The following is a 54,592-nucleotide window of genomic DNA, read 5'->3' as shown; positions in this document are numbered from 1 at the left end:
ATTTTAGATTTTAGACTTCGACTAAACTCAGTCGAACGATTTTAGATTTTAGATTGAGGAGTTGACTGAATAAGTACCAAGAATGGCCGCAATTAGTTAAACACTCATTAAATCCAAAATCCAAAATTAAAAATCCAAAATTAAGTAAATCCAAAATCCAAAATCCAAAATAGATTATGGGTACTCGTTCTTATCGCCCTTATACCCCCAGCACTCGCCAAGTTACAGTTTCTGACTTTGCGGAGATCACAAAAACTGAGCCAGAAAAATCCCTAACTACCTCGAAGCATCGCGCCAAAGGTCGGAATAATACAGGGCGGATTACCAGTCGTCGCCGGGGTGGCGGACACAAACAACTTTACCGGATCATCGATTTTAAAAGGGATAAACATAATATTCCTGCCAAAGTCGCAGCAATTGAATACGATCCTAACCGCAATGCCCGAATTGCGCTTTTGTATTACCAAGATGGCGAAAAACGGTATATCCTCCATCCCAACGGGTTGAAAGTTGGAACAATAATTATTTCTGGACCTGAAGCTCCCTTTGAAGATGGTAATGCTTTACCTCTCTCGAAGATTCCCTTGGGTACTGGTGTTCACAATGTAGAAATGACTCCTGGCAAAGGTGGTCAAATTGTGCGTGCTGCTGGTGCTAGCGCTCAAGTTGTGGCAAAAGAAGGTGATTATGTAACTCTCAAGTTACCTTCAGGAGAAGTCCGCTTAATTCGGCGCGAGTGCTACGCGACCATTGGGCAAGTAGGCAACACCGATGCTAGAAACCTGAGTGCAGGTAAAGCAGGGCGAAATCGCTGGAAAGGTCGCCGTCCTAAGGTTAGAGGTAGCGTCATGAACCCAGTGGATCACCCACATGGTGGTGGGGAGGGTAGAGCACCTATCGGTAGATCGGGTCCTGTTACACCTTGGGGTAAACCCACATTGGGTGCGAAGACACGCAATCGCAAGAAACTTAGCAGCAAATTGATTGTGCGTCGTCGCCGTAAGTCTTCCAAACGCGGTCGCGGCGGTCGTGAATCATAGAATTTTAGATTTTGCGAAAAGTCGGAGCGGAGGAAACCTCCGATCTGAACTTTTCAAGACAGATTTTGGATTTTAGATTGGGGTCTACTTGTGAACATTGAAAATTTGTGAAACTTGATTAGATACTTAATTATCCAAAATGCGAAATTCTAAATCCTAAATCCTAAATCCTAAATCCAAAATTGAACTATGGGTCGTTCTCTAAAAAAAGGTCCTTTCGTTGCGGATCATCTTCTAAAGAAAATTGAAAAGCTCAACGACAACAACAAAAAAGAAGTTATTAAAACTTGGTCAAGAGCTTCGACAATTTTGCCTCTAATGGTCGGTCATACCATAGCTGTTCATAACGGACGCCAACACGTTCCAGTTTTTGTAAATGAACAGATGGTAGGACACAAGTTGGGTGAATTTGCCCCAACACGCACCTACAGAGGTCATGGAAAAAGCGACAAAAAAGCAGGTAGGTAGTCATTAGTCATGAAGTCATTAGTCATTAGCTAAAGACAAATGACAAATGACAAACGACAAATGACAAAATTGGAGAAAATTATGGCTACTAATACTACTGAAGTAAAAGCGATCGCTCGTTTTATCCGCATCTCGGCCTACAAAGTGCGTCGTGTACTGGATCAAATCCGGGGGCGATCGTACCGAGAAGCGTTAATCATCCTAGAATTCATGCCCTATCGCGCCACTGAACCCATATTGAAGGTTCTCAGAAGCGCTGCTGCCAATGCCGAACACAACGCTGGATTAGATCGGACTCAACTAGTGATTACTCAAGCTTATGCTGATCAAGGGCCGCCTCTGAAGCGGTTCCAACCAAGAGCGCAAGGTAGAGCTTACCAAATTCGCAAGCCGACGTGTCATATTACTGTGGCCGTTGGAGCCGCACCAGAAAAATAAGCACGCTTACACGAATAAATTACGTAAAGTAAGAAATCTTAGAGGAAGCATTCGTGGGACAGAAGATTCATCCAGTTGGTTTTCGCCTGGGTATTACACATGAGCATCAATCCCGTTGGTTTGCTGTTCCTGATCGCTATCCAGAACTTTTACAAGAAGACTACAAACTCCGTCAGTACATAGAACAAAAGCTGGGTAGACAGGCTCAAAACAACGCCGGTATTTCCGAAGTGCGGATTGAGCGCAAAGCCGACCAAATCGACTTAGAAGTACGCACAGCTAGACCAGGTGTAGTAGTAGGCCGTGGTGGGCAAGGCATTGAATCCTTGCGTACCGGACTCCAAGGACTGTTGGGTAGTAATCGCCAAATTCGCATTAACGTAGTTGAAGTCCAACGAGTTGATGCTGATGCCTACCTAATTGCCGAATACATAGCTCAACAATTGGAACGTCGGGTTTCCTTTAGGCGGGTAGTGCGGCAATCAATTCAACGGGCCCAACGCGCTGGTGTCCAAGGGATTAAAATCCAAGTCAGCGGGCGGCTCAACGGTGCAGAAATTGCCCGGACAGAATGGACTCGTGAAGGTAGAGTACCTTTACATACCTTACGGGCTGACATTGACTACTCTTATTGCACAGCAAAAACTGTTTACGGCATTTTGGGTATCAAAGTATGGGTGTTTAAGGGAGAAATTATTCCTGGACAGGAACCAGATCCGCTACCACCCGCAGCCCGCGAACGTGAACGCGATCCCCGCGATCGCGATCGTGAACCCCGTCGTCGTCAACAACAACGTCGTCGCCAGCAATTTGAAGACCGCTCAAATGAAGGATAAATCGTCATTAGTCATTAGTCATAGTAAATGGCAGATGACAAATGACAAAGGACAAATGACAAGTAACAAACCATGTTAAGCCCTAGAAGAACTAAATTCCGCAAACAACAGCGCGGACGGATGGAGGGACTAGCCACGCGTGGTAGCACCCTCAACTTCGGTGATTTTGCACTCCAAGCACAAGAACCTGCTTGGATTACCTCTCGGCAAATCGAGGCTTCTCGTCGGGCAATGACTCGTTATATTCGTCGGGGTGGACAAATCTGGATTCGGATTTTCCCTGATAAACCTGTAACAATGCGTGCTGCTGAAACCCGGATGGGTTCCGGTAAAGGTAATCCAGAGTTTTGGGTAGCTGTAGTCAAGCCAGGACGGATTTTGTTTGAAATAGGTGGAGTTACTGAAGAAATTGCGCGTGAAGCTATGCGCTTGGCTTCATTTAAACTGCCCATAAAAACCAAGTTTATTGTCCGCCCTCAACCACAGGAGCAGGAATAGCTAATGCCTCTTCCCAAGATTTCAGAAGCAAGAGAATTAAGTGACGAGAAACTTTCTGAAGAAATTGTCTCGATCAAAAGACAACTATTTCAGTTGCGCTTGCAAAAAGCCACAAGACAACTAGAAAAGCCTCACCAGTTCCGACAAATGCGACACCGCCTAGCCCAATTGCTAACGTTAGAGACAGAGCGCAAACGGGCAGCAAGTCAATCGACTAAAGAAGAAAAGTAGGAGATTATGGCAGTTAAAGAACGAGTTGGCTTGGTAGTGAGCGATAAAATGCAAAAAACTGTGGTAGTAGCCATAGAAAACCGCGCTCCTCACCCCAAGTACGGCAAGATTGTGGTTAACACCCAACGATATAAAGTTCACGACGAAGAAAATAAGTGTAAAGTAGGCGATCGCGTTCGCATTCAGGAAACTAGACCCCTGAGCAAAACCAAGCGCTGGAAAGTCACAGAAGTCCTCAACGTCAAACCAACTTAAACCTCATCGTTGTTAGAAATTAACAACATTACAAGGGAGAATAATTGTGATTCAACCCCAGACTTACCTGAATGTCGCAGATAATAGCGGTGCCCGCAAATTAATGTGCATCCGCATCTTAGGCGGAGGCAACCGTCGTTATGGTTTTATCGGTGATAAAATTATCGCCGTTGTCAAAGATGCTACACCAAACATGGCTGTAAAAAAGTCTGATGTTGTGGAAGCAGTAATTGTCCGAACTCGGAAAGCTATGTCTCGTGACAGTGGTATGAGTATTCGCTTTGATGATAATGCTGCTGTAATCATCAACAAAGACGGTAATCCCAGAGGTACACGGGTTTTTGGCCCAGTTGCCCGGGAACTGCGCGATAAAAACTTTACTAAAATTGTTTCTCTGGCTCCGGAGGTGCTTTAATGCCAACCAAAAAGAATACCCCCAAAGTATTCCACAAAATGCACGTCAAAACTGGCGACACAGTACAAGTGATTGCTGGCAAAGACAAGGGAAAAGTTGGCGAAATTACTCAGGCACTTCCCCAACTGAGTAAAGTTATCGTCAAAGGTGTCAACATTAAAACTAAGCACGTCAAACCCCAGCAAGAAGGGGAATCAGGGCGAATTATTACCCAAGAATTCCCGATTCATAGCTCCAACGTGATGCTTTATTCCACCAAGCAAAACGTTGCTAGTCGTGTTTGTTATACCTTTACCTCAGAAGGTAAAAAAGTCAGAAAACTCAAGAAAACTGGCGAGATTCTGGATAAATAGTTAGAAGTTAGGAATTAAGAGTTAGGAATTAAATTTAACTCATAGCTCATAACTCATAACTCATAACTTTGTTCCCTGACCAAGCCCAGGGATATTAGGACAAAAAAACTATGGCGACAACAAGACTCAAAAGCTTATATCAAGAGACAATCGTCCCCAAACTGATTAATCAGTTTCAATATACTAACGTACATCAAGTACCGAAGTTGGTAAAGGTTACGATTAACCGAGGTTTGGGTGAAGCAGCTCAAAATGCGAAGTCTCTAGAGGCATCCATCAACGAAATTGCCTTGGTAACAGGTCAAAAACCAGTGGTGACACGGGCGAAAAAGGCGATCGCTGGCTTTAAGATTCGTCAAGGGATGCCTGTGGGGATCATGGTTACTCTGAGAGCCGAACGGATGTATGCCTTTTTTGACCGACTAGTTAGCCTGTCATTACCCAGAATTCGAGATTTTCGCGGCGTTAGCACTAAAAGCTTTGACGGACGCGGGAACTACACTCTGGGTGTGAGAGAACAGCTAATTTTTCCAGAAGTCGAATACGACAGCATCGATCAAGTCCGTGGGATGGATATTTCCATCATTACCACAGCAAAAAACGACGAAGAGGGTCGCGCCTTACTTAAAGAATTAGGAATGCCCTTTCGCGATCAAGAAGTTCATCAATAGAGGGAACGATGGCGGCTAACGACACAATTGCAGATATGCTGACGCGCATCCGCAATGCCAACCTGGCGCGGCATCAAACTACACAAGTGCCAGCTACAAAAATGACCCGGAGTATTGCCAAAGTACTACGGGAGGAAGGCTTTATTGCTGAAATTGAAGAAGCAGAAGAAGGGGTAAAACACAATCTGGTGATTTCCCTGAAATACAAGGGTAAAAACCGTCAGCCACTAATCACCGCCTTAAAGCGAGTGAGTAAGCCTGGCTTACGTGTTTACTCGAATCGAAAAGAATTACCAAGGGTACTAGGCGGCATTGGCATTGCCATTATTTCTACATCCAGTGGGATTATGACTGACCGCGAAGCGCGGCGTCAGAACTTGGGTGGCGAAGTACTTTGTTACGTTTGGTAGTCATTGGTCATTAGTCATTTGTCATTAGTGAAGGACAAAGGACAAAGGACAAATAACAAAGGACAAAAAGAAAAGTCATGTCTCGTATTGGTAAACGTCCAATTACTATTCCCGCCAAAGTTCAAGTGGCGATCAATGGTACGAATATTGTGGTGAAAGGTCCCAAAGGAGAACTTTCTCGCACTCTCACACCTAATGTCTCACTCTCTCAAGAGGGAGACATATTACAGGTAAATCGTCGGGATGAAACTCGTACCTCAAAGCAACTGCACGGCTTGAGCCGCACTTTAGTTGCCAACATGGTCGAGGGAGTATCCCTTGGTTTTCAGCGCCGTTTGGAAATTCAAGGTGTTGGTTACCGCGCACAAGTTCAGGGGCGTAACCTAGTTTTAAATATGGGTTATAGCCATCAAGTGCAAATTGAACCACCAGAAGGAATTCAGTTTGCTGTAGAAGGTACCACTAACGTGATTGTCAGTGGCTATGACAAAGAAATAGTAGGCAACACAGCCGCCAAAATTCGTGCCGTTCGTCCACCAGAACCTTACAAAGGTAAAGGCATTCGCTATGCCGGTGAAGTGGTCAGACGGAAAGCTGGTAAGACTGGTAAGGGTGGTAAGAAGTAGAAATGAAACTTACTCGTAGAGAATCAAAAAACCGACGTCATCGACGCGTTCGTGGCAAAGTTATTGGCTCCCCAGAACGTCCGCGTTTAGCGGTATTTCGTTCTAATGAGCATATCTATGCCCAAATAATTGATGATACTCAGCATCAAACCATAGTGGCAGCATCGACTGTAGAACCAGAGTTGAAATCTAGTTTGGCGTCATGTGCAAACCGCGACGCATCGGTGCAAGTTGGCAAGTTGATCGCAGTGCGATCGCTAGAAAAAGGCATCACCAAAGTAGTCTTTGATCGCGGTGGTAATTTATATCATGGTCGTGTTAAAGCACTAGCTGATGCAGCCCGCGAAGCTGGTTTAGATTTCTAAAGTCATTGGTCATTAGTCATTGGTTATTGGTTATTGGACAAATGACAAATGACAAAAGACAAATGACAAAAGACAAATGACGTTCATCAGAGCACTAAATTATGGCAACAGAGCGTAAAAGTAGAACAAAGCGTGCCAAAAAAGAAGAAACCACTTGGCAAGAACGGGTTATCCAAATCCGACGCGTAAGTAAAGTGGTCAAAGGTGGTAAAAAACTCAGCTTCAGAGCGATCGTTGTTGTCGGTAACGAACGCGGTCAAGTTGGTGTCGGAGTAGGCAAAGCCTCAGATGTAATTGGCGCCGTCAAAAAAGGCGTAGCCGACGGCAAAAAACACCTCATTGATATCCCCATCACTAAATCCAACTCCATCCCCCATCCTATTGATGGTGTCGGTGGCGGTGCGAAGGTAATGATGCGCCCAGCCTCACCTGGTACTGGGGTAATTGCTGGAGGTGCTGTGCGGACTGTGCTGGAATTGGCAGGAGTTCGTAACGTCTTAGCCAAGCAACTTGGCTCTAACAATCCGCTCAATAATGCTAGAGCAGCAGTCAATGCCTTATCTACACTGCGGACTCTTGCTGAAGTCGCGGAAGATCGCGGTATTCCTATTGAAAGTCTCTACATCTAATTTAGTCATTAGTTATTGGTCATTAGTCATTAGTGAATAACAAAGGACAAATGACAAATCACAAACGCCCCTCCGGGTGACGCTCGTGCCTCGCTAGTGCTGCGCTAACGCCAGTTATGGGGGAGACCCCCAAGACCGCACTGGCTCACAAATGACAAACGACAAATGAGAACTTGATAACTTATGAGACTCCATGATGTTAAGCCGCAAAAAGGCTCAAAGAAACGCAAAAAGCGTGTAGCTAGAGGTATTTCTGCTGGTCAAGGTGCCAGTGCTGGTCTAGGTATGCGAGGTCAAAAATCTCGTTCTGGTAGTGGTACTCGTCCAGGCTTTGAAGGTGGTCAACAGCCATTGTACCGCCGCTTACCTAAGCTGAAGGGCTTTCCGATTGTTAATCAGAAGATTTACACTACGATTAATGTAGAGAAGCTAGCCTCTCTTCCTGCTAATACGGAAGTAACTTTGACTTCCTTGAAAGCCGTAGGTATCCTGACTGCTATCAAGGGGCCATTGAAAATTTTAGGTAACGGAGAATTGAGCATTCCGCTCAAGGTACAAGCGGCAGCTTTCACAGGTTCAGCTCGTAGCAAAATTGAGGCAGCTGGTGGTAGTTGTGAAGTCTTATGAGTGAGCCGGAACAGCGCACTTAAATGGAAGCCAACTCGCTGTCAGCGCCTGGTTCACTATAAAGGTAGCACTCTATGATCAGTCGAGATAAAGCCCCAACGGCTCAAGAAACTTTTATGCAGATGGCACAAGCAGCGGGCCTCAGAGGTAGGCTGCTTGTGACTGTCGGTATTTTAATTTTGGTTCGCCTGGGTATCTTCTTGCCGGTACCAGGGATTGATAGACCGAGATTTGCCGAAGCCATATCGGGCAGTAATTCCATATTTGGCTTATTGGATATATTTTCCGGGCGAGGACTTTCGACTTTGGGAGTCTTTGCTTTAGGGATTTTGCCCTTCATTAATGCCTCTATTATCATCCAATTGCTCACCGCAGCAATTCCATCTTTAGAAAATTTACAGAAAAATGAAGGCGAAGCCGGTCGGCGAAAAATATCCCAAATTACACGCTATGTAACTGTAGTTTGGGCAATTCTACAAAGTACAGCTTTTTCGGCATTATTCCTCCAGCAATTCGCCTTACACCCAGGGCCAATCTTCGTAGCTGAAACTGCGATCGCTCTGACTGCTGGTTCGATGTTCGTCATGTGGGCATCAGAACTGATTACAGAACGTGGCATTGGCAATGGTGCATCATTGTTGATTTTTGTCAACATTGTCGCGTCATTACCAAAAGCTTTGGGTGATACCATAGACTTGGTGCAAGTCGGGGGTAGGGAAGCAGTGGGGCGTGTGATTGTGCTGCTATTAGTTTTCCTAGCAACAATTGTTGGTATTGTGATTGTGCAGGAAGGAATGCGCCGCATCCCAATTATTTCGGCTCGTCGCCAAGTAGGTAGGCGAGTTTTGGCAGAGCAACGTAGCTATCTGCCCCTGCGGCTGAATCAAGGCGGCGTCATGCCAATTATTTTTGCTACTGCCATCCTCAGTTTGCCGCTGCTGATCGCCAATTTTAGTAAAAATGCCGATTTGGCGAATATAGTTAACACTTATTTGAGTCCAAGCGGTTCTAGCTCCTGGGTCTATGCCTTGGTATACATGGTTTCCATCGTTTTCTTCAGCTACTTCTATTCTTCGTTGATTCTCAACCCAGTAGATGTGGCGCAAAACTTGAAGAAAATGGGTTCTAGTATTCCTGGAATTCGTCCCGGTAAGGCAACTAGCGAGTATATCGAACGCGTGTCCAACCGACTAACTTTTTTGGGTGCAATCTTTTTGGGCTTGGTTGCTATTATCCCCACCGCCGTGGAAAGCGCTTTGAATGTGAAAACTTTCCGGGGAATAGGTGCTACCTCTTTGTTAATTTTAGTTGGTGTGGCAATTGAGACAGCCAAACAAGTCCAAACTTATGTCATCTCTCAGCGCTATGAAGGAATGGTGAAATAATAGTGACGCGATTAATCTTCTTGGGGCCACCTGGAGCGGGTAAAGGAACACAAGCTCAAACTTTGGCTGAACACTTGAATATTCCCCATATTTCTACTGGTGAAATATTAAGACAAGCCATGAAAGAGCAAACTCATTTGGGAATCAAGGCTCAAGGTTATGTTGATAGCGGCGAGTTAGTACCCGACCAGCTAGTGCAGGACTTGGTACAGGAGCGCCTCAGTCAATCAGATGCCAAAAATGGTTGGATTCTTGATGGTTTTCCCCGCAAAGTGACCCAAGCAGGTTTTCTGGAGAAGTTACTCCAAGAAATACATCAGAGTGGCGAAAGGGTAGTCAATTTAGATGCACCAGATGAAGTTGTGATCGCACGTTTACTAGCTAGAGGACGAAAAGATGATACCGAAGAGGTGATTCGTCGTCGTTTAGAAGTGTACCGCGCTGAAACTGCACCTTTAATTGATTATTACGGCGATCGCAAAAAACTCCTAACAGTCAATGGCAATCAGTCCCAAGAAGATGTCACTGGTGAACTGCAAAAGGTAATTGCTTTCTGAAAGGGGAGTAGGGAATTTACCACTTATCACTGACTATTCCCCACTCACCACTCCCCACTCCCTATACCAAGAAAAAGATCAATTTTAGCTAAGATATATTAATAAACTGTTGATATATTTCTTAAAGTGTGTTTTCTTGCAGATAAAGTGCTGCAACTGAACACGAAATTGTTGAGTTGAGGAAAAAACAAATTGTCTAAGCAAGATTTGATTGAAATGGAAGGCACGGTTACAGAGTCCCTGCCCAATGCGATGTTTCGCGTTGACTTGGACAATGGCTTTAACGTGCTAGCTCACATTTCCGGCAAAATTCGCCGAAATTATATCAAGATTTTGCCCGGCGATCGCGTCAAGGTAGAGTTAACTCCTTACGACTTGACCAAAGGCAGAATTACCTATCGACTACGAAAGAAGTAAGTATATGTAGAGAATTTTACCATAAAACCATTTTTTTGGCTGTTTGTTAGTCATTTAACTGGATTAATTTCCCTAGAAATGCTATAATTTTATATTTGGAGTCAAAAAATAAAAGGCATGAAAGTTAGAGCCTCAGTCAAGAAAATTTGTGAGAAGTGTAACGTGATCAAACGTCGTGGTCGCGTTATGGTGATCTGCGTGAACCCCAAGCACAAGCAACGTCAAGGATAACACTCTTACCAACAGAGCCAGTTGTAAGACGCATATCATCATTAAAACGAAAAGACGCGATTAATCACGTTTTTCCAACCAACAGTAATTGCGAGAACAATAGGGAGAGTTCATTGTGGCACGTATTGCCGGAGTAGACCTTCCACGCGATAAGCGCGTCGAGATCGGTCTGACTTACATCTATGGAATTGGTTTATCACGTTCTCAAGAAATTATAGCGGCTACTGGTGTGAACCCAGACACGCGCGTTAAGGACTTAAGTGATGCCGATGTGACAGCCCTACGAGGGGAAATAGAAACCAACTATCAAGTTGAAGGCGACTTGCGGCGCTTGGAGTCTTTGAACATCAAGCGCTTAGTTGACATTGGTACTTACAGAGGTCGTCGTCATCGCATGGGCTTACCAGTCAGAGGACAAAGAACTCGCACCAATGCCAGAACCCGTCGAGGCAGAAGGCAGACAGTGGCTGGGAAGAAGAAGGCTCCAGGGAAATAATTTTGCAACGCTTGCTAATCCGAGCAAGTTTTACCTTAAATCAACTAAACAAGTATGGCGAGACAACCAACTAAAAAAACCGGGAGCAAGAAGCAGAAACGGAATGTACCCAGTGGAATGGCCTACATCCAGTCTACTTTCAACAATAGCATTGTCACCATTACCGATCAAAATGGAGATGTCATCTCCTGGGCTAGTGCTGGTTCTAGCGGTTTTAAGGGAGCAAAAAAGGGAACTCCCTTTGCAGCGCAAACTGCTGCTGAAAGTGCAGCCCGTAGAGCTATTGATCAAGGAATGCGCCAAATTGAGGTAATGGTCAGTGGTCCAGGAGCTGGTAGAGAAACCGCTATCCGGGCACTTCAAGGAGCAGGATTGGAAATTACACTCATTCGGGATATTACCCCCATTCCTCACAATGGTTGCCGTCCACCCAAGCGCCGTCGAGTTTAAACACCAAGACTTAGGCATTGAGTAAAAAAAGTACAAGTCAAGCAAGTAAAATAACTTACAACTGCTTGGGCGTCTAACCTGCAAATTGTCATTGGGTAAAAGCTTGGGCGACCAAAAGGGCGACAGATTTTCCCTGCGGGAAAGCTGTTAAACTTCGGGAACCCAAAATATTATTAGCGCCTGTAAACTCAATAGGAGCGTCAAACTATACCGTAATTTTATACTAGTAGTTTGATTAACCTAAACCTACAGGACGTAAAGTCAACCAATTTTGGATAATGGAATTTCCGATTTTGGATTGAACCCGACCATGAGGGTACGGGGCTTGAGGATTTTAAATTGGAGATTTTTGATTTGTTCTGCCCACTTAAAATTTTAGATATTAAATTTTGGATTTTGGATTAGGAGAATCTTTCAATCTCAAATCGGCAATTCCATTATCTAAAATTCTGCGGGGCGGGGCATGAGCCAAAAAATCTAAAATCTAAAATCTAAAATCTAAAATTCTTAGTCAATTCGGGAGGCAATTGATTTGTCTGCTAGCAGCACCTTAGAAAAAGGGAGGCTCATCCGTGGCGCAGTTTCAGATTGAATGTGTAGAGTCTAATACTGAAGAAAGTCGGAACCATTACAGTAAATTTGTTCTGGAACCTCTAGATCGTGGTCAAGGAACAACGGTTGGCAACGCACTGCGACGAGTTTTACTGTCCAACCTAGAAGGTACAGCAGTTACAGCAGTGCGGATTGCAGGCGTTTCACACGAGTTTGCCACCGTTCCAGGCGTGCGGGAAGATGTGCTGGAAATCCTCATGAAAATGAAGGAAGTTATCCTAAAAAACTATTCTTCGCAGCCTCAGATTGGTAGATTACTCGTTACAGGTCCAGCAACAATCACTGCGGCGCATTTTGACTTACCTAGTGAAGTAGAAGTCATCGATCCGACCCAGTATGTAGCCACCATCGCTGAAGGTGGAAAGCTGGAAATGGAATTTCGGATCGAGAAAGGCAAAGGCTATCGCACCGTAGAGCGAGGACGTGAGGAAGCCACATCGTTGGATTTTCTCCAAATCGACTCAATATTTATGCCGGTGCGAAAAGTCAACTACAGTGTTGAAGAATCCCGTGGGGAAGGCTTGATTCCAAAAGACCGACTCTTGTTGGAAGTTTGGACAAATGGCAGTATTTCTCCCCAGGAAGCACTATCTTCTGCTGCTGCGATCTTGGTAGATTTATTCAATCCGTTGAAAGATATCTCCCTAGAACCAACTGATACAGGTTCGGATATTCCAGACGACCCAACTGCTCAGATACCCATCGAAGAGTTGCAACTTTCTGTGCGGGCATATAACTGTCTCAAACGGGCACAAGTTAACTCTGTGGCAGATTTGTTGGATTATACCCAAGAAGACCTCTTAGAAATTAAGAACTTTGGGCAGAAGTCAGCAGAAGAGGTTGTGGAAGCTTTGCAGCGACGCTTGGGCATCACCCTGCCAATGGAAAGAGGCTCTAAACACCCTTAAGAAAAACCGTTCATAATTCATAGTGCATAATTATGCGTCACCGTTGTCGCGTCAAAAAACTCAGTAAACCAGCCGATCAACGTCGTGCTTTATTGCGATCGCTCGCCACCGAGTTGATCCGTCATGGTAAGATCACAACCACTTTAATTAGAGCGAAAGTTCTTCGAAGTGAAGTGGAAAAAATGATTACCCTAGCCAAAAATGGCTCCTTGTCAGCACGTCGAGAAGCCCTTGGGTATATCTTCGACAAACAACTGGTTCACGCTCTATTTGAGCAAGCTCCAACTCGATATGGCGATCGCCAGGGTGGTTATACCCGCATCCTGCGGACTGTACCGCGTCGGGGTGATAATGCCAAAATGGCCATAATTGAATTGGTTTAAGTCATTTAGTCATTGGTTATTAGTCATCAGTCATTAGTCATTGGTCATTAGTGAATAACAAAGGACAACTGATAAAGGACAAATGATAAAAAACAAATGACAAAGGACAAAATCTGTATGTTAGAAAGCCACCAGCCTACACAAACTCATCGAGTAGCCTTGGTAATCCAATACCTAGGCACTCATTTTCATGGCTGGCAACGGCAAAAACAACATCGGACAGTTCAAGAAGAGATCGAAAGTGCGATCGCTACTATTCTTGGCTACCATGTAACACTACACGGTGCCGGACGAACCGATTCAGGAGTTCACGCTGCTGCTCAAGTAGCTCATTTTGAAGCAACAGGGTTAATTCCGCCTCACAAGTGGGCAACAATCCTAAATAGCTATCTGCCGCCAGATATATTAATCAGGGCTTCAGCTAGTGTCGATAACCGTTGGCACGCTCGCTTTAGTGCAGCCTATCGACGGTATCGCTACACAATATATACTGAAGATCAGCTTAACTTGTTTGTAAGACCCTTCAGTTGGCATTATTATTATGCACCCCTGGATGAATCTTTAATTGAAGCTGCCTTGAAACCTCTCTTGGGAAAGCATCACTTAGCTGCTTTTCACCGTGCAGGATCAAAGCGATCGCATTCCTGGGTAGAGGTGCAAGCAGCCGAGTGTCGTCGCAGTGGGCCATTTATCCATATTGAAATACAGGCAGATGGATTTTTGTATGGCATGGTACGGCTGTTGGTAGGGATGGTGGTACAAGTAGGTTCTGGACAACGGACACTTTCTAGCTTCACCGAACTCTGGAAAGAACAACGCCGAGAAGAAGTGAAACACGCCGCACCGCCCCAAGGCTTATGCTTGTTGCGAGTCGGCTATCCAGATTTTCCCTTTCCAAAAGAGATTTGGTACGACACCTTGCCAAAGTTCGTCACTAGTCAAGAGTCATTAGTCATTGGTCACTAGTCATTGGTCATTAGTGAATAACAAAGGACAACTGACAGGGGACAAAGGACAAATAACAAATGACTAATGACAAATTAAAAATGACAAAGGACAAATGACAAATGACAACGAGTAAAACATACCTTCCTTCTCAAGCGTCCCTTGAGCGTGAGTGGTACATAGTAGATGCCACTGATAAACGCCTCGGTCGCCTCGCCAGTGAAGTCGCCCAGGTATTGAGAGGCAAAAAGAAACCCGAATATACACCTCATCTAGATACAGGTGACTTCGTAATCATCATCAATGCCGAGAAAGTAGCAGTGACAGGCAAAAAGCGCACTCAAAAGCTTTACCGCCGTCATTCTGGTCGCCCCGGTGGGATGAAAACGGAAACTTTCGCTAAACTGCAAGACCGCATACCAGAGCGAATTTTAGAACAAGCTGTTAAAGGTATGCTACCTAAAAATAGCCTGGGTAAGCAGTTGTTCACAAAGCTGAAAGTTTATGCTGGTCCTACGCATCCCCATGATGCTCAAAAACCTAAAGAACTAAAAGTTAGTACAATTCCTGGAGAAGAAAATTAATGGTAGTAGCAGATGCTAATAGCGGTCGCGCCGTATACTGGGGTACTGGTCGTCGTAAGAACGCAGTAGCACGGGTACGCTTGGTTCCCGGCACCGGTCAACTGATTGTCAACGGTAAAGATGGAACCTTGTATTTCCAATTTAACCCCAACTACCTGGGAGTGATTAAAGCACCCCTGGAAACTCTGGGACTAGAAAACGAATATGACATTTTGGTGAAAGCAGAAGGCGGCGGCTTGACCGGACAGGCTGATTCTGTCCGTTTGGGAGTTGCTCGTGCTTTGTGCCAACTCGACCCAGACAACCGCCCACCTTTGAAAACCGAAGGTTACTTGACTCGTGATCCGAGAGCAAAAGAGCGGAAGAAATATGGTTTACATAAAGCTCGGAAAGCGCCTCAGTACTCTAAGCGTTAGAGAATGGGGGCTAGGGCATGGGGCATTGGTTTCTCCCACTTCCTCATCTCCGTCATCCCCCCACTCCCCACTCTCTAGCTGCAATTGAAACCTGAAAGTTATAATTGATATAGATTCATCACAAAAAAACAATGGCTAAAGCTGATATTCATCCCAAGTGGTATCCAGACGCTAAAGTTTACTGCAACGGTCAAGTTGTTATGACCATTGGCTCTACTAAGCCAGAATTGCACGTAGATGTTTGGTCTGGAAATCACCCATTTTACACCGGCACTCAGAAGATTATTGACACTGAGGGTCGAGTTGAACGCTTCCTCCGCAAGTACGGTATGAGCAGCACTCAAACATCTGGCGACGAACAAACCAAAAAGTAGCGGGTTGGCTCTGCTGTTAACGACGGCCCTGCATCAGCTGGGTCGATTTTGATTTATATGCTCGAGCCAATTTGTTATTTTTTTAAGGAGCGATCGCACTGGTCATGGCTGAATCATACTTACTGGATAAACTCAAATCCGTTGAACAAACTTTTAATGAGTTAACACGTCGTCTTGGCGACCCCGATACCGCTAGCAATCCTGATGAATATCAAGAAATTGCTAAGTCTCGTTCTTCTTTGGAAGAGGTCGTTAATACCTATGAGATTTGGAAATCAGCCCAAGAAGACTTGACAGGGGCGCGTCAGGTTTACAAAGAATCTGCAAGTGACCCAGAGTTGCAAGAAATGGCATCGCTGGAAGTAAAGGAACTTGAACAAAAAATAGAATATTTAGAGTCTCGCTTGAAAGTGTTACTGCTACCACGCGACCCCAACGATGAAAAGAATATCATGTTGGAAATTCGCGCCGGTACTGGTGGCGATGAAGCAAGTATTTGGGCTGGCGATTTGATGCAAATGTATACCCGCTACGCCCAGACTCAAGGTTGGAAAGTTTCTCTAGTGAGCGAATCTCGGGGAGAAATTGGGGGCTGGAAAGAGGTCATTCTCGAAATTAAAGGTAATGACGTTTACAGCCAGTTAAAGTTTGAAGCTGGGGTGCATCGTGTACAGCGTGTGCCGGCAACTGAATCTGGCGGACGGGTTCATACTTCTACAGCTACCGTGGCAATTATGCCGGAGGTGGATGATGTGGAAATTCACATTGACCCGAAAGATATTGAAATGACTACAGCCCGTTCTGGCGGTGCTGGTGGGCAAAACGTCAACAAGGTGGAAACAGCCGCCGACTTGATGCACAAACCGACGGGAATACGCATTTTCTGTACAGAAGAACGCAGCCAGTTGCAAAACAAAGAACGGGCAATGCAAATTCTGCGGGCGAAGTTGTATGAAATCAAGTTAAGCGAACAACAAGAGGCTGTTACTTCCATGCGGCGATCGCAGGTTGGTACAGGATCGCGATCGGAAAAAATTCGCACGTATAATTATAAAGATAACCGCGCTACCGATCACCGCTTAGGTCAAAATTATTCCCTGAACCCTGTTTTGGAAGGTGATTTAGAGACACTTATCCAATCTTGTATATCTCTAGACCAACAGGAACGTCTCGCGGAGTTAGCGACTTCTGCCGCTAACTAATTTTTGTCAGTAATTTTACTGTAAAACCACTTGTTGTGTTGTTTTTTTAACACATACAGGTGGTTTTCTAATGTCGCGTAGAGTGTATCTTCCATTTCACTGTGATAGCGGTAATAGGCAAATTCGTACTTCATAACGTAATTTAATTTCGCCCATTGCTTCAGAGTTTGACAGGTATAAATTAGTTTTTCTGCTTCTTCTTGCCAACGTGCAAAAATCCGGTAGCTAAAAAAGCTGCTGCATATATTGCCTTTTACATCCCAATAGGAAATACACACTTGATGCTTCAAAGGATGGATTTTTTTGATTTGCTTAACATCATGACCTTTGGCTTTGAGAGCTTCTTTTACCTCAGCGTCTGAAATGTGCCACTGTTCTGGTTTAATTTTATTAGTAGCTATAAGATTTCGACCCTTGCGGCGATATTGATTAGTTTTGCGCGGCTTGCCAAACATGATGCACCCTTTATACTGTCGGCATTACTACCGATAACGTGATTGAAATTTTTAGATTAATATTGCAAGTTTCATTGCACTATTACAATAATCATTTTAAATTACCATTCACAATGAAGCTTGTCAAGCTAAAAGTAAAATTTTAGGATTTCTTCACTAAACTTGTAAATACAGTTGGCTAGCTATATAAGCAGTGAACATTGAAAGCAGAGAAAAACTGATTGAAATCATCAAGCTGGCTCGTGGTTCAATGAGCCAGCGAGCATTCGGTAAGCTTTTAGGAGTTTCTGCTACTGCTGTTCAGTTGTGGGAAAAGGGTGTGAATGTGCCAGATACTGAATATTTAGCAAAAATCGCAGCGAGAGCGGGTTACACATTAGAGGAGTTACTAAGCTGTCTGGATGGTAAGCCAATTGCAGAAACTTCCGATTTGAGTCTGATTCTGAGACAAATTCAGCACATGCCCCTGGTACAAGTGGCTCAAATTGTGCAAGCTGCGGCAGATAGATTGGCGGCTGTGGCTGAAGCGTCGGGGGATGAGGCGAAAATAATTCGTAATTCGTAATTCGTAATTCGTAATTCGTAATTCGTAATTCGTAATTCGTAATTAAGGTTTTTAAGAGCGATTTAGTGCAAAATCGGATCAAACTAGCTCGTGGTTTCTTGCTGTCAAGATTCAACTTTATGGACAAAGCTTTTTTGTATGATACAGACTTCTATGGCTGGACACAGCAGCAGGCTAAAGCGTTAGAGCAGGGGCTAGTTATGGAACTAGACTGGGAACACCTGCAAGAGGAAATTCAAGCTTTGGGGAGACAGGAGTATCGAGAACTCGTGAGTCGCCTGAGTGTGTTACTCGGTCATTTGTTGAAGTGGGAGCATCAACCCGAACAACGCTGTCGCAGTTGGTTTTTAACGATTCGAGAACAGCGTCGCGCTATGCATAGGCATTTGCGACAGAACCCTAGCTTAAAGTCTCGAATAGAAGAAGCCTTGTTAGATGGCTTTGAAGCGGGAGTGGATTTGGCGCTACGAGAAACTAACTTACCATTACGAACTTTTCCAGAGCATTGTTGCTATTTATTTGATGATGCGATGCCTGCGGCGGGCTGCGCCTACGCAGACAATTTTCTGTGCGATACTCATCAAGACTGGGAAGGATAATTTCTACCATTTTTCTTGATTAATTCATAACATGGGAATTGCTAAAAGTACTTATGGCAATTCTCAATCGCAAATGGTATCAGCCACACCTGAAAGTCTAGATAAGTTTGTTAATTTTTGTAAGCAGCACATTAAGGGACAGGAAAAAAAGGAAGCGCAAACCTTTTTAGATAGATTCTTCGTGGCTTTTGGGCATGAGGGAGCGCTGGAAGCGGGAGCCAGTTACGAAGAGGCAATTAAAAAAGGTAGCAAAAAAGGTAAAACTGGTTTTGCTGGTATGGAAACCCCGTGTGTTGATTGAGATGAAAAAGCGCGGGGAGGATTTGAGTAAGCATTATTCCCAAGCGTTTGATTATTGGACGCGGTTAGTACCAAATCGTCCCCGTTATGTATTATTGTGCAATTTTGACGAATTTTGGATTTTTGACTTTGATATCCAATTAGATACACCCGTAGATGTAATACCTTTAGAGCAACTGCCAGAAAGGGCAGGAGCCTTGGCATTTATGGAGTTTGGAGACAAAACTCCTGTTTTTCGCAACAACCAGCTAGAAGTAACTGAACGTGCAGCGCGTCGCATGGGAGAGTTGCTGCTAGAACTGGAAAAACGCGGAATTGAAAAGTTGACAGCGCAGCGTTTCATTCTGCAATGTGTGCTGGCAATGTTTGCAGAGGATAGGCAACTTTTACCACGTGATATGTTTGTTTCCTGTGTTCAGGATTGCATGAGTGGGGCGAGTTCCTATGATATTTTGGGTGGTTTATTTCGGGAAATGAATTTGCCAGGAATTACGCCAGCCGGACGCTATAAAGACGTAGATTATTTCAACGGCGGGTTATTTTCACAGATTCATGCGATTGAGTTGACAAGGGAAGAATTGAATTTTTTGGATGTATCGGCGAAAGAAAATTGGAGTAAGGTTCGTCCAGCAATTTTTGGGAATTTGTTTGAAGGTACGGTGGATAAAAAAGAGCGTCATGCACGAGGAATTCACTTTACCTCAGAAGCAGACATTATGAAAATTGTTCGTCCAACCATTAGCCGGTATTGGGAAGAAAGAATTGAAGCAGCAAGCACAATTGCTGAACTTTCTACATTGCAATTGGAACTCCAAAGTTATCGCGTACTTGATCCTGCTTGTGGTTCGGGTAATTTTCTGTATATGGCTTATCAGGAACTTAAGCGGATTGAAATGTTGCTGTTAGAAGCAATTGCACAGCGTCGTAAATCTGAAGATAAGCAAATTCAAATTGGTTTTGTCACGCCACAACAATTTTATGGTATGGATACAAATCCTTTCGCTGTGGAATTGGCACGAGTGACGTTGATGATTGCGCGAAAGATTGCTATTGATAATTTAAATTTGACTGAACCTGCTTTGCCTCTGGATAGTTTAGATAACAATATTGTTTGTCAGGATGCGTTGTTTAGTGAATGGCAGAAAGCTGATGCAATTATTGGTAATCCTCCGTTTTTAGGTGGAAAGCATCTGAGAATAGCTTTAAGTGATGAATATATAGACAAAGTTTTTAAACGCTTTCCTGATGTTAAAGATTCAGTAGATTTCTGTGCTTATTGGTTTCGATTAGCTCACGAACATATTGATGAAAAAGGTAGAGTCGGATTAGTTGCTACAAATTCAATTAGTCAAGGTAAAAGCCGAGTTGCTACTTTAGATTATATTAATAAAAATAATGGTCATATTCATGAAGCAGTTTCTACACAACCTTGGTCAGGTGAAGCGAAGCTTCATGTTAGCATTGTTAATTGGAGTAAGGAAAATCCTAATAAATATTATTTAGATAATCAAGTAGTTACAAGAATCAATTCTTCACTCAAATCTACAATTGACGTATCCCAAGCTGTGCGATTACAAGCAAACCTCAATAAATGCTTTCAGGGTGTAATTCCTCTAGGAAAAGGATTTATTGTTACTGATCAACAGGTAAAAGACTGGATCAAAATAGATCCAAAAAATCAAGAAGTCCTCAAACTATTCTCAATGGGTGCAAATCTAGCTAAAATTCCTCATGGTAAGCCTAACCGTTGGGTTGTTGATTTCAATAATATGAGTATTGAGGAAGTGAGTAGTTATCGCTTACCTTTTGAACATATTAAAGTTACTGTTAAACCAGAAAGAGACACAAATCGTCGAGATAGCAGAAGAATAAATTGGTGGAAATTTGGTGAAGACGCTCCAAAAATGAGGAGGACAATTTTTCGTCTATCTTGCTACTTTACAGTACCTAGAGTTTCAAAATGGGCTGTTTTTATTCCCGCACCTCTTAATTGGTTGCCGGGTGATAAGTCAGTTGTTCTAACAACTGATGATTTCTATATATTTGGTATAGTCTCATCATTAGTTCATTGCACCTGGATGAATACTCAAAAATCCACTTTAAAAGCACATATTGCTTATACCCCTACAACTTGCTTTGAAAAGTTTCCCTTTCCTCAAACCCCTGATACTAAATTAGTTAATCAAATTCGCTCAAAGTCTGAAGAACTCCATCAATACCGCACACAACAAATGGAGTCAAAACAGTGGGGAATCACCACGCTGTACAATAAATTTTTTGATGAGCCAACCAGCCAGCTTTATAAACTGCATCAACAGTTAGATAAATTAGTGATGCAAGCTTATGGCTTTAATTCCAGCGACGACATTTTAGAGAAACTTTTAGAATTGAATTTAGAGTTAGCTGAAAAAGAAAAACAGGGAGAATCTGTTATTGGGCCTTGGACACCAGTCTGAAATATAGCATTCCTAAATTATTCGTGAAAAGTTAGATCCCCGACTTCTTTGAGAAGTCGGGGATCTGGACACTGCGAAATAGCGATAAATATATAACCCCTGGCGGTTAAGGAATAAATGGTTTTAAAATGGTGCAATCTTAAAATATTTGGGTGTGCAGCTATGTCACTACGCAATGAGCCTTTAGATTGGCAAGTTGAAACGAATGAACATTATATACCGATTTATCATAAAGGTGATTTGGTGGGATTTTTTAAACCAGAATATGCTAGTGAAGTTATTAAGTTTTTAAACGAAGAAGAAGTTTTAAAAAAAGCACTAAAAATGGCTTGTACTGATTTAATAAAAAAAATGGGCGGCGATCCGAGGAAAGTATATTATTTGATGGAAAAATATATCAAAACTAATGAACGTCCAAAGCATGGAACGAGAGCGATCGCACTTTTACTTCAAGATAGGCAAAAAGAGCTTGACTTAAGTAACCAAGAGTTCGCTAAATTCTGCGATACTTTTAAATTATCTCCCACGGAACTGAATAATATTTACGCTGGGGAAGCATTTGATGATAGTCTATTAGCGCCACTTTCAAGGATATTAGGGATGGCAAAAGAGCAATTGCTAAAAGTGCGTCATGGTTCTGAGGAATAAAATAACAGATGAACCGCAAATCAAAATTTTCAATTTATATAAAATAGTGAAAACAGACATCATCTTTTATCGCCTGTTTCAAGAGTTTCCTGATATCTTCTTTGAACTTATTGGTAATCCTCCAGAATCAGCTAGACTTTATCAATTTTCATCAGTTGAAATCAAACAAACAGCCTTCAGAATCGATGGGGTATTTCTGCCTACACAAGGAAGCGAAAACCAGATTTACTTTGTGGAAGTGCAATTTCAAGCTGATGGAGAAATTTATTCCCGGCTATTTGCAGAAGTCTGTTTATACCTCCGTCAGAATAAACCCTAAAATAACTGGAGTGCTGTAGTTTTATACGCAAACAGAAACGTAGATACAGGAGAGATCAAACATTACCATGAATTTTTTACAAGTGGGCGTGTCAGACGGATTTATCTTAATGAATTAGGTGAGGCTGCATCGCTTCCAATTGGCATCGCAACTGCTAAATTAGTAATTGAAACGGATGATATCGCAATTGTCCAAGCAAGGGAGTTGATAGACAGAACTAAGTCAGAGATAACCTCACCACTAAAACAGCAGCAATTATTACAATTTATAGAGACTATTTTGGCTTACAAGTTTCCTGCAATGAGTAGGGAGGAGATGGAGAAAATGTTTAGCTTAAGCGAGTTAAAGCAAACCAGATTTTATCAGGAAGCCTTTCAGGAAGGTGTTGAACAAGGTAAGGTTCAAGGCATTGAACAAGGTAAGGTTCAAGGCATTGAGGAAGGTAAACTCAAAGCAGTACCAGCAATGTTGGCAGCCGGGTTGACTGTAGAACAAGTAGCACAGGCGCTAGATTTGAGTGTCGAAGAAGTCAGACAAGCCGCGCAGTAGGATTCTTCTGATAAAGGAGTAGAGGAATTGGTGGACTACAACATAGGAACTATGAGTTTCAAAGATACAAAAATTTATCAAGAAGCATTTGAAGAAGGGCGTTTGGAAGGTTTACGGCAATCAGTACCTCGTCTATTAGATTTAGCGTTAACTATTGAGCAAGTTGCGGAGGGATTAGGTTTAACTATAAACCAAGTTCAAAACGCGAAACTCTATCATGATGGCATCCAAATAGGGGAGCGTATAGCCAAATTAAAATTAATACCCACCTTGTTGAAATTGGAGGTGACAGTGGAACAAGTGGCTGAGGCATTTGATTTGAGTGTCGAAGAAGTTAGACAAGTAGCACAAAGTCAGCCTTAAGATAGATGTGGTAAATTTTATCCGTGGCTCAAGCTAAATTTGGTTTGCGGCTTCCAAACTCGATCGCGACGAAATTATAGTTAATTTTTGTTAATATTAGAGGCGGTGTTAGTACTTCGTCCTCAACCACCCACTCCCTACCTGAGAGAAACTTAATGCTGCGACTAGAACATATAAGTAAAATTTATCCTACAGGCGAAGTTCTCAAAGATATCAACTGGGAAGTTAAACCAGGCGATCGCATTGGCTTAGTCGGTGTCAACGGTGCTGGAAAATCTACCCAACTCAAAATCATCTCTGGGGAAATGGAACCCACCGCCGGCGAAATTATCCGTCCCAATAGCTTACACATAGCTTACCTCAACCAAGAATTTGAAGTAGACCCCACCCGCACCGTTAGAGAAGAATTTTGGACTGTTTTCAAAGAAGCCAATGAAGTACAGTTATCTCTGGCGCACATACCACAAGAGATGGAAACGGCTAACCCAGACGAACTGGATCGACTGATCGACAAATTGGATCGCTTCCAGCGCAAATTTGAAGCCTTGGATGGCTACAACTTAGATGCACGCATTGGGAAAATCTTACCAGAAATGGGGTTTGGGCTAGAAGATGGCGATCGCCTCGTCAGTGCCTTCAGTGGTGGTTGGCAAATGCGGATGAGTTTAGGAAAAATTCTCCTGCAAAAACCCGACTTGTTACTACTGGATGAACCGACTAACCACCTAGATTTAGAAACCATTGAGTGGTTAGAAAATTATCTCAGAGGGCTGATTACACCAATGGTTATAGTCTCCCATGACCGGGAGTTTCTTGACCGCCTCTGCAACCAGATTGTGGAAACTGAACGTGGCGTTTCTAGTAGCTACCTTGGTAATTACTCAGCATATTTGGAACAAAAAGCCGAAAGTCAATCAGCACAGTTGAGTGCTTACGAACGCCAGCAGAAAGAATTAGAGAAACAGCAAACCTTTGTTGATAGATTTCGCGCCAGTGCTACCCGCAGTACCCAGGCGAAAAGCCGAGAAAAGCAACTCGATAAAATCGAGCGGATTGATGCACCCATTGCAGGGGTAAGAACTCTCCACTTCCGTTTTCCCCCTGCACCCCGCAGTGGACGCGAGGTAGTAGACATTAAAGATTTAACTCATCTTTATGGTGATAAAATCCTGTTTTTGGCAGCAAATCTGTTAATTGAAAGGGGCGATCGCATTGCCTTTCTTGGCCCCAACGGTGCTGGAAAATCTACCCTTTTGCGCGTAATTATGGGTATGGAACCACCCACAGAAGGTACTGTTCAATTAGGGGATCACAACGTTATTCCCGGTTACTTTGAGCAAAATCAAGCTGAAGCTTTGGACTTGAAGAAAACTGTCATGGAAACTATCCATGATGAAGTCCCCGATTGGGATAATCAAGAAGTCCGCACGCTTTTGGGACGCTTCTTATTCACTGGTGATACTGTATTTAAGGCAGTTGGGGCATTAAGTGGAGGAGAAAAAGCTCGTTTGGCGTTGGCAAAAATGCTCTTGCGTCCCGCGAACTTACTAATTTTAGATGAGCCAACAAACCATCTAGATATTCCAGCTAAAGAAATGCTGGAAGAAGCGCTCAAAAATTATGATGGTACGGCAATTGTAGTTTCCCACGATCGCTACTTTATTTCGGAAGTAGCTAACAAAATCGTCGAAATTCGTGATGGTGAATTCCGAGTTTACTTAGGAGACTATCATTACTATCTCCAGAAAATAGCCGAAGAAAAAGAACAAGGAAAGTTAGCTGCGATCGCTGCTGAAAAAGCTGCAAAAAAAGCTGCAAAAGCTTCCAGTAAAAAGAAATAAGAGATTGAGTACAAACTTAGTAGTAGTGCTAAAATGCTACTACTAAGTAATCAGTTGTTATTAGCGATCAAAAAAATTACATAAAAATTGCTAAAGTTTAAAAAATAGTTCAAAAAGCTGTAAGTCTTTCATAAAATAAATTAATAAGCAAAAATTCACTTGCGGCGTGGATTAGCAGTGGTATCATTCGGGTATTACAAAAAGTAAAAGGCAATTTTACTATGACCAAAGCACCTGTTGCTCCTGTGGTGCTAGTCATTTTAGACGGATGGGGCTACTGCGACCAGAAGCGAGGAAACGCTATTCTTGCTGCTAAAACTCCCATTGTGGAAAGTTTATGGGCAGCTTACCCGCATACCCTCATCCGCACATCAGGAAAAGCCGTAGGGTTGCCAGAGGGTCAAATGGGCAACTCGGAAGTTGGTCATTTGAACATTGGTGCTGGGCGAGTGGTACCGCAAGAACTAGTACGCATCTCTGATGCGGTCGAAGACGGTTCTATTGCCTTAAACCCAGCACTCGTCAAAATTTGCCAGGAAGTTCGTTCTCGGAATAGCAAGCTGCATCTAGTCGGACTTTGTTCTGAGGGAGGGGTGCATTCTCATATAACCCATCTATTCGGACTACTTGACTTAGCCAAGAAAGAGCGAATTCCAGAAGTTTGTATTCACGCCATTACCGATGGTCGTGACACCGCCCCAACTGACGGTGTAAGAGCAATCACATTGCTGGAAAATTATATAGACCGCGTAGGAATTGGGCGTATAGTCACCCTCAGTGGTCGCTACTACGCAATGGATCGCGATCACCGTTGGGATCGGGTCAAACGCGCCTACGATGTGATGACCCAAAATGGTGTGGGTGATAATCGCACGGCTGTAGAAATCTTGCAAGCATCTTATGCCGGAGGGGTAAAAGATGAATTTGTCAACCCAATCAGAATTGCACCAGGCGCAATAGAACCAGGGGATGGGGTGATATTTTTCAACTTCCGCCCCGATCGCTCCAGACAACTGACTCAAGCTTTGGTCAGTCCCACTTTTAACGGTTTTGAAAGACAGCAAATCAGACCACTGTCTTTTGTCACCTTTACGCAGTATGATTCAGACTTACCCGTGGCTGTAGCCTTTGAGCCTCAGAATCTCAGTAACATTCTGGGAGAAGTGATAGCCAATCATAGTTTGAATCAATTCCGCACCGCCGAAACAGAAAAATATGCCCACGTCACCTATTTCTTTAATGGGGGTCTGGAGGAACCTTTTGCTGGCGAAGATCGGGAATTAGTAAGCAGCCCGATGGTAGCGACTTACGATCACGCCCCAGCAATGTCAGCAGCAGCAGTTACAGATGTTGCGATCGCAGCAATTCAAAAGGGTATATATTCCCTAGTTGTGATTAACTATGCTAACCCAGACATGGTAGGGCATACTGGTCAAATCGAAGCTACTATTACAGCAGTTGAGACAGTTGATCGCTGTTTGGGACGCTTGTTAGAGAGCGTTATCAAAGCCGGTGGTACAACAATTATTACTGCCGACCACGGCAACGCTGAGTATATGCTAGATGAAGGGGGTAATCCCTGGACAGCTCATACTACTAACCCAGTCCCCTTCATCTTGGTGGAAGGAGAAAGAGTTAAAATCCCTGGATATGGTACAAATGTCGAACTGCGAAGCGATGGTAAGCTATCCGACATCGCCCCCACAATTCTAGAGATTTTACAGCTGCCTCAGCCACCAGAAATGACCGGGCGATCGCTGCTGAAAACAGCAGAATATGAGCTGCAACGCACTCGCACCCCCGTACAAGTAGGGCTGTAAAAGAGTCCTGAGTTAGGAGTTTTTAGTGAACTCCTAACTTCGGAATTCTGTTTTTTGAAACTTTTTATAAATGAGATTGCTGCCATGACAGTTACTAATTTCGTGCAAGGCATTTGGGCCTTTTCCGCCACTGGTTTAATTATCTTAGTTTTACTACATAGCCCTAAAGGTGATGGCATTGGAGCCATTGGCGGACAAGCCCAGCTATTTAGCAGCGCCAAAAGTGCAGAAAACACCTTAAACCGAATTACTTGGGCATTGACAGTAATTTTTATGGGTTTAACAGTAGTTTTAAGTGCTGGTTGGCTTCCTAAATAAGGATAGGTCAATGGGGAAAATAACCCAACACCCAATACTTAACAATCTAATAAATTTTATTTCACGACGATTAATTACAGCCCTTGCCTTGTTTCTTGGCACAGGGCTGTTAATCATTTTTACTAATCTCCAGTCGAGTGATGGGTTTACAATAATACCAAAATATGTATATCCAGACTTAATAAATTCTCTGCCCTCATCTCCATCAAAACCGCATCCCTTACCGCCCACACTTGCAAAGTGGCAAGATAATACTAACAGTGGTGACTACTTTTCCCAAGTTACACCAACCCAAGTTGGTTATTTAGTCTGGTCACAATTTCCTGTTCGAGTTTACGTAGAACCACCAAAAGGCATCAGCGAAAAACAAGCTCAAGCATGGGTTAACGCTGTTTTACAGGGTGTACAGGAGTGGAGTAATTATTTACCTTTAACAGTAGTCGAACAGTCAGAAATTGCTGATATTACGATCGCACGAAAAGCGCCACCTTTACAAATTTCCCCTGGTAGTAATATAACCCGTGCGCGATCAGCACAAACTACTTACGAGTTATACACCAGCAACAAAGTTTTATCCCACCGCTTCACTATCTTGCTAAGTCCCAGTCAAACAGGTGAGTATCTCATTGCAGCTACCCGCCACGAATTCGGTCATGCACTGGGAATTTGGGGTCATAGTCCGCTACAAACGGATGCTTTATATTTTTCCCAAGTTCGTAACCCGTCGCCTATTTCTCCCAGAGATGTAAATACTCTAAGGCGGGTTTATGAACAGCCAACCAGTTTAGGATGGTCTTTAGTAGATAATTCAGCGACTTAATTTTATGATGTTGCTGAGTTAAAATATGAATATATTTTGTGTAAAAAATCAAAATTTAAGATTAAGGCAACCAATTTTTTTCCAAAATTTGCTCTAAGGTATAAGGACATAATTCAGGTAAATTGGTTAAATTTGTTTTAGCTTTAACATAATCTAAGCCATTGCTATAAATTATGCTGAAATTCTCCTCTAAATGATTGCGTAAATTGGCACTTAAATCTTCATTTACTTGGTTCCGAAAACTAATAATTTCCGCAGTCCAATGATTAGCATTTCTTAGCTTTTCTAAATCCCAATATTGATAAAGTAATAAATGTCTAATAATTTGTTCCAACAAACTTCTTACTCGCCTCTTTTCATTTTTAGCCAAATCTTCCAATTCTTCTATTAAGTTTTCATAGTCAACGTCTGCTAATTGTCGATTTTTGAGACATTTAATAGTCTCCTCTAACCATTGCAGGTAATTGGATTCATATAATGTTTTTATGTCGATAATTGCAGTCATTTGTTGATTTTGTAGCTTTAATTTACTGTTATTTATTATTTCATATTAACTAATTTATTAATTTTTGCCGATAATTGCCCAGAAAAAAAAGATACACAGCACCCAGAAGTTAAGTCAGAAGATATCCAGCGACTCCCTGAAGAACAATCAACGAAAAGTTCTACCCTACTGTCTGTCAGTAATCCAAGTCTCTCGCTGTTGTCCCTGAATCGACTGTATAATTCCAAACCTTTCTTCAATTTTGCGTGGCAGAGTGTGTATCCCAAAGATGTAAACGCAAACTTCTTCTGGTTTATCTGTCAAAACACGAACTCTGGCTTCGTCATCTTGTGAACGCTCCATGAAAATAGATGCACAAATTTCAACATCTTCAGGAATCTCATATACTTCCTTTGAACAGATGAATTTCTTCTCCAAACTATTTGCAATTTGGTCAATAACGTTTTGTTCAGGCAACGGTTTTGTGAAGCAATAGACGTATGTTCGGCAGCACTTTCCATGTTCTAGCCCACATTCCGCACTTCAAAATGTATTATCTATCTTTTCAATAAAAATTCCTAATAATGTTCAAATTATTAAGTATTAATATTGAATACCATTGGCGATTTATGTTGTTGATTTAACCATTTTTTTCCACCTATGGGAAATCTACGCATATTACACGATGAAGTGCGGAAAGTCGGTTCTAGCTGCTCTAAGTCAGGGATATTTCTCAACTTTATCTGACTTACGTCATACTTCATTTTGTTAACTTTAGATAGCCTTGTAAAACTAGTAAGAGAATTATTAGTTAGGTATCTATATTTTACCCGATCGCACTCATTGCCATCTGAGAATTTACAGTGCGATCACACTCTATTCTCTTTCCCTACGCTCTACGACTTAGCGGTAAAGGTCGCTGTGCTAAAACTTCTTTATAAAGTTCTTCCAGCAGAGTAATATTTTTACTGAGGGTATAGCGGTCTAATACACGCTGTCTGGCTTTTTGCCCAAGTAAGCTTGTTAACTCTGGATGGTCTTGCAATACTGGCAAAAGGGTTCTTAATTGCGATCGCGCTGTTTTAGTATTAATAACTATACCTGCGCCCTTTTCCAATACTTCTCCATCTGCACCCACGTCTGTTGCTAAACAAGCCAACCCACATGACATTCCTTCTAACAAAGATAGGGACAAACCCTCTACCAATGAAGGCAAAACAAATACATCTGCGCCGCGCAAAATTTCGATCCGTCGGTCTTCATCAGCGACAAATCCCAACCAGATAATACCGTATTCTGAACCATAAAACTGCTCTAAGGAAGACTTCAAAGGCCCATCGCCAACAATTAGCAACTTAGTACCTGGATTCATTGCCGACTGCTTCCAAGCCCGGAGGAGGGCTTCGACATTTTTCTCTGGTGCTATTCGACCCTGATAGACAAACAAAGGTTCGGCTTTAAATTCTGTTTTGACTTGAGAAAGTCCTGGAGAATACTTAACGGTATCAACACCGTTGGGAATTACGGCTATATTTTCTTTCCTCACACCCATCCCTGCCAATAATTCTCGCTGGATTTGGGAAAATACAATCACGCGATCGTAGTTAACTAAAAAAGGTGCATAGAGCTGATAAGCCAAAAGTTGTGTTCCCGATATCAGCTTTGCCCCCTTGCCAGCAAAAGGTGTGTGAAAAGTGGCAATTAGGGGTAACCTCAGTTCCTCACAGATTTCTGGTAGAAAAAAGTCTAGAGGAGATAGCGTCAAGGAAGCATGGACTATATCTGGCTTGATTTTTCGCAACGACTCAGTTAAAAGTTTGGTCGCTCTAAAAGTGGGGATTGTGTAAACCTGAGACTTGTAAATAAAAGGGAGGGAAACCTCTCGAAGATTTGGCCAATTATCAGGTTCAGACTCTTCCTGGGCGAAGTGAAGAAAGCTAACTTGATGTCCCCTATCTAGCAAGGCATTTGTAATTTCTCGACTGTAGGTGACATTGCCGCAAAAGGGTGATTTTTTTCCAATCCAGGCTATACGCATTCTTTATTTAGCTGTAAGAAAAGCGGGTTTTATCTATATACTTGTGTGTCCTTCGTGATTTTTATTTTATCTAGCTATACTTGCTGGTTTTTTAGTAATTACAGATTCCCAAGACTATCTAGTTTAAAAAGCCTATTTTAAGCTAATTAAACCAGTGGATTTATGGCTTTATTTATTCTACTTATAAGTTGTTAATTTCTGATATTTAAACAACTTATTCTGACTAATGTCAGATTCATATCCCGCAAGTATGAGATAAATTTTCACTGACCACAGTTTACCATGAACAGAAAAGCTTTAAGTAAATATTAATTACTTAAAAGTAATGAAGAATAGCTCCTGTTAGCTGATAACTATTTGTGTGAGTTATACCAAGTTAATATGCCTCCTGAAAAAACGATCGCAGCTAATCCCAAAAAAACTACCTGTAATCCGACAAAGGTTTCTGCTACACCTGCTAATGCCAAAGGTAAGGAGAGAGCAATATTAATTACATTGTTTTGTAAACCAAAAACTTTACCACGCATTTCTGGAGGTGTTTCTGTTTGAATTGCTGTTTGCATGGGAATTCCTACTAGCGCGCCAAAGATACCTAATAGCGCCACTAGTAACAAGACTAGCCAAAGTTGAGTTGTAAATACTGACAAACCAATCAGGGATGCTGCCATACCCATACAACCGTACAAACTTAGTTGGGTATAGGAGAAGCGTTGACCAAATTGGCCCAGAAGTGTTGCTCCCGCAGCGATGCCAACACCACCTGCTGCTAGTAAAAAGCCGAACTGGGAGGCTTTCATGTTGGGAATGATTTCTGCCATGCGAACGGCTAGAACAGTTAATGCTGCAAAAACAGAAAACAAGATAATTAGCTGAAGCAAAGCATTGCGGACGCGATGATTTGCTTTGAGGTAGGCAAAACCATCTCGCAAATCAGAGAATACGTGAGGGAATTCTGTATCGGGGTGGTAGTGTTTTTCCTTAGTTGCTAGGAGGAATAAAATTATTCCTGCGATCGCATAACTACCACCTACTAAAAATTCTTTGCCCAAACTACCACTACCACCAATTTGCAGCCAAAGTCCATCAGCGATCGCTAACAATGGTTCCCCAACAGCAAACCCAACAATCACCGATGCCATCATCGTTGTCGTATAAAGCGAATTTGCCGAGAGTAAGTCTTGTTCTTCTACTATTAAGGGAATTGCCGCCTGTTCTGCCGGTGCAAAAAACTGCGTCAGCGTAGAAACTAAAAAAGTCACACCCAGAATGATCAAAAAACCAACTGGCAAAACTCCTATGGGTTTCCAGTCATGAGTCAACCACATCAGAAAGGGAATTGATAAAACCAGGATGCCGCGCCATATATTCGTTGCCACCAGCACAGCCTTTTTCGACCAGCGATCGACAAACACACCAGCAACTGAACCAAACAATACGGCCGGAATCGTAAAAGCCATCATCAAGACTGACACCCAACCACTAATACTTTGATTACTACCCTGAAACTGAGTATTAATCAAAGCTATCATGAGCACCAAATAAACTTTATCTGCTAGTTGCGAGAAAACTTGACCACCCCAAAGAGCCAGGAAGTTAGGGTTTTTTAATACAGGCAAAAAGCCCTGCTGTTTGATATTTCCTGAAACAGCTTCTCCACCAGAACCAGATCCATTTAATGTTGGTGGTTCTTTTTCTGGGATAGTAGCTACTGGCATCTGCCCATTGCTATTTCCTTGGACAGTGGTTAATTTGTCCTCAGATTGTGTTTCTGATTGACTTATAACATCAGTTTTTGGGATCTGGTCTGTCCAATTTTGATCGTTATTAGAAACGTCTTTTGGAGACATTTCTTGTCCATTTATTTGACTAGGTGTACACTTTGAAACAGCACTCAAGTGATTCCTGACTGTAGGATCTGATACCCTATTCTGTTTTTTAGCGAGGCTTGGTGACAAAGGCAGGATTTTTTTATCCAAATCAGACGGTTGCATCATGGTTGGCAGCAAAATAAGAGTCGATCAAGGTAGCAGAGCGAATAGGGCGACCTAATTGATACTGAGCATACTGGCGCAAAATCTGTTCAACAGATAACCAGTCACGATCTCTAGCACCATCAATTTGCATTATCTCTGGTTGTGACAGATGTTGAAGCAAAGCCAGTTCCATAGCACCCGGACGACTAGAAATCACAGGTATTTCTTGCCGATGCACAACAACTGTTTGGGAGCCAGGTTTTGCAGGTAATGGGATAATCGGGTGATTGGGTAATGGAGAAAAAGATGAATTTCTTTGTATTTCCCTCTCCCTCTCACCCTCTGTTCGCAAACGTTCCCAAGCTTCTAAAGAAACCGTTCCACCCGCAGGGATACTAAATCCTACCTGCCAGTTGGGGTCTGTAAAGTTTGGCTTGAGGAGGTGTCCAGATAGGCAGCAGACTTGCACTTGTGGCGTTACTCCTGCTAACGCTAAAAGGTGAAACACCCCATGAGCCAGATGAGCCAAAACCCCAGATGGATTTGCACTAGATAACGCCTCCAAGCGATGGAGATGTTCATTGAACAACTCATAAAGTTCTTCTTGGGGTTGTTCGCTCAAAGCTTGACACAAGACTATTTCTGCTAAATACTGACCAGCAGCCAATTTTCCTAAATCTTTAGCTAAACCAGGATAAGTTTTTAACGTCTGTGCTTGGGTAATTTTATCAAGCGATCGCCCTTTGGCAATCAATAGTTCATTCACAACAAACATACCACTCCTGCCGCCCAGGCTGGAGTTGTGCTTGCGTGCCCCTGGAGCCACTGCTCGAATCAGACCGAATTCTGGTGTCAAAATCGTCACTATTTTATCCGATTCTCCCAGCACTTGGGCTTTAAGATTAATTCCCGTTGCTTTGTAGGTTCTACTCATTAGTCGTTAGTCATTGGTCATTGGTCATTGGTTATTGGTCATTAGTCAAGGGTCATTAGCTTCGGACAAATGACAAATGACAAAGGACAAAGGACAAATGACTATTCACCCTTTCCCAGGTTATCGCGCTGGCGGATCAAATCGATACCGCGAGATGTGCCTAATCTAGTAGCACCCGCTACGATTAAGTCTAGAGCTTGATTGATAGTGTGGATACCACCCGAAGCCTTAATTCCTACTCTTTCTTTTGCAAATTCCTGCAAAAGTCGTACATCTGCCACTGTTGCACCACCATTCCAACCTGTACTAGTTTTTAAGAAGGCCGCTCCCGCCTCCATAGCTATTTCAGCAGCTATTTTTTTTTCTGCATCTGTCAACAGGTTGGTTTCCAAAATTACCTTGACAGTTTGCCCAGTCTCTTCACAAATTTCGGCAATTTCCCGGTGGACTTCTTCAGTTTTACCAGCTTTCAACCAGCCCAAGTTCATTACCACATCCAACTCAGTGGCCCCATTATCCGCCGCTTCTTGAGCCTCATACAGTTTCACTGCTGAAGTCGTCGCACCAGAAGGAAAGCCAATCACCGTACAGACTTTCGGGTTCTTGCCGTGGAGGAGTTCAACTGCTTGTTTGACATAGGCGGGAAATAGGCAAACCGCCGCAAAATTAAATCTGTATGCTTCTTCACACCACTGCTCAACCTGCTCTGGAGTAGCAGTTGGCGTTAAGAGGGAGTGATCGATAAATGGCGCAATATCAATGTTTGGATAGTCTGCTGCCATCGTGTCTTCTGCCAGTAATTGATTATTAAACTTTATAAAAAATCAAAACATTTCTTATATATATATTAAACCATATTTATGACAAGTTTATTCTGAAAAGAAGCTGCTGACTTTTGTATGATGCCAGCTTTGTAAATGTCGCAGAATTATTGTAAGTGTTTAAGTTGACATTAGACAGTAGTAAGCTTAGAAATATCAACAGCATTTTCCACACCATTTCCTAAGAAGTCAAAAATAGTTTTAGCTAACGCCTTCGATGCCAAATATGGGACGCCATTACCAATAGTCTTAAACATATTCGTGAGTGACATATTCTCTGGAAGTACAAAATTTGCAGGCAAAGATTGTATAGCTAAAGCTTCCGCTACAGATATTCGCCGGATTTTATAGGGATGCAAATGTACTTCATTATTTCCATAGCAAGCTGTCGGAGAGTAACGCCATCTGTGCAGACGCTTGAAAGACTTTTTAGAATCATCTCCTTCATCAATAACAGCAAATCGTGTCATACCTGCCCTTGGTTGAAAACAGTTCTCAGCATTGGGATGCTTCAGCACATTATTTTTTCTAAACCAGTATTCAACTGTTAATTCTTGAGGTATGCCGTCAGGACAAGGCATTATGGAATTTTCTTGGAATGGTTCGCACTTACGCCAAGGATAAGCAAAAACCTTTGTTTGAGGATATAAAATATGATTTTTCCAAGGAAAAGCCTCTTCATGTAGGAACTTTTCACTACCTATTTTTATTCCTATATCCTTGAGAAAACTATTTCGGAAACCAATGAGAATAATTCTTTCTCTATCTTGGGGTACACCATATTCGATAGCATTAATTAACCGCTCTGTTAATATATAGCCTGCTTCTAGTAATTTTTGCTTGAGCGATTCAAAAAATAAACGGTGCTTTGTCGCTTTCCACAATCCCTTAACGTTCTCAAATAAAAAGAAATCTGGAAGATTGCGGCAAATTAATTCAACGTAACAAGCGGAAAGCTTGCCATTATCTCCTAAACGTCCTCTATTTTTCCCGCCAATAGAAAAATCAGGGCAGGGAGGCCCGCCAATAAAGCCGACAATATTATTAGATTTACGGCAGTCTTGTACTAACTCCCGGAGGTGTTGTATTTGTAACCCTTCGAGAAGTTGGGTTACATCTGCTATTTCTCCATCATGATACCCGTATTCTGGCAAAGGTAGATTGAGAACCTGCCGTGAATAGCGGTATGCATTCATGAATGGGGGAAAGATTTCATTTACGTAAACAATCTTAAAATCACTGGTTTCAAAACCTAAATCTAGGAAACCTGAGCCAGCAAAAAAGGAGAAAATACAAGGGCGATCGCTCATTCAATAACTACTGCCGTGAAACAGTCTTAATTAATATCCTACAACATAGGGTTTACACTTACGTACCATTCAAAAATGAACAATTTTAAGATTGCTTAAATAGTAAAAAAATTCACAGTTCCTCTAAGTATTTAATATCAAAATTTACTCAATCTTTAAGGAAAATACCTGACATAAAAAGAGTCTGAAGTCACAATTAATAAATATAGGAGTTTTCAAACTCCAAATCATGTTTAAGACAAATATTTGTCATTAAATAAAAAACCGGGGTACTTCAGACTAAATTTTTATGCGAATTTTAATTTACTCCTACAACTACTATCCAGAGCCAATTGGCATTGCTCCACTGATGACTGAATTAGCAGAGGGACTAGTGAAGCGTGGGCATGAAGTCCGCGTAGTCACCGCTATGCCCAACTACCCTGAGCGTCAAATTTACCAGGAATATCGGGGCAAGTGGTATCTCAACGAATATAAAAATGGCGTTCAAATTCAACGCAGTTACGTTTGGATTCGTCCCCAACCCAACCTATTAGATCGGGTGTTACTAGATGCTAGTTTCGTTGTCACTAGTTTTGTGCCTGCCCTCGTCGGTTGGCGTCCAGATGTTATTCTCTCAACATCGCCATCCTTGCCAAGCTGTGTACCAGTTGCTCTTTTAGGATGGTTACGTGCTTGTCCTGTGATTTTAAATCTACAAGATATATTACCAGAAGCAGCCGTCCACGTCGGTCTACTGAAAAATAAATTGCTTATAAAGTTATTTACAGTGTTGGAAAAATTTGCTTACCACACTGCCAGTAAAATTACCGTCATCGCCGATGGGTTTGTGGACAATTTGCGATCTAAGGGCGTAGAAGCTGACAAAATTGTGCAAATTCCCAATTGGGTTGATGTCAATTTTATCCGCCCTTTGCCTAAAGAAAATAACCCTTTCCGCGCCGCACATAACCTAAATGGCAAATTTGTAGTACTTTATTCTGGCAACATTGCGCTAACCCAAGGCTTAGAAAGCGTTGTCAAAGCTGCTTCTGTGTTGCGCCATATCCCAGATATTGTTTTTGTCATCGTTGGAGAGGCAAAAGGTTTACAGCGATTGCAACAAGAATGTCTAGACTGTGGCGCAGATAATGTTTTGCTACTGCCATTTCAACCCCGCAAATCTTTGCCACAAATGTTAGCAGCTGCTGATGTTGGCTTGGTGGTGCAAAAGAAAAATGTTGTATCCTTCAATATGCCGTCAAAAATTCAAGTGCTACTTGCCAGTGGACGAGCTTTGGTTGCTTCTGTCCCCGATAATGGTACGGCAGCAAAAGCTATCAGGCAAAGTGGCGGCGGAGTTATCGTTCCTCCAGAAGATCCTCAAGCCTTAGCAATGGCAATTTTAGATTTGTACCAAAACCCCGAAAAAGTCAAAACTCTAGGTTATAAAAGTCGCCAGTATGCGGTTGAAAACTATGCTTTTGAGCAAGCTTTAAATCAATATGAGTCGTTGTGTTACTCATTGATGCCAACTCGTGAAGCAATTCATTCCACAAGAATTACGAAACAAGAAGTTTAATCTAACTAAGTAGGCGAGAATAAATCAAAGTAAGTTAAGTAATGTAAAAAATCTTGAAATGATTTCTTAGTGAGGACTTTAGTCCTCAAATAAGGACTAAAGTCCTCACTCAACGGGTTCGTTAGTAGCTCATGGGGGAAACCCCTCTGAGCGACTAACTCACTACAAACCTTTCATTATTTACGCTGCTCTACTTACAGATTACACAAAGTGCTAAACTCAAAACCCTAACCATTCTGCTCCAGTTGCTCTGGCTGTTGCAGCCTAATTTTCGTACCCTGTTTACGGTGGGCTGTACTTAGTAGGTAAATGTTGTATGAACAGTACTAACATAAATAGTGGTATTATTCTGATTATGTTCTAGACTCGTAATGACAAATAATCCCGGAGTTATTGCCAATCAGCAAGCAAATTGGGAACTGCAAAGGGCAGTTAACAATTCACGCATTCAAATATTTTAGACATTTCATACGGGGATTTAACCCCCGACTGAAAGTCGTCCTACATTACATATAGTAGATATAGGGGTCTTAAACCTTTCAACTTAAGATAAATTACGTCTAAATATTATCTTAGTCAGTCTGTCAGTATTGATTGCGATCGCCACATTATTAGCAATTTATACGAGTCAGACCATTGCCCGTCCGATTCAAGCAGCTAGAAGTAGTATACAGCCAGGTACTACAAGAGAAAGTACGCGAACGAACACGGGAGTTCAATGTAGAAAAATCTCAGCTTAAAGATGGCATTAGAGGAATTGCGCTGAACTACCCCCTGCCTGAAGGGATGGGGTAGTTCAGATGAGCCATCCGCAACTGCTGATTGCTCATGTCTAAATCTAAGCAGTCAATTATCAAACTAGCCCCATAGACACCCGTTTTTTTGTTAGTATTCAAAAAAACCTATTGACACATTTTCAGATCAATTGTTTGTGATTTGTAAGTAAATGTAAACAATTGTTTCAAAAGAAAGCACATGAGGTTTAATGACTGATTATTTCCAAGGAAATTTCCCATTACAATCTGTCCCACTGACGAAGAGTGTGGCAAAGATCCACGCGCAAACCGAAGAGGCGAGCGGAAAATTAGCTGCAACGATCGCAGAGGCTGGATCAGACCGCAAAGCAGGTGAGATTATATTGCTCAAAGTAGCAGAGGTATCTTACCTGGCTGATTACTTTGTGATGATGACTGGCTATTCTAGGGTACAAGTAAGGGCGATCGCTCAAGCAATTGAAGGAAAAGTCGAAACTGAGTTACAACGGCGTCCCATAAGGACAGAAGGAAAAGTCGAGGGAAGTTGGGTACTACAAGACTACGGTGATGTGATCGTTCACATTATGATGCCCAAGGAACGGGAGTTTTATAATTTAGAAGCGTTCTGGATTCATGCAGAGCGAATTTCCCTTCCAGAATCTGATGAGGGTGAGGGTAAGCCAACATGATTAGGTCTTCAGTTTCAAATTGCCCAGTTCCTACAGAGCAACAACCGCTTAATGAGTACCAAGAGTTAAAAAAATCCTGGCTGTTTCGTGATAGCACTTTAGATTTGCGCGAGTATATCACGAAAATAGCTTGGATTTGGGGTTTATCTTGGCTCTTAGCTGGGCCTGTGGCAGCAGCAAGTTTTCCCCCTCACAAGTATATTGCACATTTTCTCCTCTGTGGTGCGGCCGCCGCGAGTGTTGGGGTAGTGCTGGCACTGGTAAGGTTGTACTTAGGCTGGTTCTACGTGTGCGATCGCCTTTGCAGTCCTACAGTATTTTATGAAGAATCCGGTTGGTACGACGGTCAAACTTGGACAAAACCACAGGAAATCCTCAACCGCGATCGCTTAATTGTCTCATACGAAATCAAACCCATTTTGCGGCGGTTACAATTTACCTTCGCTGCCTTGGCGGGAATGTACGTTACTGGTACTATAGTTTGGCATTTGTTTTAAAGAGTCATTGGTCATTAGTCATTAGCTAAGGACTAATTACCAATGACCAATGACTAATAATTAAAAAAGGTAATAAATATAAACCCATGACAATGGGAAAACGAACTCAAGCCACAGCACTGGAAGTCCGGTTGCTGCGGGAAGGTATTATTGAATCCAGGCATATAGTCCAAGCTGTTGTATGCGACGAACGAGGACGGGTTTTAACCGTCGCCGGAAATTCTGAAACTGCTGCATTTATCCGTTCAGCGCTCAAACCATTTCAGGCACTCGCAGTCACTACTACAGGTACACTGGAACGCTATGATCTTAGCGATCGCGATTTAGCAATTATCACAAGTTCCCACAAAGGAAGAATAGATCAAGTCCGACAAGTATTTAACATTCTTTGGCGGGCTGATATTGACCCGACTGTACTCCAATGTCCAATTCCTGAAGATAAGCACAGTCCTCTGGAATACAATTGCTCTGGTAAACATGCCGGAATGTTAGCAGTTTGTCAGCAACGCCATTGGCCCTTGAATAACTACTTGGATCGCAAGCACCCAATACAGCAGTTGATTTTGGGCAAAGTAGCAGAATTGCTGCGAATGCCAGCAGCAGAATTTATTAGCGCTCATGATGACTGTGGCGCACCGACTTATCTGATGCAACTCGGTCACATGGCATCTTTATATGCACTGTTAGCCTCTAGTACGAACTTGGATATGGAGCGCATTGTCCGGGCGATGACTCATCACCCCGCTATGGTAGCAGGAGATGGAGAATTTGATACCGAACTCATGCGCTTAACTCCAGGAGAACTGGTCAGCAAAACTGGTGCAGAAGGAGTGCAATGCATTGGTAGACTCGGTGAAGGCTTGGGATTGGCAATCAAAGTCATGGATGGGGCAAAACGAGCAAAATACGCCGTGGCTATTCACTTACTCCAGCAAATGGGTTGGATTAGTCCCAGCGCCGCCGAAAGCCTTTCAGAAAAGTTTGTCACCTTGGGAAAATACAAGCGTTTAGAAGTAATTGGAGAATTATCATTTTTGTAGTTGCCAAACTCTTGACTATAGGTTATGATAAAAAAGTCAAGAGCGACGCGGGATAGAGCAGCCTGGTAGCTCGTCGGGCTCATAACCCGAAGGTCAGTGGTTCAAATCCACTTCCCGCCACCAAATAAATTATAAAACAAAACCCTGTTTTCTTAAAAGATTCCAGGGTTTTGTTTTATGCCGATTGCCATCACTTTAATTGCTTTCATTCGTTCTCCAAATGCTGACACTACCCTACCTCAAACTTTTGCTTCAGAACTTTTAAATTGTGCAATAGTTTTTAATTCCGATTCTTCTTCCTTTAGAACATGGTAGAGTTCCCAGTTCTGTTGGAGATTTAACCAGAACTCTGAACTATTCCCAAAAAATTTTGCTAACCGTACTGCTGTACTAGGCGTGATACCCCGCTTTTTATTTACAATCTCATTAATTCGCTGATAAGGAACGTAAATTGCATCTGCAAGTTCTCGTTGTGATATTTCCATTGACTCTAAAAAATCTTTGAGTAATATTTCGCCGGGATGCGAGGGGGGTCTATGCTTTGGAACTCTCATCTGTTACTAAATCCTAATGGTAGTCTACTATTTCAACTTCTGATGCTCCTTCGGGTGTCCATTTAAAGCAAATCCGGTATTGGTCATTAATCCGAATGCTATGCTGACCCTTGCGTTCGCCTTTTAAAGCTTCTAACCTATTACCTGGAGGAACTTTCATATCATCCAAAGAAAACGCTGCATTGAGTTGATCTAATTTTCTCTGTGCAACTTACCAACAATTTATCGGACACTTTTTTCGGGCTTCCTTTGAGTCATTATCATCAAAAATATCTTCAGTTGCTTTGTCCTTAAACGATACTATCATAACTAGCATGATGACACGGTTATCATGCTATCAAAAAAATAAACGATAAATTTTAATTATGTTGAATTAAGTTAACCTACTTATTATCGTGAGGTTTTTAAATTAATTTTACAGGCATCTGTAGGTAAAGAAAGTTGTGTTTGATCGCCTGTTCAATTCCCAGAAGCAGGATTTTAATCTATTCTGGAAGAAATAGCCATCGAAAAGGCGCAAAGAATCATGGTTGTGAAATTGCAGCGACCAATTTTAGTGGGAGGGTTGGGACTCTCCTTATCTCTGTGGATGTTAGAGAGTTGGCACGATTCTATAGTACAGGTGGGTGAGTTTGGTTTGTTGAGTGCCTTAGCTGTAGGCGGTGGTTTGTGGTTATTCCAAAAAAATCGCCCGAAAGACAGTTTAGAGCAGCTAGATAGTATGGTAGTTGATCGGGCGACTGGAGAAAGTGCGATCGCTAAAACTGAAACTGTAATTAACCAACTGGCACAAGAAGCAGAAAACCACACAGCATTAGAGACACTCAGAGAACAAGTTGCCCAATTGTTGTTGGAGTTAGACAGACAAGATATTAAAGTTGCTGTGACTGGCGGTAAATCCGTGGGTAAAAGCACTTTAATTAAAGTGCTAAAGGAAAATGTCGAGACACCAAACTTGGTGTCTTTAGAAGAAACAGCACCTTTATTTAGAGAAGCGGTTGACAATTCAGATGCAGCTGTTTTAGGCGAAGTGGCAAAATCTGATTTTGTTCTGTTCTTAACAAACGGTGATTTGACAGACTCAGAATTTCAAGCCTTACAGCAGCTAAAAGCAGCAAATCAGCCCACAATCCTGGTTTTCAATAAACAAGACCAGTATTTAGCCGATGAAAGCGCCAGCATCTTGCTGTCATTGAAACAGCGAATGCTCTTAAATGTAATTGCAACAGCCGCCTCTCCCATCCCCATCAAAGTCAGAAAGCATGAGGCTGATGGTTCTGTAGAAGAGTGGATGGAACAACCAGCACCAAATATCCAGCAGTTGAGGGGGCAATTGGGTGAAGTTTTGGCACAGCAGGGACAACGGCTAGTTTGGTTAACAACCATCAGAAAAGCCGGGTTGTTGAAAGCTGAGGCGAAAAACTGGCTAAATGCAACTAGACGCGATCGCGCTACCCCAATTATTGAACAATATCAATGGATAGCTGCTGCTGCTGCCTTTGCTAATCCAGTCCCAGCGCTTGATATCCTAGCAACTGCGGCAATTAATGCTCAGATGGTAATGGATTTGGGTAATATCTATCAGCAGAAATTTTCCCTAGAACAGGCGCAAATTGTAGCTGGAACAATGGGAAGTTTGATGCTGAAACTAGGTTTAGTTGAACTTTCTACGAATGCTATTAGTACTGTTCTGAAAAGTAATGTTGTTACCTTTGTTGCTGGTGGCGTAGTGCAGGGAGTAAGTGCAGCTTATCTGACCAGAGTAGCAGGGTTAAGTCTAGTTGAGTATTTCCAACAGCAGGAAATAGCGATAGATTCTGGGACTGGTTTAAATTTGGAGAATTTGCGGCAAACTTTGCAAAAGGTATTTGGGCAAAATCAGCAGATTGGTTTTTTGCAGGGATTTGTTAAGCAAAGCGTGAAGCGTTTGTTGCCAGAAGCGCAGCAGGTTGAAGTAGCTGGTGTTCAAGAGGCAGTAGGATAATCTTATACAGAGGATTACCAAATTTTAGATTTTAGATTTTGGATTTTGGATTGAATGATTCAAAATCCAAAATTTAAACTTTTTTTCAAAGCCAATTTTTTAAAAGAACCGCATTCGCGCAGCGTCTCGTTAGAGAAGAACGCAATAGAAATAAAGAAATAAAGAAATACTTAACTGAACTGTATTGCAATCTAAAATTTAAAATCTAAAATTGGCTGACAGTTGTCTACTGCTGTAGGTCAACCTAAAATACACCCAAGCCTAATTTAGGCTTGGGTGTATCTAACAATTATTGTGATTGGGAGTTTCCAAAAAATTGTGAATAAGGATAATTAGCTAAACAGCACCACTGTTTCTGTTAAACAGAATAGCTATAGTTTTGAAAATTAGCTTTAAATCGTACATTAAACTCCAATTTTTTTGATACTGCAAATCTAGGCGAATTACATCTTCAAAACTACGAACTGTAGAACGCCCATTTACTTGCCATTCGCCAGTCATACCGGGTTTAACATCTAAACGTTGCCACTCCGGTACTTCATAACGTTCCACTTCATCGGGTGTGGGTGGTCGAGTGCCTACTAAACTCATCTCGCCTTTGAGGACGTTCCAAAATTGGGGTAATTCATCAAGACTAGTTCGCCGTAAAAAGCGCCCTACCTTGGTAATTCTGGGGTCATTCTCATTCTTGAAAAAAGCACCTTGCACTTGATTTTTAACTTGAGATTTTTTCGCTTCCGCATCCACACACATAGAGCGGAATTTCCAAATTTTAAACTGTTTTCCCATCCAACCACAACGAATTTGAATAAAGAAAATGGGACCGGGATCATTAATTTGAATAGCGATCGCAATCGGAATAAATAAAAATCCTGTAATTAATAAACCGATCGCAGACCCTACAATATCTAACAACCGTTTCATCCAAGATGCCATAGAAGGGTGAGTAGTGGGTAACTGCTCTACTTTCCGGGAAGTTGTCTTTCGATTATCTACTAAGTCTTCCTGCTTGATTAGCGGCGCATCATCTACAAGTTCTAAGGGAAAAACCTGATCCAATCCCGTGAGTTTTAGGACTGCCATTATTTGAGGTGTTACATTCCGCAGTGTTAATGTAATCCCTTGAGTCTGGGCGTATTTGAAATTACTAACCAGGGCACCTAAACCACTACTATCCATAAAAGTAGTTTGGTGAAAGTCAATAATGATTTGCTTAGGATGTGAATTTGGCTGGATTAAGCTTTGGCAGGTTTGCTTAAAGCCTAAGGCCTCCAGCACACTCAACCGCTTAGGCATCTGGACTATAGCCATGTCATTTAGGGAATTAACTGGAAAATCGACCTCTGTCGGTTGGCTAGTCATGAAGCTCTGCACTTTCGTTGCCATGTATAATGTAATCTGCCAAACATTACTTTGTCCTACAAAATTACTTAACCTAATATTGGAATCAGTAGTAATAAGGACTAATTGCGATTTACCGGGGCTGAGATTGGAGATCGCTAGCGACGATTCACAATAGAACAAGAAGCCAAAAAAGATCCTTGTTGTTGTGCCGACGCAGCGCGATCGCGTTGCTCTCATTAAATGATTGCTAAAAATACGGTTACACCTACCGCACGCCTGATTGAAATCTTTTCTGCCATTCAAGGGGAAGGACTAAATGTAGGGACACGTCAGATATTTATTCGTTTTGCTTTGTGTGATTTGCGCTGTCAATTTTGTGATAGTGCCCACACTTGGAATGCACCTGCTAGTTGTCGGATAGAGCGATCGCCTGGATTGCGCGACTTTGAAATCCACTCTAACCCTGTCTCTCTAACCATACTAACTGAATGGGTGGAACGACAAAATGTACCTTCTCTACACGATAGCATTAGCTTAACTGGAGGCGAACCACTTCTTCATGCCCCATTTTTAACCCAGTTTCTACCCGAAGTACGAGCCATAACTGGTCTACCTATATACTTAGAAACTGGCGGACATCGCCCAGAACAACTGGCAATGATTCTCCCTTACTTAGACTCTGTAGGTATGGATTTAAAATTGCCCAGTGTTAGCGGCGAAAGTCATTGGCAAGAACATGCTAAATTTCTCCAATTATGTCATGACTCATATTTAAATGTTTTTGTCAAGATAATTGTGTCTCAAAACACAGATCCAGCGGAGTTGGAACGTTCAGCTTTGTTGGTGGCAGAAGTTAGTCCAGATATCTCAGTATTTTTACAACCTGTTACGCCTTTAGCAGTATCTGAACAATTCTCACCTTTAGCTGTGCTTGCCCCTACGGCCGAGCAAGTTTTGACGTGGCAAGCTTTGATGAAGGGCTTTCTCAAGCATGTGCGTGTGATCCCTCAGACGCATAAAATGCTGAACCAACTGTAAAAATTTCTGTAAAATTTGAGTTTGATAAAGATGTAGTCAAGAAAAAAGCAAGATTCTATGAAATCGTGATTGGGCTGCTGTTTGCCTGATTAGCGGCAGCAGCCCCTCAGTAGCCATTCCCCCTCAGAGGCAGAGTCAAGAGTGAGGAACGAGGAGTTTTAAGTTTCGATTTCACTCCAAACTCCTAACTCCTAACTCCTAACTCCTAACTAATTACAACCCATCTTCATCTGGAGTTTTGGATTTAGCTTTTGCCTTATTAGCACTGCGCTTGAGGGCAGAGAGTCTTGCTTCGTATTTCGACCGTTGGCGCTTACTAGGAGTATTGTCAATCAGGGTTTTTAAGGCGCTACCAAGACTCTTGTAGGCATTGGGGAGGCTATAACCAAAACGAGTTGCCAAAGCGATCGCTTTCTCATCAGCATTGAGCAATTCTTTTAGTTGCTTTTCGCCACTATTCTTTTGATACAGTCGCCAGCCTGACACGCCACACAGCGACAAAGCTAACACCAGAAGCAATCCATCTTGTACCCACAATTCGCCTACAGCACCACCTAAACCGATGGCTAGTGCTGCCATTTCCCAACCATCTTTAGGAATCGTGTCATTTTGAACGCGAGCAACTTCATGCCAGAACAGCAGATTACGCTGATCCATTGCGAGGGAATCCCATTTCACCAAGTCAATTTGAATTTCTACCTGGTCTTTACCAATTTCTTCGCAACGAACCAGGGGTGGATTGACCTCAGTTGTGCCTTCAACCGTAACCCAGCTCTGTAATTCTGGCGGTAATAAGCCTTTCAACCGCCGTAGTTCACTCATTTCCGCTTTAGCAGAGGAGGTTGCATAGGATGTCATAATATCCAGCCCCAGAAAATTTCAGTATATAGTGAGGGTATCACTTTGGAGTATAGCGATTTAAGTGATGATCCGTCTCACTCGCCCTTAAAACTTCCTCGCTTTTTTCGCGCTTCCATTGCCTTTTCGAGTAAATCTAGCAATCCTGGGGCTTCTTCTTGGATACTGAGTAAGAGTCTTTCACCAAGTTCTATATTCCCCGGATCAAAACCTGTTGCCATCACTTCTTTCAGGCGAGGTATTGCTATGCCATCCACAATCTGAATTAACCCACTCAGACAACGGTGAAATTGTTTTTCTGTGAGAATCGAGTCTTCTAAAGGAAACTCAATAATGGCACGGATTTCGCCATCGGATGGGTCATACTCCCATTGCAACATTTTGGTTTCCCAGGAAATGGCAAGCATTGTCTGTAGGATAACTCCCTTGTGAGGATGGTCTTGAATTCCTGCCAAGACTTGAGGGGCAAATACCCGGAAAAATTTTCCCTCTTCATCCAACTGGACAACTATTAGAAAATCTTCTAGGTTATCAGCCTCCACGCCTGTTATAATCCGGTCTTCTTCATCATCAAAACGGTAGTCCCAACCAAGGTTGTCTAAATAGTTGGCAATCTGTTTGAGGTTAGCTCCCATAAAAGCCTCATAAGGAACGTGGAGCAGTTGTTACCAGACCTAGTTTAACCTGCTAGGGGTAGTTGTTTAGGTTGGGGTGGCTACTTCTGATTACATAGAAGTATGCAATTAGGGTATTGGGAATGGGGCATTGGGCATTGAAGATAAGAAAAATAGATGATCGTTCGGCGCTGTGAATGATATTTTATGAAGGACTCTTGTTCATTATTAAAGAAGCAAAAATCACTATTTTTCAAATATTAGCCAGTGAAGGATATAGTACTAACTCGCTAAATTTTTAATATTTTCTTCTAGGTTGAATGGATGTATTACTAAATCAAGTATGGTGGCAGTATTTTAAATCAAAATTGAAAGCTAAAGCCAAGTTTAGATAATTTATACATAGCATCTAATGCTTTTTAAAATACAAGTAAAAGCTTAAATTACCGTTTTTAAAAGCGAATAAATATAGCACAGAGGCTGGTAAAGTTTTATATTATAAGCAAGAAATTGTTTTCACTGAATGATTGTAGTGAGCAATATATTTTTGATTATCTAGTAAGTTATGAAGTTCATGCGTAACTCAGTTTTAATTCTAGCGATCGCAAAAACTAGAGGTGCGATCGCTGCTTGTGGTGGAGAGTAAGGACAAACAGCAAGTATACCCAGCACTCCACGCAGTACTCCAGCAGCACCAGCAACTAGAAATCGTTGGGATAGTATTTTTAATGGATAGTGGTTCCGTCGTCGAGTCAGCAACCCAAAAGAAGAAATAACACGCAAGTTTTGCCACAAATTCTCTAGAAAATCTTGGATTAATCTAACGTTTCCATCCCACAACTTCACACCAAGCTTGAGCAAAAAATCCATCTGGGTGCTGACTCCATTCTTGTAAAGCACGACTCATTGCTGTAAGCGATCGCTCATCAGTCCAACCTTTCTCTACAGTTCCATCCACCTTTGCAGAAGCCTCAATTAGCAGCGCCAAATATTCTGTAGCTTCACTCAACGGCTCATAACATTGATAAGAAGCCGAAGCTTTGATATTAGTAAAGCCACTTTCGCGTACCAAACCGCGTAACTCTCTACCTACATAAGGATTACCACAATTCTGCTGCTGGAGCCACTTGTAATAAGAAAATGCTTTTTCCAGTTCTGGTGTAGACGGTGCAATTAGAAACCCGCCCCAGTCAGGACTACGAAGCCCAACAATTCCCCCTGGTTTCAAAACTCGCCACAGTTCGCGCAACGCCTGCGCCGGTTCTTGGAGATGTTCAAACAGTGCATGGGAGAAGATTGCATCAAATGAGTTATCTGGGAAGGGTAGAGCATATATATTTCCCTCCAGAAAATTAGCATTACTGACACCTTGGGTGAAAGCACTTTCAGCAGCTATGCGAATTTGAGAGGCTTCTCGATCAATACCAGTAAGCGTACCTGGTGCGATCGCTTTTGCTAAACCCAAAGCGATCGAACCAGGGCCACAACCACAATCTAGTAAATTCATCCCTAGACGTAAATAAGGCTTGAAAAACGCAGCATGAGTATCTATGCTGCGACTTGCCATAAAATTCATTGCATTGCTCGAATAGCCTGGAGTATACCTTTCCGGCATAGCTTTGACTCCCTAAGATATCTGTATGAGTATCATAGGTAGATAATTTTGAGATGTCCAATATATATTTATAAATAATTAAGACTTATAAAATATCAAAAAAATGGAATTGCGACATCTGCGCTACTTTATTGCTGTCGCTGAAGAACTGCACTTCAGTAGAGCCGCCGAACGATTGCACATTGCTCAACCCCCCTTAAGTCAGCAAATTCAGCAATTAGAGGCGCAATTGGGGGTAGAACTGTTTCAGCGTAAAACTAAGCGACAGGTGCAACTAACGGAAGCTGGACAAGTATTTTTGCAAGAAGCTTATCAACTTTTAGCTCAATTGCAAAAGGCAATTGAGCTAACCCAAAAAACAGGAAGAGGTGAAAAGGGACTACTGCGAATTGGCTTTACCAGTTTGGTAACTTACGATTTGCTTCCTGTAATTTTGCGACGGTTTCGAGAACAGTTTCCAGAAGTAGAGTTGATTTTGAACGAATTAACCACAACTCAACAAGAGCAAGCGCTACAAGAACGTCGTATCCATGTAGGCTTTGCCCATCCACCGTTAGAAGATAATACACTAAATCAAGAGTGCATTCAGCGAGAAGCTCTAATTGTGGCGATGTTAGAAACTCATCCCTTAGCTGAACAAGGAAATATTTCAGTGCGATCGCTAGTAAACGAAAACTTTATCATGTTCCCTCGCCATTTAGGCCCCGGACTTTACGACCAAATCGTGAGTCTTTGCCAGCAAGGAAATTTCAGCCCAAAAGTGACTCAAGAAGCGATTCAGATGCAGACAATTATCGGATTGGTTTCAGCTGGAATGGGGATTGCGATCGCGCCGTCTTCATTACAAAATCTTCAGAGGACTGGTGTAGTCTATCGTGCTGTAGAGGAGAAAACACCATTAGTAGAAACGGCTGTAGTGTGGCGGGAGGAAGATATGAAACCTGTACTAAGGGAATTTCTGCAAGTTGTCAGGAATATCTGTTGAGAAATGACGACCCTCTTTGAATTTTTTATACTTCCATTTATCCAATCTGTAATTAAAACTAATCAAGTCTGTTTACTAATTTATAATATTGAACAGGAGGCACTCGCAGAATGGCAAAGCTAGACGAATATCGACAATATATTAAGAATTTGCTTCAACAACACGCCAGTATAGTTTGGGATAATCGTATTCAAGCACAGACAATTTTTGATACAGAACACGATCATTATCAATTAGTTTATGTAGGTTGGCGCGATCAAGACCGCATATATGGGCCTGTTCTCCATTTAGATATTATTAACGAGAAAATCTGGATTCAGCAAGATGGCACGGAGGTAGGAATTGCTAATGAATTGGTTGAATTAGGTATCCCGAAAGAGGATATTGTTTTAGGTTTTCAGTTACCCTCTGTGCGTAAATATACAGATTTTGCTGTTAGTTAGTTGAATTTATTAAAAATTGCGATCGCTCTCTCATCTGCGGTTCGTTCAATCCTCTGTTCTACAGAAATATAAAAGCAGGCCATTATTATTAATTGAGGGCTGGTTTCAAGCCACGTTCAACAGCCACTTTTAAGGCTCTTGCTTTACTTATTAAGCCACGTCGGTAGACTTGCATTAGTTCATCTAGTTGAGGAACTTCTGCATCATTAAGCTGTCCCTCTCGGTAACGCGCTAGCAAGTCACTGAAAACCTCTTGCTGCTGAGTTTCCATCTGCATATCGCACAGACCTAAAACCTTCTCATTTGGTAATGACTCGATAGCTAGTTCAGTGATAGCGCGGTCAATTTCAGGCATTTTCTACAAGTTTACCTTTTACTTATGATTGTATCTGCGATCGCTCTGCATCTTCTGGTTAAAAAGTGCGATCGCCTTAACTAAAAAAATATCCCCACCTGAATAAACTTTATTGCTCATAATGATATTTGCAAGTCAAAATAATCAACAAATCTTCTTCCACTTTGTAAACTAATCTATGTTCATCTGTAATCCGCCTTGACCAGTAACCTTGTAATTCATATTTTAATGGTTCTGGCTTCCCTATCCCTGAAAAAGGATCTCTTTGTATATCTCTAATCAGTTCTAATATTTTTTTAAAGATTTTTTTGTCTTCTGTTGCCCACTGACCTAATTGTTCAAAAGCTTCTGGTTCAAAGGCAACTTTTTTCATATTCATCTAAATCAATATAAACTAAGTCTCCTGCTTCTACGTTTTCTAAAGCTGTGAGTAGATGTTTTTTGTTAGTTTCTGATTTCAGAAGATAGGTAGTTTCATCTTCTTCGTTTGGTGTTTCAATTAGCACAATAACTTCTACAACAGTTCCTTCTGGTAATTCAGTTGTGGACAATTCTATCTTGCCATCTTTTCCGACAATAGCCTTTTGCTTAATTCCACTAAGCATAATTTTTATTTACTCGCATCTTTATTACCATATTCTAACTGTATCTGACTGAGATCAGATTTGAGCGATCGCTCTCTCATCTGCGATTTATTAATTGAGAAAGGGTTTCAAGCCGCGTTCAACGCTTGTATGTGCGATCGCTCTGCATCTTCTGGTTAAAAATAGCGACGCCGAATAGCCCGTGGTAGACATCGCTATTAGACAGAATAGAACTCACATTAGTATTAGCCGAATTGTTAGACAACACATCAATGTGGGAATACTTAGTCAAGTGTAGATATTTTAGCAATCAAGAGAAGATTATGACTATACCATTGACAGTAACTTTTACACTTGCTAGTTGGATTGCCAAAGGACTGACAGATGGCACTTTCGTAAGGGTTGGGGGTGTAATTATAGACGCAACAAGTAAACATATTGTTACCTGGTTAAGGGAACCCAATAACTCTCCAATTCCAGGACTAAGTTCTTCCCCTAACAATTTACTCAACCTTGTTTTCTCCGGTGCAAATCTTGTTGCTTCTGGGGCAAATGCTGCTGCTACAAGACAAGGATTAGCTGATGTTAGTGGACGCTTCGGTGGAGTTGAACAAACAAGTTTAGGTAACATAGCTGTTTCAGGGGTAAATCTGATTGGAACAGTCGCTAATGCGGCTATTTCTGGAAAAGGCTTCGCCGATGTCAATGGACGTTTAGATGGGATTGAAAATCAGTTAGGGGAAATTGGGCAGAATCTGCAATTAACTCAAGGAATTTTGCAAGTAACTACTGCTGCTAGCATACTTAATCTTGGCGTCTCAGTTATAGGTTTTGCTGTAATAGCACAGCGTCTCAATGAGCTAGAAAAACGCCTAAAACAAGTAGAAAAACTATTGAACAAAGTCAACCGCAAAATCGACCTTAGTTTCTATGCAAATTTTCGTGCTGCAATTGAATTAGCAGTTAATGCCTTTACGATGACCAAACCTGAAAATCGTAGAAGCAGCGCTTTGCAAGCTATTAATCGTTTTTTAGAAGCAGAGCATATTTATACTGAATTTGCTGATATCGAAATTGAGCAAAAAAGTCAAATTGCTGATGAGTATTTGCTGACTTTATCTTTAGCCTACCTAGCTGAAGCACGTTGTTATTTAGAATTAGAGGAACATGATACAGCACGTCGCCGCTTTGAAGAAGGAGCTAAAGTTATCCGTTCTCGTATTCATAAATATGTTGAGATTCTGCTAACCTCTAACCCCGCAGCATACTTACATCCTCAGTTAAAAGATCAGATTGATTTGCGAAGACTGACCAGAATTTATCAATGGATTGATCCAGCTTTGGATGAAAATGCTGTGTTTGAGCTTCAGCGTAAGAATCTGTTTAAAATAGCTAAAGATCCTGATAAATGGTTAGAGTCAATACCAACAGCAATTGTAGATCGTGGTGAAATTGAATGGAGCATATTCGGAGCAAATCCTACTCCATTCACAGGAAGATTTGAAAAAGAAGCTTACAAACGTCTTCCCCAAGCATTTGAAGTAATGGAATCTATGATTGAAACCAATCGCCGTTTTGAAGCATATCAAACAGAAGTACAAGCAATATCCCAACTAGGAATCAGCTTTCATGACTGGCTTAAATTAACTCCGTCTACAGAAATTAAACCAGACGGCGCAGAATTAATGTATATAATTCCATCCAAACCTCTAGAGTTACAGCCTTCGATATGAACTAAATACAGCATTTCATTCATTCGTAGCGAATTAAATCTAGCAAGACTCTGCGCTCCTCTGCGCTTACTCCGCGTCCCTCTGCGTTTAAAAACGCTACGATTCCTCTACACCTTGGCGAATTACCAGAAGATGGCGGGAAGTCTGAAAGCCCTGTCTCTTCAGAGCAGGGATGAAAGACGACACGAGTGGCTTTAGCCACCTACCGCCTTTTAACCAATGAAATTCCTTGAATGTTTCCATGATTTAAGCTATAAAAGTCAGCGTAAGACTAATAGATCCGATGCTAGTTTTTGAGTTCAAAGCATACGCAAAACCTATCCAGTTCGCCGCGATTGACGATGCGATTCGGACTGTGCAGTTCATTCGGAATAAATGTATCCGCTTTTGGCTGGATAATCCTTATGTCAGCAAGTACGACTTGAGTAAACAATGTGCGATTCTAGCGGCTGAGTTTCCGTTTGCTAACGAACTTAATTCGATGGCGCGTCAGTCCGCCGCTGAACGTGCTTGGGCTGCGATCTCTAGGTTTTATGACAACTGCAAGAAAAAAGTAGGTGGACTCAAAGGTTTCCCTAAGTTCCAGAAAGATAACCGTTCCGCTGAATATAAAACCACTGGATGGAAGCTTGCAGACGATCGTAAATCAATCACCTTCACTGATAAGAAAGGAATTGGTAGATTAAAAATGAAAGGCACTCGTGACCTAAATTTCTATCAGCCAGACCAGATTAAGCGAGTGAGATTGGTTAAACGCGTCGACGGCTACTACGTTCAATTTTGTATCCAAGCGGACAGAGAAGAAATAATCGAACCGACGCATCGAACCATTGGTTTAGATGTTGGCTTGAATCATTTCTACACTGATTCGCTGGGCAACAAAGTTGAAAATCCTCGGTTCTATCGAACTGGCGAACAAAAGATGAAACTGTCGCAAAGACTTGTTTCTCGCAAGGTCAAAGGCTCTAGTAATAGACGTAAAGCTAGAGTTAAATTAGGACGAGTTCACCTCAAAATAAGTAGACAGCGTAAAGATTTTGCCATTAAATTGGCAACATGCGTAATGGCATCTAACGATGTCGTAGTCTATGAAGATTTGCGGATTAAGAACATGGTTAAAAATCATTGTCTGGCTAAATCAATTAATGACGCTGGATGGTATCAATTCCGAGTTTGGCTAGAGTATTTTGGTAAGGTATTTAAACGGATAACTATTGCGGTTAACCCTGCCTATACGTCCCAAGAATGCTCTAGCTGTGGCGTAATTGTGAAGAAGTCCTTGTCTACTCGCACCCATGTTTGTCGATGTGGCTGTAGATTGGATCGCGACCATAACGCTGGTATAAACATCCTTAACTCAGGATTGGCTACTGTGGGACACACAGGAAGCTCAGTGCTAGACACTGGCAACGCTTGGGGAGACTTGCCCTCTACTGTCGTTGGTGAAAACCTGCAACAGCAAGGCGGGTCATTGAGCCAAGAATCCTCGTCTCTTTAGAGCGGGGAGTGTCAAATTATCCATATCCTCAAAAGTTTTAGGTTTTCCCTGATATTTTAAGCAACCTGCTACATCATCTAATTTAGTTGCTGAAAAAAATTTACTAGGCTTTAACAAATCACCGATTTCTGGTATAACTTCTGTTTTAACTCCAACTTTTTTCATATTCTTCAAGATTTTTATATGTAGGAATAGATTGGTTAGTAACCACAGAATAAAGAACATCTGGGTCTAAATCTGCGCCATTCTCCCAGTGAATTGTTCCCCATTCAGCGTTAATTTTAACACTTTTAAAATAGTTGAAATCTTTTAAAGGTGCAAAAATTCCTGTAAATTCGATTAATTGGTTAACATTAACAATACCTTCCTTTCCATCTTCAAACTTCAAATATAGTTGATAATTATCGTGAGGAATAACTTCTATAATGTCTTTAAGCATAATTCACTCTAATGGTTGAATTTTTTCTAAGGGATTATTTTCTCTTGCCAGTTGCCAGTTTTCTCTCAGTTCTGATTGGTGCATAGCTGCCCATTCAATCACTAAACCAAGAACTCCAGGAGTGAGTTTGCCTTCTAAAATTGATAAGGTTTCTATATCAATAATTGCCTTTTGCTGATTGTAGCGGACATGGAAATGAGGAGGCGGATGGTCGTTATAGTACATGGTAATGATAATCCCTAAAAAACGACAAATCTCAGGCATCAGATTACCTCCTCAATTATCCTGTCTATTCAGCCATACCCACCCGATCTTAATATTTTTAGGCGTTCTTCCTCTGCGTTCGGTTATTGAGCGTACCCCTCCGGGGAAGCAAGCTACGCGGAGCGTCTCGCAGAGAAGTCGAAATACTGCACCTGGAGTGGTTCGTAAAAAAAAGGCAAACCCAAAAAGTTCGCCTTAATCATTTGCTGTTGTTCAATCCAAATCCAAATCTAAATCTTCGCTTCTTCTCTCACCAACTTATCCCAACCCAAATCTTTCAAATTATTATTCCGACGTAGCGGACGAG

The 54,592-nt window shown here is 42.1% G+C and carries 69 protein-coding genes, 1 tRNA gene and 3 pseudogenes (1 of these 73 only partly in view); 49 read left to right on the top strand and 24 right to left on the bottom strand.

The annotated features are described in order from the left end of the window. Positions 1–176 precede the first annotated feature (176 nt). The 28 genes from rplB (at position 177) to prfA (ending at position 16,822) form a co-directional block, all read left to right on the top strand. Positions 177–1,040, top strand: coding sequence for a 50S ribosomal protein L2 (gene rplB, locus V7K32_RS03405; RefSeq protein WP_229450958.1), 864 nt, complete (start codon positions 177–179; stop codon positions 1,038–1,040). Between the two features lie 189 nt (positions 1,041–1,229). Next, positions 1,230–1,508, top strand: a complete 279-nt coding sequence (gene rpsS, locus V7K32_RS03400; RefSeq protein WP_229547624.1) for a 30S ribosomal protein S19 — start codon at positions 1,230–1,232, stop codon at positions 1,506–1,508. Between the two features lie 81 nt (positions 1,509–1,589). Next, the gene (gene rplV / locus V7K32_RS03395) at positions 1,590–1,946 is read left to right on the top strand and encodes a 50S ribosomal protein L22 (protein ID WP_012410720.1); all 357 of its coding nucleotides are present in this window, start codon (positions 1,590–1,592) and stop codon (positions 1,944–1,946) included. Positions 1,947–1,999: 53 nt separating this feature from the next. Then, the gene (gene rpsC, locus V7K32_RS03390) at positions 2,000–2,782 is read left to right on the top strand and encodes a 30S ribosomal protein S3 (protein ID WP_334990320.1); all 783 of its coding nucleotides are present in this window, start codon (positions 2,000–2,002) and stop codon (positions 2,780–2,782) included. Between the two features lie 72 nt (positions 2,783–2,854). Next, positions 2,855–3,280: a 50S ribosomal protein L16 gene (gene rplP / locus V7K32_RS03385; RefSeq protein ID WP_334990318.1), complete on the top strand. Its 426-nt coding sequence runs from the start codon at positions 2,855–2,857 to the stop codon at positions 3,278–3,280. 3 nt (positions 3,281–3,283) lie between these two features. Next, the gene (rpmC, locus tag V7K32_RS03380; protein ID WP_334990316.1) at positions 3,284–3,511 is read left to right on the top strand and encodes a 50S ribosomal protein L29; all 228 of its coding nucleotides are present in this window, start codon (positions 3,284–3,286) and stop codon (positions 3,509–3,511) included. Between the two features lie 6 nt (positions 3,512–3,517). Further along, positions 3,518–3,766, top strand: coding sequence for a 30S ribosomal protein S17 (gene rpsQ, locus V7K32_RS03375; protein ID WP_334990314.1), 249 nt, complete (start codon positions 3,518–3,520; stop codon positions 3,764–3,766). A gap of 46 nt (positions 3,767–3,812) precedes the next feature. Next, positions 3,813–4,181 (top strand): 50S ribosomal protein L14, encoded by a 369-nt coding sequence (rplN, locus tag V7K32_RS03370; protein ID WP_229547629.1) that lies wholly within the window; start codon positions 3,813–3,815, stop codon positions 4,179–4,181. Next, entirely contained in the window at positions 4,181–4,534 is a 354-nt protein-coding gene (rplX, locus tag V7K32_RS03365) for a 50S ribosomal protein L24 (protein ID WP_334990312.1), read from the top strand. Before rplN ends, rplX begins: the two co-directional genes overlap by 1 nt. 110 nt (positions 4,535–4,644) lie before the next feature. Continuing rightward, positions 4,645–5,205 (top strand): 50S ribosomal protein L5, encoded by a 561-nt coding sequence (rplE, locus tag V7K32_RS03360; RefSeq protein WP_334990310.1) that lies wholly within the window; start codon positions 4,645–4,647, stop codon positions 5,203–5,205. 8 nt (positions 5,206–5,213) lie between these two features. Continuing rightward, positions 5,214–5,615: a 30S ribosomal protein S8 gene (gene rpsH, locus V7K32_RS03355; RefSeq protein WP_012410712.1), complete on the top strand. Its 402-nt coding sequence runs from the start codon at positions 5,214–5,216 to the stop codon at positions 5,613–5,615. 77 nt (positions 5,616–5,692) lie between these two features. Further along, positions 5,693–6,241: a 50S ribosomal protein L6 gene (gene rplF, locus V7K32_RS03350; protein WP_334990308.1), complete on the top strand. Its 549-nt coding sequence runs from the start codon at positions 5,693–5,695 to the stop codon at positions 6,239–6,241. Between the two features lie 2 nt (positions 6,242–6,243). After that, entirely contained in the window at positions 6,244–6,606 is a 363-nt protein-coding gene (gene rplR / locus V7K32_RS03345) for a 50S ribosomal protein L18 (RefSeq protein WP_099101131.1), read from the top strand. A gap of 101 nt (positions 6,607–6,707) precedes the next feature. Beyond that, positions 6,708–7,235 carry a 30S ribosomal protein S5 gene (gene rpsE, locus V7K32_RS03340; RefSeq protein WP_334883878.1) on the top strand — a complete coding sequence of 176 codons (528 nt, stop codon included), beginning with the start codon at positions 6,708–6,710 and terminating at the stop codon, positions 7,233–7,235. Positions 7,236–7,418: 183 nt separating this feature from the next. After that, positions 7,419–7,862, top strand: coding sequence for a 50S ribosomal protein L15 (gene rplO, locus V7K32_RS03335; protein ID WP_334990306.1), 444 nt, complete (start codon positions 7,419–7,421; stop codon positions 7,860–7,862). Between the two features lie 74 nt (positions 7,863–7,936). Next, a complete protein-coding gene (gene secY, locus V7K32_RS03330) occupies positions 7,937–9,247 on the top strand; it encodes a preprotein translocase subunit SecY (RefSeq protein ID WP_334990304.1) in 1,311 nt (436 codons plus the stop codon). 2 nt (positions 9,248–9,249) lie between these two features. Further along, positions 9,250–9,804 (top strand): adenylate kinase, encoded by a 555-nt coding sequence (locus tag V7K32_RS03325; protein WP_334990302.1) that lies wholly within the window; start codon positions 9,250–9,252, stop codon positions 9,802–9,804. 192 nt (positions 9,805–9,996) lie between these two features. Beyond that, positions 9,997–10,221 (top strand): translation initiation factor IF-1, encoded by a 225-nt coding sequence (gene infA, locus V7K32_RS03320; RefSeq protein ID WP_006276978.1) that lies wholly within the window; start codon positions 9,997–9,999, stop codon positions 10,219–10,221. A gap of 117 nt (positions 10,222–10,338) precedes the next feature. Next, entirely contained in the window at positions 10,339–10,452 is a 114-nt protein-coding gene (gene rpmJ / locus V7K32_RS03315; protein WP_015129703.1) for a 50S ribosomal protein L36, read from the top strand. Between the two features lie 115 nt (positions 10,453–10,567). Further along, complete coding sequence (gene rpsM, locus V7K32_RS03310) at positions 10,568–10,948, top strand: 30S ribosomal protein S13 (protein ID WP_104906411.1); 381 nt, start codon at positions 10,568–10,570, stop codon at positions 10,946–10,948. 54 nt (positions 10,949–11,002) lie between these two features. Beyond that, the gene (rpsK, locus tag V7K32_RS03305) at positions 11,003–11,398 is read left to right on the top strand and encodes a 30S ribosomal protein S11 (RefSeq protein WP_069070761.1); all 396 of its coding nucleotides are present in this window, start codon (positions 11,003–11,005) and stop codon (positions 11,396–11,398) included. 572 nt (positions 11,399–11,970) lie between these two features. After that, entirely contained in the window at positions 11,971–12,918 is a 948-nt protein-coding gene (locus V7K32_RS03300; protein WP_334990300.1) for a DNA-directed RNA polymerase subunit alpha, read from the top strand. Between the two features lie 32 nt (positions 12,919–12,950). Then, positions 12,951–13,301 carry a 50S ribosomal protein L17 gene (gene rplQ / locus V7K32_RS03295; protein ID WP_094349105.1) on the top strand — a complete coding sequence of 117 codons (351 nt, stop codon included), beginning with the start codon at positions 12,951–12,953 and terminating at the stop codon, positions 13,299–13,301. A 117-nt stretch (positions 13,302–13,418) separates the two neighbouring features. Beyond that, on the top strand, positions 13,419–14,267 hold the full coding sequence (gene truA, locus V7K32_RS03290) for a tRNA pseudouridine(38-40) synthase TruA (RefSeq protein WP_334990408.1): 849 nt from the start codon (positions 13,419–13,421) through the stop codon (positions 14,265–14,267). A 101-nt stretch (positions 14,268–14,368) separates the two neighbouring features. Beyond that, the gene (rplM, locus tag V7K32_RS03285; protein ID WP_334990298.1) at positions 14,369–14,830 is read left to right on the top strand and encodes a 50S ribosomal protein L13; all 462 of its coding nucleotides are present in this window, start codon (positions 14,369–14,371) and stop codon (positions 14,828–14,830) included. After that, positions 14,830–15,246 carry a 30S ribosomal protein S9 gene (rpsI, locus tag V7K32_RS03280; RefSeq protein ID WP_104906415.1) on the top strand — a complete coding sequence of 139 codons (417 nt, stop codon included), beginning with the start codon at positions 14,830–14,832 and terminating at the stop codon, positions 15,244–15,246. Before rplM ends, rpsI begins: the two co-directional genes overlap by 1 nt. A gap of 131 nt (positions 15,247–15,377) precedes the next feature. Then, the gene (gene rpmE, locus V7K32_RS03275; RefSeq protein WP_012410697.1) at positions 15,378–15,620 is read left to right on the top strand and encodes a 50S ribosomal protein L31; all 243 of its coding nucleotides are present in this window, start codon (positions 15,378–15,380) and stop codon (positions 15,618–15,620) included. A 104-nt stretch (positions 15,621–15,724) separates the two neighbouring features. Continuing rightward, the gene (gene prfA / locus V7K32_RS03270) at positions 15,725–16,822 is read left to right on the top strand and encodes a peptide chain release factor 1 (RefSeq protein WP_334990296.1); all 1,098 of its coding nucleotides are present in this window, start codon (positions 15,725–15,727) and stop codon (positions 16,820–16,822) included. Here prfA and V7K32_RS03265 read toward each other — a convergent pair. Then, positions 16,819–17,277, bottom strand: a complete 459-nt coding sequence (locus V7K32_RS03265) for a hypothetical protein (RefSeq protein WP_334990294.1) — start codon at positions 17,275–17,277, stop codon at positions 16,819–16,821. The genes prfA and V7K32_RS03265 overlap by 4 nt on opposite strands. A 193-nt stretch (positions 17,278–17,470) precedes the next feature. Here V7K32_RS03265 and V7K32_RS03260 point away from each other — a divergent pair, with 193 nt between their 5' ends. From V7K32_RS03260 to V7K32_RS03210, 10 genes and pseudogenes are all read left to right on the top strand, one after another. Continuing rightward, positions 17,471–17,842 carry a helix-turn-helix domain-containing protein gene (locus V7K32_RS03260; RefSeq protein ID WP_334990292.1) on the top strand — a complete coding sequence of 124 codons (372 nt, stop codon included), beginning with the start codon at positions 17,471–17,473 and terminating at the stop codon, positions 17,840–17,842. 119 nt (positions 17,843–17,961) lie between these two features. Next, a complete protein-coding gene (locus tag V7K32_RS03255; RefSeq protein WP_334990406.1) occupies positions 17,962–18,441 on the top strand; it encodes a DUF29 domain-containing protein in 480 nt (159 codons plus the stop codon). 73 nt (positions 18,442–18,514) lie between these two features. Continuing rightward, positions 18,515–21,197, top strand: a pseudogene (locus V7K32_RS03245) (DNA methyltransferase). Between the two features lie 117 nt (positions 21,198–21,314). After that, positions 21,315–21,845: a hypothetical protein gene (locus V7K32_RS03240; protein ID WP_442938687.1), complete on the top strand. Its 531-nt coding sequence runs from the start codon at positions 21,315–21,317 to the stop codon at positions 21,843–21,845. Between the two features lie 46 nt (positions 21,846–21,891). After that, a pseudogene (locus V7K32_RS03235) lies at positions 21,892–22,713 on the top strand (Rpn family recombination-promoting nuclease/putative transposase). Between the two features lie 51 nt (positions 22,714–22,764). Next, positions 22,765–23,076: a hypothetical protein gene (locus V7K32_RS03230; protein ID WP_334990286.1), complete on the top strand. Its 312-nt coding sequence runs from the start codon at positions 22,765–22,767 to the stop codon at positions 23,074–23,076. 155 nt (positions 23,077–23,231) lie between these two features. Next, on the top strand, positions 23,232–24,917 hold the full coding sequence (locus V7K32_RS03225; RefSeq protein WP_334990284.1) for an ABC-F family ATP-binding cassette domain-containing protein: 1,686 nt from the start codon (positions 23,232–23,234) through the stop codon (positions 24,915–24,917). Between the two features lie 221 nt (positions 24,918–25,138). Next, positions 25,139–26,737 (top strand): 2,3-bisphosphoglycerate-independent phosphoglycerate mutase, encoded by a 1,599-nt coding sequence (gene gpmI / locus V7K32_RS03220; protein WP_334990282.1) that lies wholly within the window; start codon positions 25,139–25,141, stop codon positions 26,735–26,737. An 84-nt stretch (positions 26,738–26,821) separates the two neighbouring features. Next, positions 26,822–27,055, top strand: a complete 234-nt coding sequence (gene secG / locus V7K32_RS03215; protein WP_334990280.1) for a preprotein translocase subunit SecG — start codon at positions 26,822–26,824, stop codon at positions 27,053–27,055. A 10-nt stretch (positions 27,056–27,065) separates the two neighbouring features. Further along, positions 27,066–27,875, top strand: coding sequence for a peptidase (locus V7K32_RS03210; protein ID WP_334990278.1), 810 nt, complete (start codon positions 27,066–27,068; stop codon positions 27,873–27,875). A 61-nt stretch (positions 27,876–27,936) separates the two neighbouring features. Here the strand turns inward: V7K32_RS03210 and V7K32_RS03205 are convergent, their stop codons facing one another. The 8 genes from V7K32_RS03205 to V7K32_RS03170 all read right to left on the bottom strand — a co-directional run bounded on the left by V7K32_RS03205 (position 27,937) and on the right by V7K32_RS03170 (position 35,435). Then, complete coding sequence (locus tag V7K32_RS03205; protein WP_334990276.1) at positions 27,937–28,380, bottom strand: DUF29 domain-containing protein; 444 nt, start codon at positions 28,378–28,380, stop codon at positions 27,937–27,939. A gap of 165 nt (positions 28,381–28,545) precedes the next feature. Then, positions 28,546–28,836, bottom strand: a complete 291-nt coding sequence (locus tag V7K32_RS03200) for a hypothetical protein (protein ID WP_334990274.1) — start codon at positions 28,834–28,836, stop codon at positions 28,546–28,548. A gap of 119 nt (positions 28,837–28,955) precedes the next feature. Then, positions 28,956–29,123: a hypothetical protein gene (locus tag V7K32_RS03195; protein ID WP_334990272.1), complete on the bottom strand. Its 168-nt coding sequence runs from the start codon at positions 29,121–29,123 to the stop codon at positions 28,956–28,958. 125 nt (positions 29,124–29,248) lie between these two features. Beyond that, on the bottom strand, positions 29,249–30,397 hold the full coding sequence (locus V7K32_RS03190) for a glycosyltransferase family 4 protein (RefSeq protein ID WP_334990270.1): 1,149 nt from the start codon (positions 30,395–30,397) through the stop codon (positions 29,249–29,251). Between the two features lie 353 nt (positions 30,398–30,750). After that, positions 30,751–32,388, bottom strand: coding sequence for an MFS transporter (locus V7K32_RS03185; RefSeq protein WP_334990402.1), 1,638 nt, complete (start codon positions 32,386–32,388; stop codon positions 30,751–30,753). Next, on the bottom strand, positions 32,375–33,304 hold the full coding sequence (recO, locus tag V7K32_RS03180) for a DNA repair protein RecO (protein ID WP_334990268.1): 930 nt from the start codon (positions 33,302–33,304) through the stop codon (positions 32,375–32,377). The genes V7K32_RS03185 and recO overlap by 14 nt, the downstream gene beginning before the upstream one ends. A 101-nt stretch (positions 33,305–33,405) precedes the next feature. Further along, on the bottom strand, positions 33,406–34,086 hold the full coding sequence (gene deoC / locus V7K32_RS03175) for a deoxyribose-phosphate aldolase (RefSeq protein WP_334990266.1): 681 nt from the start codon (positions 34,084–34,086) through the stop codon (positions 33,406–33,408). A gap of 170 nt (positions 34,087–34,256) precedes the next feature. Next, positions 34,257–35,435, bottom strand: coding sequence for a DNA cytosine methyltransferase (locus tag V7K32_RS03170; protein WP_334990264.1), 1,179 nt, complete (start codon positions 35,433–35,435; stop codon positions 34,257–34,259). 289 nt (positions 35,436–35,724) lie between these two features. Here V7K32_RS03170 and V7K32_RS03165 point away from each other — a divergent pair, with 289 nt between their 5' ends. The 5 genes from V7K32_RS03165 (at position 35,725) to V7K32_RS03145 (ending at position 40,100) form a co-directional block, all read left to right on the top strand. Beyond that, positions 35,725–36,996, top strand: a complete 1,272-nt coding sequence (locus V7K32_RS03165) for a glycosyltransferase family 4 protein (protein ID WP_334990262.1) — start codon at positions 35,725–35,727, stop codon at positions 36,994–36,996. 985 nt (positions 36,997–37,981) lie between these two features. After that, complete coding sequence (gene rsfS, locus V7K32_RS03160; RefSeq protein WP_334990260.1) at positions 37,982–38,440, top strand: ribosome silencing factor; 459 nt, start codon at positions 37,982–37,984, stop codon at positions 38,438–38,440. Further along, positions 38,437–38,937 carry a CGLD27 family protein gene (locus V7K32_RS03155; protein WP_334990258.1) on the top strand — a complete coding sequence of 167 codons (501 nt, stop codon included), beginning with the start codon at positions 38,437–38,439 and terminating at the stop codon, positions 38,935–38,937. The genes rsfS and V7K32_RS03155 overlap by 4 nt, the downstream gene beginning before the upstream one ends. 86 nt (positions 38,938–39,023) lie before the next feature. Further along, positions 39,024–39,977: an asparaginase gene (locus tag V7K32_RS03150; RefSeq protein WP_334990255.1), complete on the top strand. Its 954-nt coding sequence runs from the start codon at positions 39,024–39,026 to the stop codon at positions 39,975–39,977. A 46-nt stretch (positions 39,978–40,023) separates the two neighbouring features. Beyond that, a tRNA-Met gene (locus tag V7K32_RS03145) sits at positions 40,024–40,100 on the top strand. Between the two features lie 116 nt (positions 40,101–40,216). On the opposite strand, the gene V7K32_RS03140 is transcribed toward V7K32_RS03145, so the two are convergent. Next, on the bottom strand, positions 40,217–40,531 hold the full coding sequence (locus tag V7K32_RS03140; protein ID WP_334990253.1) for a HigA family addiction module antitoxin: 315 nt from the start codon (positions 40,529–40,531) through the stop codon (positions 40,217–40,219). Positions 40,532–40,544: 13 nt separating this feature from the next. Continuing rightward, positions 40,545–40,724, bottom strand: a pseudogene (locus tag V7K32_RS03135) (type II toxin-antitoxin system RelE/ParE family toxin); the annotation flags it as partial. A gap of 333 nt (positions 40,725–41,057) precedes the next feature. Here V7K32_RS03135 and V7K32_RS03130 point away from each other — a divergent pair. After that, complete coding sequence (locus tag V7K32_RS03130; protein WP_334990250.1) at positions 41,058–42,515, top strand: YcjF family protein; 1,458 nt, start codon at positions 41,058–41,060, stop codon at positions 42,513–42,515. Between the two features lie 336 nt (positions 42,516–42,851). On the opposite strand, the gene V7K32_RS03125 is transcribed toward V7K32_RS03130, so the two are convergent. Beyond that, a complete protein-coding gene (locus V7K32_RS03125; RefSeq protein ID WP_334990248.1) occupies positions 42,852–43,901 on the bottom strand; it encodes an anti-sigma factor antagonist in 1,050 nt (349 codons plus the stop codon). A gap of 198 nt (positions 43,902–44,099) precedes the next feature. Between V7K32_RS03125 and V7K32_RS03120 the strand changes: the two genes are divergently transcribed. Continuing rightward, positions 44,100–44,897, top strand: a complete 798-nt coding sequence (locus V7K32_RS03120; RefSeq protein WP_334990246.1) for a 7-carboxy-7-deazaguanine synthase QueE — start codon at positions 44,100–44,102, stop codon at positions 44,895–44,897. A gap of 213 nt (positions 44,898–45,110) precedes the next feature. On the opposite strand, the gene V7K32_RS03115 is transcribed toward V7K32_RS03120, so the two are convergent. The 4 genes from V7K32_RS03115 to V7K32_RS03100 all read right to left on the bottom strand — a co-directional run bounded on the left by V7K32_RS03115 (position 45,111) and on the right by V7K32_RS03100 (position 47,936). Continuing rightward, entirely contained in the window at positions 45,111–45,755 is a 645-nt protein-coding gene (locus V7K32_RS03115; protein WP_334990244.1) for a DUF3318 domain-containing protein, read from the bottom strand. Positions 45,756–45,832: 77 nt separating this feature from the next. After that, a complete protein-coding gene (locus V7K32_RS03110) occupies positions 45,833–46,390 on the bottom strand; it encodes a hypothetical protein (RefSeq protein ID WP_334990242.1) in 558 nt (185 codons plus the stop codon). 534 nt (positions 46,391–46,924) lie between these two features. Further along, positions 46,925–47,239: a hypothetical protein gene (locus V7K32_RS03105; protein ID WP_334990240.1), complete on the bottom strand. Its 315-nt coding sequence runs from the start codon at positions 47,237–47,239 to the stop codon at positions 46,925–46,927. Further along, positions 47,190–47,936, bottom strand: coding sequence for a methyltransferase domain-containing protein (locus V7K32_RS03100; protein WP_334990238.1), 747 nt, complete (start codon positions 47,934–47,936; stop codon positions 47,190–47,192). Before V7K32_RS03100 ends, V7K32_RS03105 begins: the two co-directional genes overlap by 50 nt. 151 nt (positions 47,937–48,087) lie before the next feature. Here V7K32_RS03100 and V7K32_RS03095 point away from each other — a divergent pair, with 151 nt between their 5' ends. Together V7K32_RS03095 and V7K32_RS03090 are read left to right on the top strand one after the other, a co-directional pair. Next, entirely contained in the window at positions 48,088–48,969 is an 882-nt protein-coding gene (locus V7K32_RS03095) for a LysR family transcriptional regulator (protein WP_334990236.1), read from the top strand. A 110-nt stretch (positions 48,970–49,079) separates the two neighbouring features. Further along, a complete protein-coding gene (locus V7K32_RS03090) occupies positions 49,080–49,412 on the top strand; it encodes a XisI protein (protein ID WP_334990234.1) in 333 nt (110 codons plus the stop codon). An 88-nt stretch (positions 49,413–49,500) separates the two neighbouring features. Here the strand turns inward: V7K32_RS03090 and V7K32_RS03085 are convergent, their stop codons facing one another. The 4 genes from V7K32_RS03085 to V7K32_RS03070 all read right to left on the bottom strand — a co-directional run bounded on the left by V7K32_RS03085 (position 49,501) and on the right by V7K32_RS03070 (position 50,643). Beyond that, complete coding sequence (locus tag V7K32_RS03085; RefSeq protein ID WP_334990232.1) at positions 49,501–49,767, bottom strand: hypothetical protein; 267 nt, start codon at positions 49,765–49,767, stop codon at positions 49,501–49,503. A 109-nt stretch (positions 49,768–49,876) separates the two neighbouring features. Further along, positions 49,877–50,140, bottom strand: a complete 264-nt coding sequence (locus tag V7K32_RS03080; protein WP_334990230.1) for a Txe/YoeB family addiction module toxin — start codon at positions 50,138–50,140, stop codon at positions 49,877–49,879. Next, the gene (locus tag V7K32_RS03075) at positions 50,121–50,372 is read right to left on the bottom strand and encodes a hypothetical protein (protein ID WP_334990228.1); all 252 of its coding nucleotides are present in this window, start codon (positions 50,370–50,372) and stop codon (positions 50,121–50,123) included. The genes V7K32_RS03080 and V7K32_RS03075 overlap by 20 nt, the downstream gene beginning before the upstream one ends. Before the next feature lie 118 nt (positions 50,373–50,490). After that, positions 50,491–50,643 carry a hypothetical protein gene (locus tag V7K32_RS03070; protein WP_334990226.1) on the bottom strand — a complete coding sequence of 51 codons (153 nt, stop codon included), beginning with the start codon at positions 50,641–50,643 and terminating at the stop codon, positions 50,491–50,493. Between the two features lie 31 nt (positions 50,644–50,674). Between V7K32_RS03070 and V7K32_RS03065 the strand changes: the two genes are divergently transcribed. Next, positions 50,675–52,084, top strand: a complete 1,410-nt coding sequence (locus V7K32_RS03065; RefSeq protein WP_334990224.1) for a hypothetical protein — start codon at positions 50,675–50,677, stop codon at positions 52,082–52,084. A 283-nt stretch (positions 52,085–52,367) separates the two neighbouring features. Then, a complete protein-coding gene (locus V7K32_RS03060) occupies positions 52,368–53,582 on the top strand; it encodes an RNA-guided endonuclease InsQ/TnpB family protein (protein WP_334990222.1) in 1,215 nt (404 codons plus the stop codon). On the opposite strand, the gene V7K32_RS03055 is transcribed toward V7K32_RS03060, so the two are convergent. The 4 genes from V7K32_RS03055 to V7K32_RS03040 all read right to left on the bottom strand — a co-directional run. Beyond that, the gene (locus V7K32_RS03055; RefSeq protein WP_334990220.1) at positions 53,553–53,747 is read right to left on the bottom strand and encodes a hypothetical protein; all 195 of its coding nucleotides are present in this window, start codon (positions 53,745–53,747) and stop codon (positions 53,553–53,555) included. The two genes, V7K32_RS03060 and V7K32_RS03055, sit on opposite strands and share 30 nt — an antisense overlap. Further along, complete coding sequence (locus tag V7K32_RS03050) at positions 53,728–54,021, bottom strand: DUF2442 domain-containing protein (protein ID WP_334990218.1); 294 nt, start codon at positions 54,019–54,021, stop codon at positions 53,728–53,730. The genes V7K32_RS03055 and V7K32_RS03050 overlap by 20 nt, the downstream gene beginning before the upstream one ends. A gap of 3 nt (positions 54,022–54,024) precedes the next feature. Continuing rightward, the gene (locus V7K32_RS03045; protein WP_334990216.1) at positions 54,025–54,285 is read right to left on the bottom strand and encodes a DUF4160 domain-containing protein; all 261 of its coding nucleotides are present in this window, start codon (positions 54,283–54,285) and stop codon (positions 54,025–54,027) included. Between the two features lie 230 nt (positions 54,286–54,515). Beyond that, positions 54,516–54,592, bottom strand: partial view of a ferredoxin:protochlorophyllide reductase (ATP-dependent) subunit N gene (locus V7K32_RS03040; protein WP_334990214.1) — the final stretch only. The gene runs 1,327 nt beyond the window's last position; the window shows 77 of its 1,404 coding nt (coding positions 1,328–1,404); its start codon lies beyond the right edge, outside the window — the gene reads right to left on this strand; its stop codon occupies positions 54,516–54,518.

It is taken from the genome of Nostoc sp. (assembly GCF_036917635.1).
Classification (GTDB): domain Bacteria; phylum Cyanobacteriota; class Cyanobacteriia; order Cyanobacteriales; family Nostocaceae; genus Nostoc.
The sequence above is the reverse complement of the archived record's forward strand: the minus strand, read 5'-3'. Positions and strand labels throughout refer to the sequence as shown.

What these genes read in the sequence shown, in the direction of transcription:
- rplB (WP_229450958.1), top strand. Translation starts at nt 177, where the DNA reads ATGGGTACTCGTTCTTATCGCCCTTATACCCCCAGCACTCGCCAAGTT.
- rpsS (WP_229547624.1), top strand. Translation starts at nt 1,230, where the DNA reads ATGGGTCGTTCTCTAAAAAAAGGTCCTTTCGTTGCGGATCATCTTCTA.
- rplV (WP_012410720.1), top strand. Translation starts at nt 1,590, where the DNA reads ATGGCTACTAATACTACTGAAGTAAAAGCGATCGCTCGTTTTATCCGC.
- rplP (WP_334990318.1), top strand. Translation starts at nt 2,855, where the DNA reads ATGTTAAGCCCTAGAAGAACTAAATTCCGCAAACAACAGCGCGGACGG.
- rpmC (WP_334990316.1), top strand. Translation starts at nt 3,284, where the DNA reads ATGCCTCTTCCCAAGATTTCAGAAGCAAGAGAATTAAGTGACGAGAAA.
- rpsQ (WP_334990314.1), top strand. Translation starts at nt 3,518, where the DNA reads ATGGCAGTTAAAGAACGAGTTGGCTTGGTAGTGAGCGATAAAATGCAA.
- rplX (WP_334990312.1), top strand. Translation starts at nt 4,181, where the DNA reads ATGCCAACCAAAAAGAATACCCCCAAAGTATTCCACAAAATGCACGTC.
- rplE (WP_334990310.1), top strand. Translation starts at nt 4,645, where the DNA reads ATGGCGACAACAAGACTCAAAAGCTTATATCAAGAGACAATCGTCCCC.
- rpsH (WP_012410712.1), top strand. Translation starts at nt 5,214, where the DNA reads ATGGCGGCTAACGACACAATTGCAGATATGCTGACGCGCATCCGCAAT.
- rplF (WP_334990308.1), top strand. Translation starts at nt 5,693, where the DNA reads ATGTCTCGTATTGGTAAACGTCCAATTACTATTCCCGCCAAAGTTCAA.
- rplR (WP_099101131.1), top strand. Translation starts at nt 6,244, where the DNA reads ATGAAACTTACTCGTAGAGAATCAAAAAACCGACGTCATCGACGCGTT.
- rpsE (WP_334883878.1), top strand. Translation starts at nt 6,708, where the DNA reads ATGGCAACAGAGCGTAAAAGTAGAACAAAGCGTGCCAAAAAAGAAGAA.
- rplO (WP_334990306.1), top strand. Translation starts at nt 7,419, where the DNA reads ATGAGACTCCATGATGTTAAGCCGCAAAAAGGCTCAAAGAAACGCAAA.
- secY (WP_334990304.1), top strand. Translation starts at nt 7,937, where the DNA reads ATGATCAGTCGAGATAAAGCCCCAACGGCTCAAGAAACTTTTATGCAG.
- rpmJ (WP_015129703.1), top strand. Translation starts at nt 10,339, where the DNA reads ATGAAAGTTAGAGCCTCAGTCAAGAAAATTTGTGAGAAGTGTAACGTG.
- rpsK (WP_069070761.1), top strand. Translation starts at nt 11,003, where the DNA reads ATGGCGAGACAACCAACTAAAAAAACCGGGAGCAAGAAGCAGAAACGG.
- rplQ (WP_094349105.1), top strand. Translation starts at nt 12,951, where the DNA reads ATGCGTCACCGTTGTCGCGTCAAAAAACTCAGTAAACCAGCCGATCAA.
- truA (WP_334990408.1), top strand. Translation starts at nt 13,419, where the DNA reads ATGTTAGAAAGCCACCAGCCTACACAAACTCATCGAGTAGCCTTGGTA.
- rplM (WP_334990298.1), top strand. Translation starts at nt 14,369, where the DNA reads ATGACAACGAGTAAAACATACCTTCCTTCTCAAGCGTCCCTTGAGCGT.
- rpsI (WP_104906415.1), top strand. Translation starts at nt 14,830, where the DNA reads ATGGTAGTAGCAGATGCTAATAGCGGTCGCGCCGTATACTGGGGTACT.
- rpmE (WP_012410697.1), top strand. Translation starts at nt 15,378, where the DNA reads ATGGCTAAAGCTGATATTCATCCCAAGTGGTATCCAGACGCTAAAGTT.
- prfA (WP_334990296.1), top strand. Translation starts at nt 15,725, where the DNA reads ATGGCTGAATCATACTTACTGGATAAACTCAAATCCGTTGAACAAACT.
- V7K32_RS03265 (WP_334990294.1), bottom strand. Translation starts at nt 17,277, where the DNA reads ATGTTTGGCAAGCCGCGCAAAACTAATCAATATCGCCGCAAGGGTCGA.
- V7K32_RS03255 (WP_334990406.1), top strand. Translation starts at nt 17,962, where the DNA reads ATGGACAAAGCTTTTTTGTATGATACAGACTTCTATGGCTGGACACAG.
- V7K32_RS03240 (WP_442938687.1), top strand. Translation starts at nt 21,315, where the DNA reads ATGGTTTTAAAATGGTGCAATCTTAAAATATTTGGGTGTGCAGCTATG.
- V7K32_RS03230 (WP_334990286.1), top strand. Translation starts at nt 22,765, where the DNA reads ATGAGTTTCAAAGATACAAAAATTTATCAAGAAGCATTTGAAGAAGGG.
- V7K32_RS03225 (WP_334990284.1), top strand. Translation starts at nt 23,232, where the DNA reads ATGCTGCGACTAGAACATATAAGTAAAATTTATCCTACAGGCGAAGTT.
- gpmI (WP_334990282.1), top strand. Translation starts at nt 25,139, where the DNA reads ATGACCAAAGCACCTGTTGCTCCTGTGGTGCTAGTCATTTTAGACGGA.
- secG (WP_334990280.1), top strand. Translation starts at nt 26,822, where the DNA reads ATGACAGTTACTAATTTCGTGCAAGGCATTTGGGCCTTTTCCGCCACT.
- V7K32_RS03210 (WP_334990278.1), top strand. Translation starts at nt 27,066, where the DNA reads ATGGGGAAAATAACCCAACACCCAATACTTAACAATCTAATAAATTTT.
- V7K32_RS03205 (WP_334990276.1), bottom strand. Translation starts at nt 28,380, where the DNA reads ATGACTGCAATTATCGACATAAAAACATTATATGAATCCAATTACCTG.
- V7K32_RS03195 (WP_334990272.1), bottom strand. Translation starts at nt 29,123, where the DNA reads ATGAAGTATGACGTAAGTCAGATAAAGTTGAGAAATATCCCTGACTTA.
- V7K32_RS03190 (WP_334990270.1), bottom strand. Translation starts at nt 30,397, where the DNA reads ATGCGTATAGCCTGGATTGGAAAAAAATCACCCTTTTGCGGCAATGTC.
- V7K32_RS03185 (WP_334990402.1), bottom strand. Translation starts at nt 32,388, where the DNA reads ATGCAACCGTCTGATTTGGATAAAAAAATCCTGCCTTTGTCACCAAGC.
- recO (WP_334990268.1), bottom strand. Translation starts at nt 33,304, where the DNA reads ATGAGTAGAACCTACAAAGCAACGGGAATTAATCTTAAAGCCCAAGTG.
- deoC (WP_334990266.1), bottom strand. Translation starts at nt 34,086, where the DNA reads ATGGCAGCAGACTATCCAAACATTGATATTGCGCCATTTATCGATCAC.
- V7K32_RS03170 (WP_334990264.1), bottom strand. Translation starts at nt 35,435, where the DNA reads ATGAGCGATCGCCCTTGTATTTTCTCCTTTTTTGCTGGCTCAGGTTTC.
- V7K32_RS03165 (WP_334990262.1), top strand. Translation starts at nt 35,725, where the DNA reads ATGCGAATTTTAATTTACTCCTACAACTACTATCCAGAGCCAATTGGC.
- rsfS (WP_334990260.1), top strand. Translation starts at nt 37,982, where the DNA reads ATGACTGATTATTTCCAAGGAAATTTCCCATTACAATCTGTCCCACTG.
- V7K32_RS03155 (WP_334990258.1), top strand. Translation starts at nt 38,437, where the DNA reads ATGATTAGGTCTTCAGTTTCAAATTGCCCAGTTCCTACAGAGCAACAA.
- V7K32_RS03150 (WP_334990255.1), top strand. Translation starts at nt 39,024, where the DNA reads ATGACAATGGGAAAACGAACTCAAGCCACAGCACTGGAAGTCCGGTTG.
- V7K32_RS03140 (WP_334990253.1), bottom strand. Translation starts at nt 40,531, where the DNA reads ATGAGAGTTCCAAAGCATAGACCCCCCTCGCATCCCGGCGAAATATTA.
- V7K32_RS03130 (WP_334990250.1), top strand. Translation starts at nt 41,058, where the DNA reads ATGGTTGTGAAATTGCAGCGACCAATTTTAGTGGGAGGGTTGGGACTC.
- V7K32_RS03125 (WP_334990248.1), bottom strand. Translation starts at nt 43,901, where the DNA reads ATGGCAACGAAAGTGCAGAGCTTCATGACTAGCCAACCGACAGAGGTC.
- V7K32_RS03120 (WP_334990246.1), top strand. Translation starts at nt 44,100, where the DNA reads ATGATTGCTAAAAATACGGTTACACCTACCGCACGCCTGATTGAAATC.
- V7K32_RS03115 (WP_334990244.1), bottom strand. Translation starts at nt 45,755, where the DNA reads ATGACATCCTATGCAACCTCCTCTGCTAAAGCGGAAATGAGTGAACTA.
- V7K32_RS03110 (WP_334990242.1), bottom strand. Translation starts at nt 46,390, where the DNA reads ATGGGAGCTAACCTCAAACAGATTGCCAACTATTTAGACAACCTTGGT.
- V7K32_RS03105 (WP_334990240.1), bottom strand. Translation starts at nt 47,239, where the DNA reads ATGGATTTTTTGCTCAAGCTTGGTGTGAAGTTGTGGGATGGAAACGTT.
- V7K32_RS03100 (WP_334990238.1), bottom strand. Translation starts at nt 47,936, where the DNA reads ATGGCAAGTCGCAGCATAGATACTCATGCTGCGTTTTTCAAGCCTTAT.
- V7K32_RS03095 (WP_334990236.1), top strand. Translation starts at nt 48,088, where the DNA reads ATGGAATTGCGACATCTGCGCTACTTTATTGCTGTCGCTGAAGAACTG.
- V7K32_RS03090 (WP_334990234.1), top strand. Translation starts at nt 49,080, where the DNA reads ATGGCAAAGCTAGACGAATATCGACAATATATTAAGAATTTGCTTCAA.
- V7K32_RS03085 (WP_334990232.1), bottom strand. Translation starts at nt 49,767, where the DNA reads ATGCCTGAAATTGACCGCGCTATCACTGAACTAGCTATCGAGTCATTA.
- V7K32_RS03080 (WP_334990230.1), bottom strand. Translation starts at nt 50,140, where the DNA reads ATGAAAAAAGTTGCCTTTGAACCAGAAGCTTTTGAACAATTAGGTCAG.
- V7K32_RS03075 (WP_334990228.1), bottom strand. Translation starts at nt 50,372, where the DNA reads ATGCTTAGTGGAATTAAGCAAAAGGCTATTGTCGGAAAAGATGGCAAG.
- V7K32_RS03065 (WP_334990224.1), top strand. Translation starts at nt 50,675, where the DNA reads ATGACTATACCATTGACAGTAACTTTTACACTTGCTAGTTGGATTGCC.
- V7K32_RS03060 (WP_334990222.1), top strand. Translation starts at nt 52,368, where the DNA reads ATGCTAGTTTTTGAGTTCAAAGCATACGCAAAACCTATCCAGTTCGCC.
- V7K32_RS03055 (WP_334990220.1), bottom strand. Translation starts at nt 53,747, where the DNA reads ATGAAAAAAGTTGGAGTTAAAACAGAAGTTATACCAGAAATCGGTGAT.
- V7K32_RS03050 (WP_334990218.1), bottom strand. Translation starts at nt 54,021, where the DNA reads ATGCTTAAAGACATTATAGAAGTTATTCCTCACGATAATTATCAACTA.
- V7K32_RS03045 (WP_334990216.1), bottom strand. Translation starts at nt 54,285, where the DNA reads ATGCCTGAGATTTGTCGTTTTTTAGGGATTATCATTACCATGTACTAT.